Raw genomic sequence first — 49,660 nt, forward strand, 5'->3', positions numbered from 1 at the left:
GGCGGCCGTTTTTGCGGCACTTTTTACCCCGCGCTTAAGCCGTACTTTTATCATCATTCAGGAGCAACACGTTGGCACAACAAACCGAACAGTTTAAAGATCTTGGCCTAGATTCTCGGCTGTTAACCGCATTGGCTCATCAAGGCTTAGACACGCCGACCGATATTCAAGACCAAGCCATTCCCGTTATCCTTAGCGGCCATGATCTGATCGCCTCTTCTAAAACTGGTTCTGGTAAAACACTGGCCTTCTTATTGCCTGTAATGCATCGATTAATGAAGAGCAAGGCGTTGAGCAAGCGTGATCCTCGAGCCTTAATTTTGGCGCCTACCCGTGAACTGGCCAAGCAAGTCTATGAGCAGCTGCGCTCACTGACCAGCGGCACTTCCTACAACATAGCCTTGCTATTGGGTGGTGAGAATTTCAACGATCAAATAAAGCTATTACGCAGGCAACCGCAATTGATCGTGGCCACGCCGGGTCGACTGGCCAACCATTTGAATGAGCGCTCCTTGATGCTCAATGGCCTTGAGCTGTTGGTTATGGATGAAGCGGATCGCATGTTGGACTTAGGTTTTGCCAAAGAGCTGAACCAAATCAATGACGCCGCCGATCATCGCCATCGTCAAACCTTAATGTTTTCAGCCACGCTCGATCACGCCGAAGTAAATGAAATGGCTGATAAGCTGCTCAAAGCACCCAAACGCATTGCCGTGGGCGCGGCCAACGCCGAGCATGCAGACATCGAAAAGCGCTTTTATCTGTGTGATCACCTGGATCACAAACAAGCGCTGTTAGAGCATATTTTAGCGACCCAGCCCTATCAGCAGGCCATTATTTTTACCGCCACCCGCCCCGATACCGAGCGTTTGGCCAGTTTATTTAAAGCCCAAGGCTTAAGCACGGCGGCCCTCAGCGGTGAGATGAGCCAAGCGGAGCGTAACCGCATCATGGACAGCTTTAGCCGTGGCCAATTTAAGGTGCTGATCACCACAGACGTCGCCTCACGCGGCTTAGACTTGTTGCAGGTGTCTTTGGTGGTGAATTTCGATATGCCAAAGCAAGCCGAAGAATACGTGCACCGCATTGGCCGCACCGGCCGAGCGGGCGCCAAAGGTGTCGCCATGTCGCTGGTGGGTCCTAATGACTGGGACGCGTTTAAGCGGGTCGAGCGCTTCTTACAGCAAGACATTAGCTTTATGAGCTTTGCCGGCTTAAAAGGAAAATTTAAAGGTGTGCGCCCCGTTGAGCCGCCTAAAGCCAAAGCCGCCGCTCGTGGCAATGGTTATCAAGGTAAAGGCGGCCCCAATGCTTATCAGCCACCGAAAAAGAAAAAACCTGAGAAAGCATTCAAAGATCGCAGCGATCGCCTAGAGCCCGGCACAGGTTTGGGCTCATTTGATGGCATGGCACCCTTGAAACGTAAGAAGCCTACCGATAGCACGCCTGAATAACAGGCACCACATAGCCCAAGGATCCACTGATGAATAACAAGCACGCTTTTATCGTTTATGCGGGTGAACAAGAGCAAGGTCGCGTGTTTCATGCACTAACTCATGCGCTGCAAGCCCACGAGCGCGGCAATACCAGCGAGCTGTATTTTGCTGCCGAAGGTGCCGCTTGGCCGGGTTTACTGGCGAGCAGCGAGCATCCATTAAATACCTTATTTAGCAAACTGCAGGATTTGGGAGTGCTCCAAGGGGCCTGTGAAAGCTGCGTGATTGCTTTTGGTCATGAACAAAGTACCGGCCAAGTGGTGCCCATGATCAAAGGACCAGAATGCAGCTATGGTCAGATTGATATTTTAGGATTAGAAGACGAGGGTTACCGAGTCTGGCTGTTTTAACCAGCTGATTTAACTGCCATTAACCGCGTATGAAAAAGCTAGATTAAAGAAATTCACCGCTAACAGAGCGGCGTTTCTACTGCTACGTTCTCGTGATCCGTAAAAAAGCGCCGAGCGAGTTTGTCTAGCTCGGCGCTTTTCATTCGTAGTAAAAACTGCACATTGAAGTTAAGCGCTGATGGAAGTTAAGCGCTAGTGCGTTTATCCCAAAACTGGCGCGATAAATCACTTAACCCCTTGGTAAGTTGCACGACTTGCTCGCAACGTTCTTGGTTATCGTGGCCGCTTTGTACATGATGTTGCGCTGTGGTTTGAATACTATTAATGCTGTCATTGATTTCATCACTGACTTGGCGCTGCTGCTCCACTGCCGTGGCAATTTGCATATTCATCTGGCTAATGTCTTTTACCCGCTGGCCAATTTCTTCTAGCGCGCCGGCAGCCTGCTGGGCATGATTGACACTGTGCTGAGCCTGCTCACGGCTCTTCTCCATCACGGCCACCGCCTCTTTTGTGCCCTGCTGTAAGGCAGCAATCATAGTCTGAATATTGGCGGTCGACTCTTGGGTACGCCCTGCCAAATTTCGCACCTCATCAGCCACCACGGCAAAACCACGCCCTTGCTCACCGGCGCGCGCAGCTTCTATGGCGGCATTCAGTGCTAATAAATTAGTTTGCTCGGCAATGCCGCCTATCACCTCTAGGATCACAGATATATCTCGGCCGTGATCCTCAAGTTGATGGATCACATGCTCTGTTTGCTTAATATCCAGTGCAAGGGCAGCAATCGAAGTACTGGTTTGCGTGACTAACTGGCGACCACTGTCGGTGTCTGAGTCCGCTTGCTCGGCCGCCTGCGCGGCTTGTTGGGCGTTAGAAGACACTTCATGAATGCTGACCGACATTTGTTTAATGGCGGTGGCAATTTGCTCGGTTGCGCCCTGCTGATGGCGGGTATGCTGGTCACTGATTGTGAGCTCATCACTCAATTCATTGGTATGACCGCCCAGACGCTCGGCCATATCGGACAAACGGCCGAGCACGGCACCCGCTTCTGCCTGCGCCATGTGCAGCGCAAATTCTATTTGGCCCAGCTCATCCGCTCGCCCCGCATACACCTGCTGACTAACGGGATTATCTGCATAATCTTGCGCCTTAGCGGCCAAAGCACGCAGCCCGCCCAATAAGCGCCAATTTAATAGCCCAGCAGCCAATACGCCGCCCCCCGTCAGCACAGCCGTCTGCAGCACGGGTAAATCCATCCACCACAGTTGCGCCAATATAACGCACAGCAGCAGCAAACTATTGGTCAGCATTAAACGGCTACTCAAACTCAGGCGAGCAGCAGATAAGGACTTACCTTGCTGGAGTTGTTGATAAAGCCGTTCAGCATCCACTACTTGCTGTGGCTCAGGCTTAGTGCGCACCGACTGAAACTCGACCACTTCGCCTTGATGACGGATAGGCGTCACAAAGGCATTCACCCAATAATAATCGCCATTTTTACATCGGTTTTTAACCACGCCCATCCAAGAGTGGCCGGACTTTAAGGTGGCCCACATGTGCTTAAAGACCGAAGCCGGCATATCAGGATGGCGAATAATATTATGGGGCTGGCCTTTTAATTCCTGTTCTTTATAACCACTCAGCTCAACAAAGCTGTGATTCATATAAGTAATATGGCTGCTGGGAGAGGTAGTAGACAATATATTCACACCGTCTTGAAGTTCTACATTACGACCACTATCGCGCTTATTACTTTGCATTTTTGGTGTATTCCTTGTGATGGCATTATCTCTGTTATCTATTTACTTTCATGTAACAGAAGTTTCCTTGAGTTAGCATTTAAAACTCAACCATTATCCACTATAAAATGACAATTTTATTACGGCAGGAAACTATAGCACTGAATGTGGTTATTGCGCACAAAACAAACACCCAACAGCTATCAACTAACCAAAACCATGATACACATCAACAATACAGAGCCATCACAAAAAACCTGTGTTATTGATGTGTAATAAATAAGTAACTGATATTATTATTTTAATTTAGGGTGATTTAAAAAAAGTAATCAAAGCCGACTAAAGCCCAGGTTATTGCGACTAATACTAAAGCTAAAAAAACGGCGGCCGAGCCGATGTCTTTGGCGCGGCCCGATAATTCATGGTGCTCAGGGCCGATGCGGTCCACCACCGCCTCGATGGCGGAATTAACGAGCTCGACAATTAGCACCAAAAATAGGCTGGCGATAAGTAACGCTTTCGCCAATAAGCTTACTGGCCACAACAACGCCACCGGCAACAATATGATAAACAACCATGTCTCTTGGCGAAATGCCGCTTCATGGCGATACGCCGCTTTAAAACCCTGCATTGAATAGCCGCCGGCAGCTATGATGCGCGCTAATCCTGTTTTTCCTGGTTTCATAACATTAAGTTCCGTTTGTTTCATGTGGTAGTGTTTATTATTGGTATTTTTAACAGCCCTATTAACCGCCCGCATGGCCAATTTAGCAGCGCTAAAGACGCTGCAGTGAGGTGATTAATCAAGCATGAGATTAATCTCTGATTCATCCTTTTATTTTGCATTATCTGCCAGCGCAATCGAATCATTGGTCTGCGCTATTTTCAACTCAGGCACACGATACAAACCGCGATTATACGCCAAGCTGCCCCATGAGCACACACAAGGCGCATCCAAACTGGCCTTAGGTAATATTTGATTCGAATGATGTTATCCATCGCAATATCAGAGGCAAGATTATGAGATCTATGAAGTGAAAAAATAGTCAAAATATCGACTTTAGTTCATTACAGCCAACACTGAGTAACTAAAGTCTTAGTAACTACAGTCTTAGTAACTACAGTCTTGGTAAATAAAGTGTTGTCCTAAGGCTCAAGCTAAGTGGGGATATGTATAGCACTATCATGGAGCACACAGACCACATACCACACATGCCGTACACGGGCGGCATGCAGGCATGACATAACGGATATGGAGTAAAAAGCCGACTTAATCTATTGAGCGACACTGTATTGAGAAAAGTATTCGGCAGCCGTATCTTTTACCTTTTTTTGACCTGAGCAGGCCTAGTGTGGATTCACATTATAGACGTACTTCTACCTCTGGGAGCCTGTACATGGACTCATTAACCGAGCCTACAGCTGCAATAACACCGACGCCAACAGCAAACCAAAAAACCGAGAAAAGCAGTTTTTCACTGACGCCAGCGCGTTTGGTGTTCTTAGTGGCCTGTTATTTCTTTTTAGTACTAAATCTGGCCTTACTGGCCAAACTAGTGGGTATTCTGGAAAGCTTAAGTGACTTCAAGATAGGCTTTATGCTGACCATACCTGTGTTCTTCATTGCCTGCTTTACGATTATTTTCAGCCTACTCACGCCCTTTCGGCTCGAGAAATGGGTGCTGATACCCTTTATTATTTTGTCGGCCTTACTCAACTATGTGATGTTTCATTACGGCACCATAGTCGACCGCGACATGATAGTGAACGTGCTGGAAACCAATGCCGGCGAGGCAAAATCCTACTTCAACGCCAGTGCCGTGATCTGGTTTACTCTCACCGGCCTGCTGCCTGTGCTGCTGATCCTAAAGCTGTCCATTCGCCGCAGCACTGTATGGCGAGAGCTCGGCATTAAGCTGTTGTCTGTGGCGGTTTCATTATTGGTGATCCTGCTGATCGCCTTTTTCTATTACAAAGATTATGCCTCAGTGGGCCGCAATAATGACTACATCAAGAAGATGATCATTCCCACCCACTTTGCCCAAAGTCTGTATAACTATGTAGACGATACCTACCTCACCACGCCTGAGCCTTATCAAGTCTTAGGCGCAGACGCCACCCTATTACCTAAAACCCAGCGCACTCAAGCCAAAGTAACTCAAGCCAACGCAACAACTACCGAAGCCGCTCGTAAGCAGGTAATGGTGTTGATGGTCGGTGAGACGGCGCGCGCCGCTAACTTTCAACTCGGTGGCTATGAGCGTGAAACCAATGCCTTTACCACACCACTGGGCGTGACTTACTTTCAGGATATGACTTCCTGTGGCACGGCCACCGCCGTTTCTGTGCCTTGCATGTTTTCATATCAAACGCGCAAAGAATTTTCCGATGTTCAGGCCGCTAATCAGGACAACCTGATGGACATAGTGGCGCGTGCCGGTATCAAAACGGTGTGGGTAGAAAATGATGGTGGCTGCAAAGGAGCCTGTACGCGCACCGAGACCATAGAATTCAAACCCAATGCCGCCAATCCGGTGTGTGACGGGGATTATTGTCAGGATCAGGTGGTGCTGGAAGGCTTAAGCGAGCAGCTGAACAATATCACCGCCGACGCTGATCAGGCAGCCCCTATTCAAGCAGAACGCTACCTGATAGTGCTGCACATGGTGGGTAGCCATGGCCCTACTTACTACAAGCGCTACCCGAAGGAATTTGCCCATTTTCTGCCAGATTGTCAGCGCAGCGACATTCAAAATTGTGATGCCCGCCAGCTAAACAACACCTATGACAATACGATTTATTATTCCGATTACATTATTAGTCAGGTCATTAAGCAGTTACAAGCGCGTGACGATCTAGATACCGGTCTTTTATATGTGTCGGATCATGGCGAATCATTGGGTGAGTCCGGCCTGTATTTACATGGCATGCCGTACTCGCTGGCGCCCAAAGAGCAAACGCACATTCCTATGCTGACTTGGTTCTCTGGTGGCTTTGCGGCGGATAAACAGCTGGATGAAAGCTGCTTAGCGACACTGGCCAAGGACGAGGAGTATTCCCATGACAACCTGTTCGACTCCATGCTGGGTCTGCTGGATGTATCGACACAGATTTACCGACCGCAACTGGATATCTTCAGCAGCTGTCGTCAGCAGCGGACGTAAAATAAACCGTAACTTGTGTACCACTGGCGTGAGTGCCATCGGCAGCTGAGCTTGATAAGCACAGCCGCCAGCCTTGGTGCTCACAAATACGCGCTACTATGGCCAACCCCAACCCAAAGCCTTGTGGGTTGGCCACACTCACGCCTCGCTCTACCACTTTGGCTTGCAGCTCATCGCTGATACCTCTGCCCGTATCAGACACCCGCAGATAATCTGGCGTCACGTCCACCTCAATGCTGCCCGTAAGCGTGTGCTGTATGGCATTGCGCAAGAGGTTATTCAGCACAGCCACCATCATGCTCGTCGGCACTAACGGCACAGGCTCAACCGTATTTAAGCGCAAGGACAAACCACGGCTGGCCGCCAACGGTTGCCAATCGGCCAGTTGTGCTTTAGCCAACTCAACCAAGGAGCTGAGTGCGTTATTACCTGCCTGTGAGTCTGGGGTGCGCGACAACTGTAGAAACAGCTCAGTTTGCTGCTGCATTTGGCCAAGCGCACCATCGATGCGTTGCAATTGGCGTGCTATCTGCGATGAGGGCTCACTTTCCGCCAACATATCGAGGGCACCGCGGATCACCATCATACAGGTACGTAATTCATGGCTGGCATTGGCAGAGAATTGTTGCTCCCTCAGCAGCAATTCATTCACCCGCAACACGTAACGGTCAAAGATACGCGCCAACTGGCCGGTTTCATCATCGGGATAGTGGCCGGTCAAGTGGCTGCCAGGCTGCTCCGGCAAGTGGGCTACCTCTTGAGCTAAGCTTGCCATGGGTTTCAGTATTTGCAGGCTTAACCGCCGAGACAACACAAATCCTAACCACCAGATCAGCAATACCCCAAGACCGATGCCGGTAAACATGATCAGCTCATAGCGTTCAAATTCACTCTGATCTTGCACCAACACATGGATCCAGCCCGACTCATCGCGCACCAAGAGATTATAGGCTTTGTTGCCCAACAAGACTTCGTGGCCACCTTGGGGATAACCGCGAAAGGCCTCGGGTAGCAGCTGTTGATCGTTTTTCGCTAACTTATAATAGGTGGTATCCGTCATCGGCAGCACCAAAGGCTGTGGCTGCGCCTGATGTTCGTGTATGTGATCCGTAAGGTCACTTTGCAGATGGTTGTAAAACAAGGTGTCTTCAAACCAAAACACCAGCTGCACCATGCCCGCCGCCGCCAGCAGGCTGGTGGTGACGATCACCAAATTAAGTACCAGTTGCAGTCGGGCTTTAATGGTCAGGCGCATGGTTTTGTTCCTTTATTGCTCATTAGCCTGCGCCTTGGCGGCCAGACGATAGCCCTGACCGTGCATCGTTTGTAGCAGTGCTTCGCTAAAGGGTTTATCTAGCTGGTTGCGCAACAGATAAATGTGCGCCTTAAGGCCGTCGCTGTCTGGCGGATCATCGGCCCACAATTGGCTAATTAAGGTCTCTCGACTCACCACATTGGGTGCATGACGCATCAAAATTTCAAGCAGCTTCAAGCATTTGGGATTGAGATTGAGTAACTGCTGCTGTCGCGTTGCCTGACGCAAGTCAAGATCCAGCGTCACATCGGCCACCTTAAGCTGCCGCGCTTGCTGCTTTTGGGCGCGTTTTAGCACGGCTAAAATGCGCGACCACAATTCGGGCAAGGCGAAGGGTTTAACCAAGTAATCATCGGCGCCCACCTCAAAGCCGCTGAGTTTATCTTGCAAGGTATCACGAGCGGTTAACATCACCACCGGCAGCGGATTTTGCTCGGCGCGTAACTGAGCACACAGCGCCAAACCATCCAGCCCCGGCAATGATAAATCCAACACCAGCAAGTCATATTCGTGGCGGCGAGTCTGCTGCAGTGCTGCTGTACCGTTATAGAGCGCATCCACCACAGCGCCTTTTAAGGTCAGGTAATCCACTATATTGACCAGAATATCTGGGTTGTCTTCCACCACTAATATTCGCATCTGGGATCCTTAAACTTCATGTTCGCTCCTTACGCTTCATGTTCGCCGCTTACGTTTGAGGCAAGGCGCGATTTTGCAGCTCGACTCCAGTCGCACTCACCACCAAAATACTGCCTTGGGTGTACCAATCGCCGAGCACTATGCGCCGCGCCGACTCACCATTCACCATCAGTTGATGAATATCAGGCCTGTGGGTGTGGCCGTGGATCAGCGTGCGTACGCCATAGCGCTGCATCTGTCGCTCGACTTCTGCTTGGTTTACATCCATCACCTGCATCACCTTGCCCTCTTTGGCTGCGGCACTCTTGCTACGAATGCCGTCGGCAATGCCTAAGCGATAGCTCAAAGGTAAACGTAAAAATAGCCACTGCAACCAGCCCCAGCGAGTCACGCGTCGATAACGCTGGTAACCCGCATCGTCGATACACAAAGTATCGCCGTGCATAATAAGTGTACGCTCACCGTAAAGGTCGATGACTTTATGCTCCGGCAACAAGCTCATACCGGCGGCGCGGGCAAAACGTCGGCCCACCATAAAATCCCGATTGCCGTGAATAAAATACACGGGAGTGCCTTGTTGGCTACAGGCTAAAAAGGCTGCCGCTACCTCACCATTTAGGGCGCTGACTTCATCATCGCCGATAGAAAATTCAAACAAATCACCCAATACGTAGAGCGCATCCGCATCATGCGTATCTTCGCGCATAAAGCGTAGAAACGCCGCCGTCATATCGGGGCGCGAGGCACTGAGGTGCAAATCGGCAATAAAAAGCGTGGTGTTTTTCACTGAAGGCTCTTGTAATAAGAAAAAAGGGAACACCCATTAACTTAACGCTTGGCGAACAAGGGGAATCCGCGTAAGGGATAAGCATTAAGCTAATGGGGCTAAAAAAATGGCAGCCTAGGCCGCCATTATGGGTGCTACTTAGTAGAGCCGGTATCCAAACGTCATACCGTTCTCAGCACAAGCGGCGTTTTACTCGCTAACTGTAGTGCCTGTGATCACAACGTCTTCCACAGGCACGTCTTGATGCACATAACCGCGGGTGCCGGTGGCCACGCCTTTGATTTTATTAACCACGTCCATGCCTTCAACCACTTCACCAAACACGCAGTAGCCGTAGCCTTGAGTGGTAGCAGACTTGAAGTTCAAGAAGTCGTTGTCGCCTACGTTAATAAAAAATTGCGCAGACGCTGAGTGCGGCTCAGAAGTACGGGCCATGGCAACGGTACCAATCTTGTTCGATAAGCCATTGTCAGCTTCGTTTTTAACGGAGGCGCGGGTGGACTTTTCTTTAAAGTCGGCATCAAAACCGCCGCCTTGGATCATGAAACCGTCAATCACACGGTGAAACAAGACGCCGTCATAATGACCATCGCGGCAATATTGCAGAAAGTTAGCCACAGTTTCAGGGGCTTTGTCGGCAAACAAGTTCAATGTAATGTCGCCGTGGTTGGTGTGCAGAGTGACCATAATCAGATTCCAATATCAGATGAAAGAGTGTCAGCGCTCGATTTTAGCGCATACGCGCCCGATAGCGAACCCCCAAGCGTGCGCAAGGCTTGCACCTCTTTGTCATTAAAGGTTCAATAGTGGCGCTTTTATCCCTAATACTCTCACCAAGACGTGGAATCATGCTGAAAATCTACAATACCCTGACCCGACAAAAAGAAGAATTTACCCCTTTAATTCCCGGCAAGGTCGGCATGTATGTCTGTGGTGTCACCATTTATGACTTGTGCCACATTGGCCACGGCCGCACCTTTGTCGCCTTCGACGTAGTAACCCGCTACTTGCGCTACTTAGGCTATGACCTGACCTATGTGCGCAATATCACCGACATAGACGACAAGATCATCAAGCGTGCCGCCGAAAATGGCGAAAGCTGCGACACCTTAACCGAGCGCCTTACGGCCGATATGCACCAAGACTTTGATGCGCTGCAATTGGCCCGCCCCGATATAGAGCCCAAGGCCACCCAGCATATTCCCGAAATTATTCACATGGTGGAGCAATTGCTGGCAGACAAGCATGCCTATGTCGCCGACAGCGGTGATGTGTTGTTTGCGGTCAATAGCTTTGAAGATTACGGCAAACTCTCGGGCCAAAACCTGGAGCAACTGCAAGCCGGCGCACGGGTTGAAGTGGAGCACACCAAGCGTAATCCGCTCGACTTCGTATTGTGGAAGCAATCTAAACCCGGTGAGCCGAGCTGGCCGTCACCCTGGGGCTTAGGTCGCCCAGGCTGGCATATAGAGTGTTCGGCCATGAACGGCAAGCACTTAGGTAAGCACTTCGATATTCACGGCGGCGGCTCTGACTTACAGTTTCCCCATCATGAAAACGAAATTGCCCAAAGCTGCTGCGCCAACCACTCGCCTTATGTAAATACCTGGATGCATTCGGGCATGGTGATGGTGGATCAAGAAAAGATGTCTAAATCGCTCGGCAACTTTTTTACTATTCGCGATGTCTTGCAGCATTATGATGGCGAAACCGTGCGTTATTTCTTGTTGTCTGGCCATTATCGTAGCCAGCTAAATTATTCAGATGACAACTTAAACAAGGCGCATAGCGCGCTGGAACGCTTTTACACGGCGTTGCGTGGCTTACCGGACGCAGCCCCATTGGGTGGAGAGCAATTTGTGGCACACTTTGACGCCGCCATGAACGATGACTTTAATACCCCAGAAGCCTACGCGGCACTGTTTGACTTAGCGCGCGAGATCAACCGCGTAAAAGGTAAAGATCTGGCGGCGGCAGCCGGCTTGGGCGCTCAGTTACGTAAACTCGGCGCTGTGCTCGGCTTGCTCGGCCAAGATCCAGAAGCCTTCTTGCGCGGCGCCTCGTCGGACAATGATGACGAAGTGGCGGAAATTGAGCGATTGATCCAAGTACGCCTCGATGCCCGCACCAATAAAGACTGGGCGGCGGCAGATACGGCCCGTAATACGCTGACCGAAATGGGCATAGTGTTAGAAGATGGCGCAGACGGCACGCACTGGCGTCGAAAATAAGCGCAGCCAGCTAGGCGCCACTTTAAAAAAATAAAATAAGGCACCATAATTGGTGCCTTATTTTTAATTTACTAGCCGCAATTCACTATCGGCTAACAAAACAGGAGTTTTGCTATGCGCACTTTTGCTATGCGTACTCTCACTATTCGCTCACTCTTTAGCGCCCTACTGCTCGGATCCTTGCTGGGTCTGAGCGGCTGTGAGCCCAAAGGCCCCGCCGCTGATATTGGCGATAATATAAATCAAGTTAAAGATGAGGCGCCAGCAACCGAGGCCAACGCACCTGAACCCGCCACATCAGGGCAGTTAGAGCCTGTTAACTTGCCAGAGCAGCCAATACGACCGGTACGTGATCTACCGCTTGAGACAAAGCCAAGCGTCCCCGTAACCGACAACACAGTGCCCAGCACCAATAGTAATGCAGCCAATCCCGTTGATAGCAGCGAACAGGCGGAGGGCACAACACAGCAGCAGCCAGTCCAGCCGTCAGAATTGAATAATGTCGTTACTGAGGAAATCGATCAAAAATTGGATCAGATACTCAAAGAGACAAGCGACCAGCATTGATACACAGCACTGAGTTCATCACGGGCTAACTGTAGCCAAACGCACACTCGGTTTTGTCACGGTTTAAAGGTCGATATTTAACATGATCCGGACAAATCTTGACTCACTCAACCTAGATCTTGGCAGTTTCTTATGTCAGCCTGTGTCGTAATGACTTCTTAGTTATTGATATGCATACTTATTAAATAAATACACACTATTTAAATTTTTTAAAACTCTGTTGTTATATCGCGTTATGCGCTATTAATGATGTGTTAAACACTAACGTGACCTAGGTCACATTCAACACCTGCTAGGAGCTCTCATGAAAAAGTCTCTACTTAATATTTTGCTATTGTCTTCAGTTGCCGCCTTTGGCCTAACTGCCTGTGACAACAAAGGCCCTGCAGAAGCAGCAGGCGAGAAATTAGACTCATCTGTTGAGCAAGTACAAGAGCAAGCAAAAGATGCAGTTGACAACGCCAATGAAACTTTAGCCGTAGAAGAAAAAGGCACCATGGAAAAAGCGGGCGAAAAATTAGATGAAGCCGCTGCAGATGTAAAAGAAACTGCACAAGACGTTGCTGAAAGCGCCGGTGAGCAAGTAGAAAAAGCACAAGACGCTGTGGCCGATGCAGCTGCTGCCGCTGACAAAAAATTAGAAGAATTGAAAGCTGACGACAACAACTAATACTTGTTGTGAGCACCATAAAAAGGGAGCCTAGGCTCCCTTTTTATTTATTTCATATTTAATGGCGATTTAACTAACGCGTTAATTTTTTTTATCATCACTTGGAAATTCCATCTCGCCCCCGCAATATTTACAAAATTTCGCATCTCGCTCATGGCCGCCTTTATCGCATTGCGGGCAATGACGACTATCATATTCTCGGCGCAATTCTCGCCCCAGCTCAGCGCTAATAATGCCCGTAGGCACAGCAATAATGGCGTAGCCCATCAGCATAGTCACGGCAGCAATGCCCTGCCCGAGTGGTGTTTGCGGCGTTATATCACCAAAACCTACTGTGGTAATGGTCACTATCGCCCAATAAATACTGACCGGTATGCTAGTAAAACCATATTCAGGCCCTTCCACCACATATAACAAAGAGCCAAACAAGGTCACTAAAATAAATAAGCTACCGAAGAACACAGTTATTTTACGACGACTTTGATTTAGCGAGCGCAATAGCACATTAGCTTCATTAACGTAACGGATTAACTTTAAGATGCGCAGGATACGAAAGACGCGTATTAAGCGCACCATCAGTAAGAAACTTGCGCCTGGGATAAATACCACTAGATAAGAGGGCAGCACCGCCAGCATATCGGTTAAGCCGTAAAAGCTGCGTAAATAAGCCAGCCTATTTTGTGAGCAATAAATGCGTACTGCATATTCGAGGGTAAATAAAAGAGTAAAGGCCCACTCCAGCCCATAGAGTAAGGGGCCAATTTGGGCGCGAACTGCACTGATAGAGTCTAAAAACAACACGCCAATGGACAGCAGAATAACAACGATTAAAACAAGATCAAAACGGCGGCCTGCCGGAGTTTCGGTACCAAAGATAACTGTATAAAGCGTCTCTTTGCTGGGCCACTGCATGGTCTTTCCTTTTAAATCAGCCCTATAAAAGATAAGACTTTATAGGGGATAGAGCCTAAACCAAAAAATGTAGCGCTGCTGCATCTTATTGGTCGTGATAACGCTCACAGGCAATTAAGGTGTTTTCCATCAAGGAAGCCACCGTCATAGGGCCAACGCCACCGGGGACTGGCGTAATATAAGCGGCGCGCTCGGCGGCGGCTTCATATTCAACATCGCCCACTAAACGGCCATCGTCTAAGCGATTAATACCCACATCAATCACCACGGCACCGGGTTTAATCCAACTACCGGGAATAAAGCCAGGCTTGCCCACGGCCACCACTAACAAATCTGCCTCACCGACTTTTTTCTGTAAGTCTTCAGTAAAACGGTGGCAAGTGGTGGTCGTACAGCCCGCCAGTAACAGCTCGAGGGTCATGGGGCGACCCACAATATTAGAAGCCCCTACTACCACCGCATTTAAACCGTGAGTCTTAATGTGACTGCGCTCAATCAGCGTCATTATGCCTTTAGGCGTGCAAGGTCGCAGCGCTGGAATACGCTGCGCCAAACGGCCTATGTTATAGGGATGAAAACCGTCAACGTCTTTATGGGGGTGAATGCGCTCAATCACAGGCGTGCTGTCAATATGATTAGGCAGCGGTAATTGCACCAAGATACCGTCTATGGTGGCGTCATTATTCAGCTCATCGATCAAGGCCAGCAAGTGCTGTTCCGTGGTGTCTTTGGGCAAATCATAAGACTTAGAAATAAATCCTACCTCTTCACAAGCGCGGCGTTTGCTGCCCACGTACACTTGAGAAGCCGGATTGGCACCGACCAATATAACCGCCAGACCTGGGGCGCGTTTGCCGGCGCGAGCGCGTTCTGCGACACGTTCCGCTACCTGACTACGTACTGCCTGTGCTATCGCTTTTCCATCGATTATTTGAGCTGACATCTGCGTTGATTCTCACCTTTAAAAACCTGCGCCGATTGTCGCATTTTTTATCGGCTTAAGTAAGTAAACCGCCACCGCTTTCATGGCTAATAGCACACTTATACGGCTTAAGGCTTAATTAAACCTCCAAGGCACAGGGAATAAGATAAAGCCGTTGACCGCGCCGCGGCAAATAGGTATTATGCCGCCCCGTTACACCTTGATGTTATTTATCATGACATTAGGGGGAATGTAGCCTTAATTAAAAGTGAAAGTACAGTTTAACGCGCCCTTAGCTCAGTCGGATAGAGCACCCGCCTTCTAAGCGGGTGGCCGCAGGTTCGAATCCTGCAGGGCGCGCCATCTTTGGTGATCGTAGCTCAGTTGGTAGAGTCCCGGATTGTGATTCCGGTTGTCGCGGGTTCGAGCCCCGTCGGTCACCCCAAATTTTTTACCGTCTTACCCCCTCTTACGTTATACCTCAATCCCTTGTACTGCCTGCTGCTCAAGATGTGCGACCAGATCGGCTGGTAAGTTCAGCTTATGCGCCAACGCCTCCAAATATGCACGCTCAACGGCTTGATCGGGATCTATCACCAGTCTTGAGGCCAGATATAACTCTGCCGCTTGCTCGGTATTGGTCGCATGGCTTGCGATGTCAGCCAATGACGGCGTTGCCGATAGCATGTCAAACACCAAGGCCTTTTCTGATGCCGCTAAGCCCATCTCTTCAACTTGCGAAAATATGTGCGCCTGCTCGGCGTTGTCGATATGACCGTCTGCTTTTGCCGCCGCTATCATGGCGCTCATTAATGACAGCTGAAACGAGGTCTGTTCAATACCTTGGCTTTCCAGATGTGCGTCTCGCGCCTGTAAATCTGCACTGGTTGCGGCTTGTGTTTGAGCTGGGCTCTGATTTTGTTGCCAACTTTGATAGGCTTTAAATGCCATGGCACCCGCGGCGGCTAAGCCCGCGTACTTTAATGAGCCACCAGCCATATTGCGTCCGCTCTTACTGCCCATTAATAACCCTAAAATGCCGCCCGCCGCCGCGCCTTGGCCAAAGCCGGCGCCTTTAACCAAACGGCTGACTTGCGCTAATCCCGAATTTAAGCCTGAATTAGAGCCTGTGTTATTACCCGATTTATTACCCAAAAACTGACCGACTAATTTATCGATATTCATTACGTGATCCTCATTGGCTATCGTTGAATATAAAATGGCACATAAGTTGAGCATGCTCTGCCGTGCCGTGCCAAGACCTGCCGTGCCACGTTGCTCAACTATATTAGTATCGGCTAGATTAGCACCTAACTAGAGTGGCAGTGAGCTATCAAGGGCACGGTTAGCAGTCGTGCGTTTGAGTGTTACTCAGACGCTCAGTTAAGCGTACTGCTTATTGTTTATCCAGCTCATTAAATTCACGACGCACCCTAAACTCCGCCGAGGTCAGTAGGCGCTCCATGGTGACCACCCGCGTATTAAGGCTTTGTAAGCGGCTTTCTAGGCGGGTAAGCGCTTCATCGGCAGACAAACCCGACTGCCAACCGGCCGTTTTAATGTGGCTAGACTGAGTCTCAGGATCCGTCGGCTTATCATCGAGCAACAACCAAGCGGCAATGTAGAAGATCAGCGTCAAGAAACTGGTAAAAATCAGGCAAGTTACCGCCAGCACGCGCACCAGCCAAGGCTCAATGCCAAAGTGGCGAGCGATGCCTGCACAAACACCGCCTAATTTGCCATTGCGCTTATCGCGATACAGATTAATTAAGGTTGACGCCATTTTGGCACCTCCTGATCTAACAGCCGCTCTAAGGTAGCGACCCGTTCGGTGAGTTGCTCGGCTTGTGCCAGAGTTTGCTCTAAACGCTGCCTTGCCTGTTCATCGAGTCCCTGATCAAGGTAGCGCTTAGCCCGATAATGCAGCACTAACCAAATCGGCACCACCAGCAATAAAAATATTTTTAGCGGCCCCGATAAGGCATAAATGAGCTCAGACATTATTGCTCCTTATCCAGATCGGCGACGGTTTTTTCATGCTTTTTGGCACCCGCAGTAGCTGGATACATTTTAGCTTTTAATTTTTCCAGTTCGCGGCTAATGGCATCGTCTACTTCCAGCTCAGCAAAGGATTGGTCTAAGCCTTGCGCCTGAGTATAGATGTCGGCCTTGGCTTCTAACTCGTCAATTTTGCGCTCCATGCGTTCAAACTTATCAACCGCAGAGCTGGTTTCACTCACGCGCACTCGCTCTTGTACCTTAATACGACTTTGGGCGCTGCGCTCACGCAATTGCATAGCCTGCTGGCGAGCACGAGCATCCAATAACTTGGCTTCCAGCGCACTGATGGCTTCACTCAACTTATCGATACTCTCACTCACCACCTGCTGCTCACGCTGCAGGGCATGGAGTAAGTCTTGTTGTTTACTCTTTTCTAATAAAGCGGCGCGCGCCAAGTCTTCACGATCGCGACTTAACGCCAGCTCAGCCTTACCCTGCCACTCTGCCACTCGCTCTTGATGGCGTTCTGCGTGGCGTAATACTTCTTTTTTCTCGGCTAAAAAACGCGCTAAATTTGAGCGCTCACGCACTAGCTCATCTTCCATCTCTTGAATGATCAAGCGCACCATTTTTGCCGGATCTTCGGCCTTATCGAGAATAGAATTTAAGTTAGCGTTGACTATGTCGGCCAAACGGGAAAAAACACTCATATTGACTGCTCCTATTGATACGTAGTTGCCAGCCCGTAACAAAATGCGTGGCGTGGCATTGATAAAAACAAGGTCATGACACAAAAACCTCAAACTCAGTTTGATACTCGCGCCTGCCCTCGCTTGTTACTTGGGTAATACAAGTTACATGCCAACAGTACTCAACAAATAAACCATTGATAAATATAGATATTTAATTTTAAGCATTATGTTACATTTACCAACTCGGCGAATTTAACTAAAATCTGTATAAATTAACCAAAATGTATCGATAAATTTCAACTATGAAACCTGAATTAATCGGCCAATCCAACGCCCTGCTCGGAATACTGGAGCAAACTTACCAATTGGCGCAGTTAACTAAGCCGGTATTGGTCGTGGGTGAGCGCGGCACGGGCAAGGAGCTTATCGCCCACCGTTTGCATTATTTATCACAGCGTTGGCAGCAGCCTTTTGTATCGATAAATTGCGCCACCTTAGCCGACACCTTGCTCGAGAGTGAGCTGTTTGGCCATGAAGTAGGCTCCTTTACCGGTGCGCAAAAACGCCACTTAGGTCGCTTTGAGCGGGCAAATGGCGGCACTTTATTCTTAGATGAATTGGCCAGCACCAGCCTTAGGCTGCAAGAAAAGCTGCTGCGCGTTATCGAATACGGCGAATTCGAGCGCGTGGGTGGCAGCCAAGCGGTGCGCGTGGACGTGCGTTTGGTGTGCGCCAGCAATCAAGACTTACCCTCAATGGCAGAAAAAGGTGACTTTAGAGCCGATTTGCTTGATAGATTAGCCTTCGATGTGATTACATTGCCGCCCCTGCGTGCCCGGGGCCAAGATATTATTCAGTTGGCTGAGCATTTTGCGGTCAATTTTTGTATGGAGCTGGGCTGGCCGCTGTTCGCAGGTTTCAGTGCCCGCGTACGCCAGCATCTACTGGATTTTGGCTGGCCGGGTAATGTGCGGGAGCTAAAAAATGTCATTGAACGCAGCTTATATCGCCAAGGTCACGCCGATAAGGCACTAACGGTCTTGTATTTGGATCCCTTTGCCTCGCCTTGGCGACCCGCTAGCATGACACGTGTTAGCCCTTTGGATGGCCAAGTAATAGATAGCCAAGTACAAGTTAGACAGACAATCGCAGGCTCAGCCGTCGAGAGTCCCCCCAGCCCATTAGTGTTGCCACAGGACTTAAAGGCACACTTGGCACAACAAGAATTAGCTTGGCTGCGCGCCGCCTTAAGCCAAAGCCATTATCAACAACGTCAAGCGGCCGAGTTATTAGGTTTGAGTTATCATCAGCTACGGGGTTTGCTGCGCAAACATGCCCCACATCTGTCTCACGACGAACGGCGACACGACAAGGATTAAGCATGCGTTTATGGCTCTGGGCACTGTTACCTACTTTGCTATTGGCTGGGTGCAATGAAAAAGACGCGAACTTAGCGCACAATAGCCTCTTATATTGCACGGCCAGCAGTCCGTTAAGCTTTAATCCGCAGCTGGTTATCTCCACCGAAACCCTAGACGCCACCGCGCATCAGATCTATGACCGTTTGTTGGCGCTAGACCCCGTTAGCCAAGCCGTCGTCCCCGCCTTAGCCAGCCAGTGGCAGCGCAGTGAGGATGGCTTGCGCTACCGTTTTCGTTTGCAGCCCAATATTCGCTTTCATCACACCGACGGGTTTAGCCCAACTCGGGCGCTAACCGCCGACGATGTGGTGTTTAGCTTTACCCGTATTACCGACTCCCAACATCCTTATCATCAAATCAGTGGCGGCCGTTATCCCTTTTTTAACGCCATCAACTGGGCGCAGCTGGTTCAGCAGGTACGCGCGATAGACGAGCATGAAGTCGAATTTGTGCTTAATTATGCCGATGCGGATTTTTTATATTATTTAGCCAGTGATTATGCGGTGATCTTATCTGCCGAATACGGCGCCCAGTTACTGGCCGCCAACACGCCACAACTGCTAGATCAAAAACCCATTGGCACAGGCCCTTTCTTCTTAAGTTTTTATCGCCCAGACGAATTTATTCGTTATCTACGCCATCCTCATTATTGGCAAACGGGCAGCAACTTAAATCAATTGGTGTTTGATATCACGCCTAGATCTTCCAAGCGCCTAGCCAAATTATTAGCCGGTGAATGTGATGCCATGGCCAACCCCGCCGCCAGCCAGCTAGACGTGATCCAAAACCATACTGATTTAGCGCTCAGTGCCGCCGCCGGCATCAACACCTCGGTATTAGCGCTCAACACTCAAAAACCACCTTTTAATGACATAAGAGTACGTAAAGCCATTAGCCTTGTGATCAATAAAGACAACATAGTGCAGGCTGTGTACTTTGGCCGCGCAACCCAAGCCGATAGCCTATTGCCCCCCGCCTTATGGCAGCAGCCAGCTCAGGCGGCAGAAGATACGCCCCCCGCGTTTCCCTCTGAAATGCAAACGACGGAAAACCACTTTGATCGCCACCACGACTACGAGCAAAATTTAGCAATGGCACGCCAACTAATGGCAGAAGCGGGTTTAAGTGCGGGTGTTAAGATGACGATCTTGATGCCGGCGGGCTCCCGTACTTATAATCCCGATGGCCTAAAAACGGGCCAATTGTTGCAGCAACAATTAGCTCCCTTAGGCATCAAGCTCACCCTACGGGCCTTAGACGAACAAATTTTGTTCACCACATTACTCACCGGCCAGCACGATGCGGTATTGACCGGCTGGTCCGCCGATATTCCCAGCCCCGACAATATATTACGCAACTTACTGAGCTGTCGCGCCATTAGTGCCGGCACGAATGCCAGCCGTTGGTGCAACTCCGCTTTTGATGCCGAATTAAACTTAGCGCTCGTAGATACTGAGCTTGCTCACCGCCAAGCCTATTACCAGGCGGCACAATATTTGGCTGACCTTGATGTCGCCTTGATCCCCTTGGCACACAGTCAACGGCGCTTGTCTTATCGACGCTCAGTCTCTGGCTTGCAACTCTTGCCTTACGGCGGCGTTAACTTTCAGCTGTCAGAAAAGGAATAAGCATGCTGCTTTATTTATTGCGTCGGTTCGCGCTACTGCTCAGCACGCTCTTGATGTTAACGCTGGTCGCCTATGCGCTGGAATTTCAGCTGCAAGGTGCGCCGCAGGCTAACTTTATCGACGGTTATGGCCAGTTTATCAGCCAGCTGGCTGCCGGTGACTTTGGGGTATCGAGTGTATCTGGCTTGCCGATACTGGGGGCATTAGGCCAATACTTTCCCGCTACCTTAGAGTTGTGCTTGGCGGCCTTTATTATCTCGTTACTGGTGGGTGTGCCAGCGGGCACCTGGGCGGCGCTGCATTTAAATCGCTGGCAAGATGCCACGATTTTAACCGGCACCTTAATCGGTTATTCGGTACCTGTATTTTGGTTAGGCATACTGCTGGTGACGTTTTTTTCACTTAATTTAGGTTGGCTGCCTGTCTCTGGCCAGCTGAGTTTGCTCTATGATACCCAGCAGGTAACCGGCATCATGACCATAGATACCTTACTCACCGACTCTCCCTATCGCTGGCCGGCCTTTTTTGATGCACTGAGCCACTTAGTGCTACCCGCCTTGGTGCTCGCCATAGTACCGACCACAGAAGTGATCCGCCAAATTCGCAGTGCGCTGCTAGACGTGCTCAAGCAAAACTATATTCGCGCCGCACTCACCAAAGGCTTAAGCGAAAATTACGTGATTTTACGCCACGGCCTGCGTAATGCTTTTCCCATGGCCATTCCCACCCTCGGCTTGCAGTTTGGCACTGTGCTGACCTCGGCCATTATGACAGAAGTGGTGTTTGACTGGCCGGGCTTAGGCCGCTGGTTGATCACCAGCATTGCCTTGCAAGATTATGCCGCCATCAAGGGCGGCACCTTGGCCATCGCGACCTTCACCATAGTCGCCAGCGCCACCATAGAGGTGCTATCAACCTTGATATACCCCGCGAGAAGGAGAGCCATTTATGCCAGTCAGGGGTAATATTTATCCAGAAGTGCACATACGCTCTCCCCGAGAGCAAACGTGGGCGGTATTTAGGCGCAATATGCTCGCCATGGTTGGTTTATGGGGCTTAGGCTTGTTGTCTTTGTTAACCCTGCTCGCTCCTTGGCTCGCGCCATACACGGCCACGGCTCAATTTAGCGACACCTTGTTGATGCCCCCCTCTTGGGCTGCGAATGGCAACATCGACTTTTTTTTAGGCACAGATGACTTAGGGCGCGATTTATTATCGCGCCTCATCTATGGCACCCGCCTCACCTTTGGCAATGGGGTACTCTGCGTATTGGTGGCACTTTTAGTGGGCGGGGGTATCGGTATTATCGCCGGCATGAGTAGGGGCTATCGGGCCAGCCTGCTCAATCATTTACTGGATACCTTCTTATCGATTCCCTCTTTATTACTGGCGATTATCTTGGTCGCTATTTTAGGGCCCAGTCTACTCAATACCTTGATTGCCATTACCTTAGCGCTCACACCGCAATTTACCCGCGCCATCTACAATGCGGTGTCGAACGAGATGCAAAAAGAATACCTGACCGCCTTGCGCTTAGATGGCGGCACCCGCTGGCACATGTTGCGCTATGGGGTGCTGCCAAACTTAAGTGACACTATCGTCAGCCAAACCACCCGCGGTTTATCTGTGGCTATTTTAGATATTACTGCGGTCGGTTTTTTAGGGTTAGGCGCGCAGCCACCCAAACCAGAGTGGGGCACCATGCTGGCCGATGCCATGGAGTTGGTCTATATCGCGCCTTGGACGGTTGCCTTGCCGGGCTTGGCCATTTTGACTTCGGTGTTGGTGGTAAACATGGTAGGCGAAGGGCTACGCCAAGCGATTAATGAGGTAATGGACTGATGGCGCTACTCGACATTCGCAATCTCACCATAGAAATTGAGACGCCCCAAGGCTGGGTAAAGGCGGTGGATAAATTTAATTTAACGCTTAGCAACGGAGAAATACGGGGGCTAGTCGGTGAGTCGGGATCGGGTAAGAGCTTAGTGGCAGAAACCATAGTCGGCATTGCTAAAGAGACTTGGCATGTTACGGCCGATCGCCTGCACTTTGATAATATCGACCTCTTGAGTCTAGCGCCCGCCGAGCGGCGGCGCATCATGGGCCGAGATATCGCCATGGTGTTTCAAGAGCCGTCTAGCTGTTTAGATCCGTCAGAAAAAATCGGCGCTCAGCTGAAAGAAGCCATGCCCGACCGCCAAACCGGTAAAAGTGGTGTTTGGTGGCAGCGCTGGCATTGGAAACATTGGAACTGGCGTTATAAAGAAGCCCTGTCTTTACTACACAGGGTGGGCATTCGCGACTCACGAGCCGTGATCAACGCTTATCCGTTTGAGCTATCAGAAGGCGAATGTCAGAAGGTGATGATTGCCATGGCCATCGCCAACCAGCCCCGACTTTTGATTGCCGATGAGCCGACCAATGCGCTAGAGGCATCTAATCAGGCGCAAATTTTACGCCAGCTAGAGCGGATAAATAAACTGTCGGGAACGACTATCCTATTAATCAGTAACGATCTCACCGCCTTTGCCCAACTCACCAATAACATTACCGTTATGTATTGTGGCCAAGCGGTGGAGTCTGGCAGTCGCGAGCAAGTGCTTACCACACCGCACCATCCTTATACGGCGGCCCTATTACAGATGATGCCAGACTTAGATGGCAGCTTGCCTCATAAGGCGCGGTTAAACACCTTACCCGGCGCCATACCGCCCCTACAAAGCTTGCCCATTGGCTGTCGCTTAGGGCCTCGCTGCCCTAACGCCCAGAAAAAATGCGTACAAACACCGCCACTTGCCAAATACAAGGGGCAGAGTTATTACTGCCACTTTCCGCTGAATATGCCGGAGCCTAAGACGAAATGAGCCAAGCATCTAACGACCTAAGCCCGCTAGAGCGCGCACCCATCAGCCAAAGCTGGATGGATCAAGTGCAACCTAAACCCACCACCGGCAGCCAAGTGCCCTTGTTGAAGGTGGATAATCTTAGCCGCAGTTTCGTCACCCACAGCCGTTTTTTTCGCAAAGTCAGCAAATTTGCCTTCCATCCCTTGTCGTTTACCCTAGACCGTGGCCAAACGTTGGCCATTATGGGCGACTCCGGCTCCGGCAAAAGCACGCTGGCCAAAGTATTAGCCGGCGTAATGCCGCCGACTCAGGGTAATATCTATATCGATGGTGACAAAATTGAGCCTGGTGATGACAAAAAACGCTGCCAGCTAATGCGCATGATTTTTCAAGACCCGAATACCTCGCTCAATCCACGTAGCCATATTGGCAAAATTTTAGAGATGCCACTTAGTCTGAATACCACGCTCGATGCAGCTCAGCGCCATGAACTGGTACTAGATACATTACGCATGGTGGGTTTATTGCCGGATCACTATCATTTTTACCCGCAAATGATCTCCACCGGCCAAAAACAGCGGGTGGCATTAGCGCGAGCTTTGATCTTATCGCCCAATATTATCGTGGCCGATGAAGCCATTTCTAATCTGGATATTTCAGTGCGCTCGCAAATCATCAATCTGTTGCTCAGCCTGCAAACGCGTTTAGGATTGTCTTACGTATTTGTCGCCAATGATTTAGGCGTGGTCCGCCACATCAGCGATCAGGTTATTTTATTACACGACGGCCAAGTCGTTGAAGCCGGCCCCACCCAAAAAGTATTAAACAATCCGCAAAGCGAGCAAGGCCATAGATTGTTGCAAAACTACCACAACGAATACCGCTGGCGGCCAAACGAGCAGTGATGTGAAACGAAGGTGTGAGGTAAAAATAGTGCAAAGTGCCAAACTCCGAAATATAAGCTGGCACTTAACATTGCTCTTATAACGGGCAACCGCTGTGAAACTTAAAGTCCGCATCCGGAGATTGGATCAACTCAGCTTCAAGCTCTCGAAACAAGGCCACACGGTCTGAAATATCCTGACCGGTGATTTGCTGGGCCAACGCCAAATAATCTTGGTAATGCCGCGCTTCGGAGCGCAGCAATGAGACATAGAACTTACCGATTTTAGGCGGGAGATGTGGGGCCAGCTTGGCGAACCGCTCGCAAGAACGCGCCTCAATAAAGGCACAAACGATAAGCTTATCTACCAGGGCTTCTGGCTCAAAGGTTCTGACTTTTTTTAGCATCATCTTGGCATAGCGTGAAGCAGGTATTGGATCGTACTTAATCTGGTTTTCTTCAATAATTTCTAGCACTTGATAGAAATGGTGCAGCTCTTCTCTGATCAGTAACACCATCTTATCAATCATATCTTGCCCATAAGCGCAATCTGGACGGGCTTTGATTAACTTTGATAATACGTTCTTGCCCTTCAAGGTCTCTAAGCACCCCACTCGGGTATAAGCAAACTGCTCATAGGGTTCAATCATCTTAGAGATATCATTAATGCCCTCTGGTGTTAGCGCATAACGCTTTAGCAAAAACATGGCACTTTGCGCGGCTTTTAATTCACAGAGTAAATGGTCACGTAAAATGAGGCTTAAGTTTTCGGGCCGCTTGGCTTGTTCGAGCCAAGCGTCAGGAGTTTCGCAGCGTAAAAAAGCGTGGATCGGCGCCAGCAAGGCAGCAAATTCAGAATCGAGGGAAGGGATGTGCAGCATAAGTACCTGTACTGAGCTCAGTGGCAGAATAGATATAATGCGCTATTTTAACATTAAGTCGCCTTGGCTGCTCTTGCTGTGCACCTTACTTTTATCCTAATCCCGACTCTGTGCCACTAATCTTGGCTCTGGCTGGCGCTCTTTTTTGCCATACACCAAGTGTGCGACTGACTTTTTTGATCCAGTTCTCATTTTTATCATTATAGGTACACAAAAAACGGATTTTTTGTCTACAATCGCCATCGAATCGATTGCGTAACCGTTTCGCTTGTCGTATTTGGTTAAATTTCTAGAGCCAAAAGACTCTCAAACAAGGCGAATTTTGTGAAAAAAACCACCTTACTCAACAGCCATTTATCGGCACTGGTCGCCACTGTCGGCCATACTGATGACATAGTGCTGGCCGATGCCGGCTTGCCCATACCTGCAGGCCCCCAGCGTATCGACCTGGCCGTGAGCCCGGGATTACCGGGACTACTGCCGGTATTTGACGCCGTATTGACCGAGCTGCAGCTGGAAGGCGTCATCTTGGCGCAAGAGATAGCCACCGCCAGCCCAGAGCTGCATCAGCAGTTATTGGCGCGTATTACCGAAGCCGGGATCGCCCAGGGTAAAGACATTGCGGTGAGCTATATCAGCCACGAGCAATTCAAGCAAGATACCGCGCAGGCCAAAGCCGTGGTCCGCACCGGCGAATGCACCCCTTACGCCAATCTGATATTGCGCTGCGGCGTGCCTTTTTGAGGTGAACATGCAACCCATACTGTCCCTGACGGGCATAGACAAGGCGTTTCCCGGTGTGAAGGCGCTGGAGCAAGCCGGGCTTAACGTGTACCCGGGCCAGGTAATGGCGCTGATGGGCGAAAACGGCGCCGGCAAATCCACCATGATGAAGGTGCTGACCGGTATTTATCAGCCGGACGCGGGCAGCATTGTCTACCGTGGTCAGCCCTGTCGTTTCAAAGGCCCCCGAGACTCGCAACAGGCGGGCATTGGCATTATTCACCAGGAGCTGAACCTGCTGGATGAGCTGACCATAGCCGAGAATATTTTTCTTGGCCGAGAGCCGGTGAATGCGGTTGGCAAAATCAACTGGACCCAGCTGTATGCCGATGCTCAGGTGTTGCTTGATCGGCTGCAAATTCGCCAGTCTCCCCGCACCCGACTGGGTGACTTGAGCATTGGCGCCCAGCAAATGGTGGAAATTGCCAAGGCGTTGTCGTTCAAAGCCGATGTCATCATTATGGATGAACCCACGGACGCCCTGACCGACACCGAAACCCAGGCCTTGTTTCGCGTGATTGAAGAGCTGCGCGCCGACGGATGCGCCATGGTGTATATCTCGCATCGGTTGCAGGAAATTTTCGATATTTGCGATCGCGTGACCGTGTTGCGCGATGGCAAATGGATTGCCGAAGCCGCCGTAAGCGACCTTGATGAAGATCGCCTGATTGAGATGATGGTCGGCCGTAAACTGGAAGAGCAATATCCGCGAATTGCGGTGTCGCAGGGGTTGGAAGTGCTCAAGGTCGAGAAGTTATGCGCGCTGGGCATCAGTGATGTGAGCTTCAATTTGCATCAGGGTGAAATTCTCGGATTTTCCGGCCTGATGGGCGCCGGACGTACCGAGCTGGTGAAAGCCCTCTACGGTGCCGAGCCGCGTACCGGGGGCAAGGTGTGGCTGTCGGGCAAGCCCTATGCAGCCACCCATCCCCAGCAAGGACTGGCCGCCGGCATTGCCTATATTTCGGAAGATCGCAAAGGCGATGGCCTGATTCTGGATCTCTCGGTCAAAATCAACATGAGCCTGTCGGCCTTGGCCGAGTACAGCCGTGGCCCTCAGCTGGATCACCATGCCGAGCGCAGCGCGGTAGACGAGTTCATTAATCTGTTCAAAATCCGTACCCCGGGGCGCGAGCAACTGATTGGTAACCTGTCCGGTGGCAACCAGCAAAAAGTCGCCATTGCCAAGGGGCTGATGACCCGTCCCAAGGTACTGATCCTGGATGAACCGACCCGCGGTGTCGATGTGGGCGCGAAAAAGGAAATCTATCAGCTGATCAACCGTTTTAAACAACAAGGTATGGCCATTATTCTGGTGTCCTCCGATATGCCGGAAGTACTGGGCATGAGTGACCGCATCATGGTGATGCACGAAGGGCGTATTAACGGTGAATTTAACGCCACCACCGCAACTCAAGAACAACTGCTGGCCGCGGCCGTCGGTAAAACCCACCAAAAGGAACAAGCATGATGACGACCGCCAATAACCGCCGCTGGTTCAGCAAGGAGTGGCTGATTGCCCAAAAATCATTGATCGCCCTGCTGGTGCTGATTGCCGTGGTGTCGGCCCTGAACCCGAACTTTTTTACCGTCGACAACCTGCTCAATATTTTGCGCCAGACCTCGGTGAACGCCATTATTGCCGTGGGCATGACCCTGGTGATCCTCACCGCCGGCATCGATTTGAGTGTGGGATCTGTGCTGGCATTATGCGGGGCCTTTGCCGCCAGCATGGTGTCGATGGAATTGTCCATTTTCATCACCCTGCCGGCGGTGTTGCTGGCAGGCTTTGTTCTGGGTAGCTTCAGTGGCCTGATTGTGGCGAAAGGCCGAGTGCAGGCCTTTATTGCCACCCTGGTGACCATGACCCTGCTGCGTGGCGTGACCATGGTATATACCGAAGGTCGCCCCATTTCCACCGGCTTTACCGATGCTGGAGATGTGTTTGCCTGGTTTGGTACCGGCTATGTGTTTGGCATTCCGGTGCCGGTATGGTTAATGGCCATGACCTTTCTTGGCGCCTGGTATCTGCTTAACCACACCCGCTTTGGCCGCTATATTTATGCGGTGGGTGGCAACGAGGCTGCCGCTCGCCTGTCGGGCATCAATGTAGCCCGGGTAAAAATGGGCGTGTATGCCATTTGTGGCATGCTGTCGGCACTGGCCGCCATTATCGTCACCAGCCGCCTGTCTTCGGCCCAACCCACCGCCGGTACCAGCTACGAGCTGGACGCCATTGCCGCCGTGGTATTGGGGGGCACCAGCCTGGCCGGTGGCAAGGGAGCCATTATGGGCACCCTGATTGGCGCCCTGATTATCGGCTTCTTGAACAATGCCCTGAACCTGCTGGACGTGTCGTCTTATTACCAGATGATCGCCAAGGCGACCGTTATTCTGCTGGCCGTGCTGGTCGACAATAAACACAAGTAATGTGATGGGTTCTGTGGTCGGCTTGCTTAAAGATAAAGATCTCTCGCAACGGAATCCACGGAACAATTGAAAAAGCAGGGGTTAGGGATTTGTGATTGGTGAATTCCAACCACTAATCCCTAATCCCCAGTCCCCAGTCCCCAGTCCCCAATAAGAACGCTTCGCCATTATTAAGGAAACGCATCATGAAAAAACTGACTACTCTGCTTTCTGTTGCCCTGCTCGGTGCCACCATGAGTAGCGGCGCCTATGCCAAAGATACCCTAGCGCTGGTGATTTCTACCCTGAACAATCCGTTCTTTGTGACCATGAAAGAAGGCGCCGAGCAAAAAGCCGCCGAGCTGGGTTACGATCTGATTGTGCTGGACTCGCAAAATGATCCCTCCAAAGAACTGTCGAACGTGGAAGACCTTAGCGTGCGCGGTGCCAAGGTATTGCTGATTAACCCCACCGACTCCGATGCGGTGACCAATGCCATTCGCCTGGCCAACCGCGCCAAGCTGCCGGTTCTCACCCTGGATCGCGCCGCCAGCCGCGGTGATGTGGTGTCGCACATTGCCTCCGATAACGTGGCCGGAGGCCTGATGGCCGGTGACTTTATTGCCGAGCAAGTGGGTGAAAATGCCAAGGTCATTCAGCTGGAAGGCATTGCCGGCACCAGCGCTGCCCGCGAGCGCGGTGAAGGCTTCAAGCAGGCGATTGCCAAGCACGGCTTTGAACTGCTGGCCAGCCAACCGGCAGACTTTGACCGCACCAAGGGTCTGAACGTGATGGAAAACCTGCTGGCCGGTAATGCCGGCGTACAGGCGGTATTTGCCCAGAACGACGAAATGGCGCTGGGTGCCCTGCGAGCGCTGCAGGCCGCCAATAAAAAAGACGTGCTGCTGGTAGGCTTTGATGGCACCCAGGACGGCATTAAGGCAGTAGAAGGCGGACGCCTGTCGGCCACCATCGCCCAACAGCCCGACCAGATTGGGGCCATTGCCGTAGCAACTGCCGACAAAATCCTGAAAGGCGAAACCGTAGAGCAGCATATTCCCGTGCCACTGCAAGTGATCAGCAAGTAAGGCAACATCATGACAATAACCGTAGTGGGCAGTATTAATATCGATCACGTGATCCGCCTGGCGCAGTTTCCGCGCCCGGGCGAAACCCTGACCGGCAGTGATTATCAGATTGTGCCTGGTGGCAAGGGCGCCAATCAGGCGGTAGCGGCGGCGCGTGCCGGTGCCCAAACGCACTTTATTGCCTGCGTGGGTGACGATGCGCTGGCCAGTACGCTGGTTGAAGGCTTTGTTGCCGACGGCATCGATACTCAAGCTATCGAGGCGATAAGCGGCGTGAATACCGGCGTGGCATTGATCCAGGTAAATGACGAGGGTGAAAACACCATCTCGCTGGCCGCCGGCGCCAACGCTCGGCTAACGCCTAAGCAGCTGCAGCGCCATGGTGGCGGACTTGCCTGCGAACAGCTGTTGCTGCAGCTGGAGATTCCCCTAGAGACCAATATTGCCGCCGCCACTCAGGCCAAGGCACAGGGCGCCAGGGTGGTACTCAACCCGGCACCGGCACAAACCTTGCCCGATACGCTGTTGTCACTGGTGGACATGATCACACCAAACGAAACCGAAGCCGAACGGCTGACCGGCATAGTGGTAAGTGATGACGCAGCCGCCGCTCAGGCCGCGGCTGCACTGCATGCCAAGGGCATCAACACCGTGATCATCACCCTGGGGGCAAGAGGCGTCTGGCTAAGCGAACAGGGTACGCCCGGCCAGTTAATATCGGGCTTCAAGGTGAATGCCATTGATACCACGGCGGCGGGCGATACCTTTAATGGCGCCCTGCTGGCGGCCCTGCAGCAAAGTCAGCCATTGATGACAGCAGTACGCTTCGCCCAAGCGGCAGCGGCCTTGTCGGTTACCCGCCATGGGGCACAAACCTCCATTCCTTATCTGGCCGACATTCAGGCTTTGCTGGACGCTCACTAATGCGTAAAAACAAATAATGGCCACCATTAAAGATGTGGCCCGCGAGGCTCAGGTGTCCACCTCTACGGTCAGCCATGTGCTGAATAAAACCCGTTTTGTCAGCCCGGAAATCACCCTGCGGGTAGAGCGGGCCATTCAGGATCTGCACTATGCGCCCTCTGCCTTGGCGCGCAGTCTGAAGGTCAATGAAACCCGCACCCTCGGCATGCTGGTGACCAGCAGTGCCAATCCCTTCTTTGCCGAAGTGGTACAAGGAGTAGAGCAGCGCTGTTTCGAGCTGGGTTACAGCCTGGCGCTGTGCAATACCCAGGATGACAAGGCGCGCTTGAACAGCAACATGGAAATGCTGCTGCAAAAGCGGGTCGACGGCATTATTTTAATGTGCACCCAGCTTGAATTGGGAGCCGGCATCTTTGATCGCTACCCCAATATTCCGCTGGTACTGGCCGACTGGGGACCCCAAGACATAGTCGCGGATATTATTCAGGACGGGGGGCAATTAGGTGGTCAATTGGCTACCGAGCATTTAATTGCTCTTGGTCATCGCCATATTGGCTGCATTACCGGCCCTGGAGGCAAACGGGCAGCAGACGAGCGACTGGCGGGCTTTAAAGCCGCCATGAACTATGCCGGGTTAACGGTGCGAGATGAGTGGATCTGTGAAGGTGACTTTGAGCTGGCCGGTGGCAACAGCGCCATGAACGCCCTGCTGAGTTTGCCCGAACAACCCACGGCGGTGTTTATTGCCAACGACATGATGGCCATGGGGGCCTTGCGCGCCCTGGCCGATGCAGGGATAAATGTGCCTGAGCAAATGTCGATTGTCGGCTACGACAATATCGAACTGGCGCATTATCTGGTGCCGGCGCTCACCAGCGTCGAGCAGCCCAAGGCCGGCATGGGCGCCCTGGCCGTGGACACCCTGCTCACTCGCATCAAAAACCCGGACAGTTCAAGGCGGGTACTTACCCTCACCCCCGAATTAATTGTCAGAGACAGTAGCCAAGCCTTAGCCTGAGGTTAATGTTTATCTTGATGTGGGTCTTGGTATGAATATTGAAAGTGCGGCGTAGTTAATATCCGCGGGCTGAGCTGATTGTAGAGCACAAACTCGTGGGCAATCTCTCACCCACAGCCTGTTTGCTCACGGCAAATGCGCAATGTTTTGCCAGCCGTGCCGGCTGTGGGTAAACTAAGCGCATATTTGTTGCTTGGATTACTGTCTTATGAAACAGCTCGCTGAATTTCTGCCTCTGATCATCTTCTTTGTGGTCTACAAAACCGTCGATATCTATGCGGCAACCGGCGCCTTGATGGCCGCAACCTGTATTCAAATGCTGGTGTTTTGGATTAAAAATAAAAAATTAGAAAAGATGCATCTGATCACCTTAGTCTTGGTGCTGTTTTTTGGCGGCTTGACCATGTTTTTTCAAGACGATGCTTTCATCAAATGGAAAGTCACCGCCGTGAACGCGCTGTTTGCCATCGGCTTACTGGTGAGTCGCTATGGCTTCCAGAAAAATCTGATCAAGCAAATGCTCGGCAAAGAAATGACGCTGCCCGATGCCATTTGGGATAAAGCGAATGTTGCTTGGGCGCTATTTTTTGTCATCTGTGGCGGGCTCAACGTCTATGTGGCCTTCAATATGCCCCAAGAAGTATGGGTTAACTTTAAGGTGTTTGGGCTGCTTGGCATGACACTGCTGTTTACCTTTGCCACCGCCATTTACTTGTACCGCCAGCAGCAAGCGCTAGAAAACAAACCACAAATTTAGTCTTAACTCCCATTATCAGGCTGCATATAGCCTGTTTCACGCTCATGCAAATCATGCAATCAAACAAGATAAGGACGCTTTATGTGGTATGTGATTTTTGCTCAGGACAATCCCAACAGTTTAGCGCTGCGTCAAAGTGCTCGCCCTGCGCACTTAGGTCGTTTGCAAGCCCTCGCCGCTGAAGGTCGTTTACTGGTGGCAGGCCCTAATCCCGCCATAGATGCGGAAGACCCAGCAGATGCAGGCTTTACCGGCAGTACCGTCATTGCCGAGTTTAGCTCACTGGACGTCGCCCAAGCCTGGGCGGATGCAGACCCCTATGTGGCGGCGGGTGTGTATGCCTCTGTTATCGTAAAACCGTTCAAGAAAGTACTGCCTTAACTTATCGTTTGTTAACCATCTGTACTCTTGCAAAACCGGCTTAGGCCGGTTTTTTGTTTTACAGTTACCACCTTACTCAGTGTTTAACTACTGTAGCTAGCCCATAATTCATCGATTTATCTTGTTGCTGACTTTTGTTTAGCCCCACCTTGCAGCTCATTTATTGGCCAAATCTGGATTTATAGACAAGGCTTCAAGGTGTCCAAAGGACAAATAACACTAACTTCATCAAGGAGTGATGAACATGAACAAAACACTAGCAGCCAGTATACTCATGAGCTTATTAGCCCTATCCAGCCCCACTTTCGCCCAATCATCACAGAGTGCGAGCCCGCCTAAAGCAACAGCATCAAAATCCGCCAGCAGCCAAGCACAAGCGAGTCCCAGCGCCGTGGTCACCAGTATTAATATCAATACTGCCACCGCAGAACAACTCACTCTGCTCAGTGGCATAGGTGCCAATAAAGCGGCGTCTATCATAGCTTACCGAGAACAAAACGGCCCTTTTGCATCGGTTGAAGACTTAACCAAAGTGAGTGGCATAGGACCTGCCACCATCGAAAAGAATCGCCATCTACTCAGCAATTAAACGCTCGGTCAATAAAACAGCATGACCGTATTGGTATTAAAAAAGACACACTGCCATGCACAGACTGTCTTGGCCCTCTCATCTGGTGGAGAGGGCCGCAATTGGTTATCATGCGTTCCCTTATATTATATTAGATGGTGCCCATGCCTTCCCGTCCGCCCAAAAATACACCATATATCCCCACTCCGATTAAAAATGAACAACCCAGAGCGATCCGTAAAGCCGTGATCCCTGTGGCAGGCCTTGGCACGCGTATGCTGCCGGCCACCAAAGCCATTCCAAAAGAAATGCTGCCGGTGGTAGACAAGCCGTTAATCCAATATGTGGTCAATGAAGCGGTACGCGCGGGCATTAAAGAAATCATTCTGGTAACACACGCCAGTAAAAATTCTATCGAAAACCATTTTGATACCAGTTTTGAATTAGAAGCCACACTGGAAAAGCGCGTAAAACGCCAGCTTTTGGAGGAAGTAAAACGTATTTGTCCGCCCGATGTGACCATAATGCACGTTCGCCAAGGCGAAGCTAAGGGCTTGGGCCATGCTATTTTGTGCGCGCGACCGTTAGTGGGCGATGCGCCTTTTGCTATTTTACTGCCCGATGTTTTGATTGATGATGCCAGCTGCGATTTAGCCAAAGATAACTTGGCCGCCATGATCCAAGCCTTTAGTGATACCGGACACAGTCAGATTTTGGTGGAGCCAGTAGCCCCCCAGCAAGTGGATCAGTTTGGTATTGTCGATATTGGTGACTCTCCATTGGCGCATGGCGAGTCGGCGGCGATTCAAGCCATGATTGAAAAACCCAATCGCGACGAGGCACCGTCCAATTTAGCCGTGGTTGGCCGTTATGTGCTATCTGCAGATATTTGGCCACTGTTAAGCAAAACCCCCTTGGGCAAAGGCGATGAAATTCAATTGACTGATACCATTGCCATGCTGATGGAGCAAGAGCCAGTGGCTGCTCATCACATCACGGGTAAGAGTCATGACTGCGGCAATAAATTAGGGCTAATGATGGCTAACATTGAGTACGGCTTACGTCACAGTGAGATAGGCGAAGACTTAAGTCATTACTTAAAACAACTTAAATTCTAACAACTTGCGAGTTAGCGCAGCCAGTCAAAGCTGAACCTGATTACGTATGAACCTCAGCCATAATGCACCCTGTTGCGGTTTGTTCTTTGTAGCAGCCAATTTATTCGGCTGGCCAGCTTTGCTGGCTGTTACTGAGGTTTAGATTTAGACCAAAACACCAAACCGGGCCGAATAAATTGGCCCCTACAAGGTCAAAACACCAAACTGAGCCTCATATTCTTTACCGAAGAGGCGGCACCTCCCTGTAACCTATTGAATTAATTGGTGCTGAACTCACTGAAACATGGCTGATCTTTGTGGGTAATCAGGAAGCTGAATGAGGCGTAAGACTGGCTGCGTAATACCGTTATAGCTAATACTGCTGACTTAACAAACATCATAACCCTAAATTTTCCGCCGCTCTTACATTAGCTGTGCACTTAGATCTTATACACAGACTATTCACCGACAAAAATACCGGCGCATTTAAATCATAAAATAACCACCACGCCATAAAACAGCCCAATATTGCACAGCTGTTATGAGTTATACTCGGGCTCGCTATACGAAAAGCGTGCAATTTTTATATCATCGTTAATCCATTTTATTTGGTACATTTTTTGGTAAGAGTGGCACTATGACTCCGGCAGAATACCAAGCGCTCACATCCCCCACCTTATCCCACCCAGCGCGCAGCTTATATCAGCTCTACCTGCAACATCAGGCGTTGGGCGATAAGACGCAGCCTCTCGATTATCCTTTACTGGGCAAGGCATTAACGGTACAAGGCAAAGGCGAATATAGCTACCGAGTGACGCCAGCGACGCTCAGTGGCTTAGTGGAGGAGTTAATGGCGGTGGGCTTGCTGAGCTTGCAACATAATCCGCATCCGCAACATTTTCATGGTGCCGTATTTTCATTGCCTCTCAAGCATCTACAAGGTCTAGCTCCCCTACCGTCACGCCAATTTGCCATGCATGCAGACTGGCGGCCAGATCAACAATTTGCCGGTTTAGCCCGCTTATGTGGGCTACTGGACAGCAGCCTAGATGAAATAGAGTTAGGGGAATTTATTGCCTATTGGCTGGGCCGGCCAGAAGTGTTTGAAAACCAGCACCAATGGATGCTGAAATTAGTGCGTAAGTTAAAAAACCAGCGCAGCATTAAACGCACGCCTGCACCCTCAAGCGAGAGCAGCTACCAACAGCTACCCACAAAAATTGAGACGGGCCCCAGTAAACGGGCTCAACAAATGATGGCAGAGGCCCAGCGCCTCAACGCGACTAATCCGGGAGACTGCGAGTCTAATGAAAAAAACCGCTGAAGAAATTGCCGCCGACCTGAACGAAATTGCCCGTAAGCGCCGTCGGCCCAGACCGGAAAAAGACTTGTCGCCCACGGCAGTTAAAGGTGATACCCGACAAGTGCTTAGCCAATTACAGCAAAGGCGCGCCAGCGGCACTTTGCCCAGTTATGACTACTTGGAATTAAAACGCCAGTATGAGCTGCAGGCCAATAAAGATGTGCAGCAAGCCCAAGCGCAAGCCAAACAAAAGCGTACCGAGCGTTTATTAGCCCAAGCGGATCTTAATACTGAGTGGGTGTTTGCCAACATGGATCGCGAAGATCCTGTGCTGGGTCATCACATCGACATGGCGCATCACTTTATTAATGCCTTCGATCATTGGCAAGAAAAAGGGGGTGCCGCCATCTTAATCTACGGTGATTTTGGCACGGGCAAATCCACTTTAGCTGGCGCCATCGCCCATGAGCTGATTTACCAGCATCAAAAATCGGTTATTTTTCAGCAATGGGCGTCAGTGGTGGACAGATTATTTTTTGGGGTGATAGAAGACCAAGAAAGCCGTAACCTCTATCGGCGGGCACTGGAAGAGGTAGACTTATTGATCTTAGATGAAGTGGCCGCTAACCGAGCACGGCTTGCTGAAAGTCAATCCAGCTTTTTAGGTCACTTGTTACGTCGCCGTCGTAATCTCGGCAAGAGTGTAATTATTATCACCAACCATGACCCACAAGCCTTGCACAAAGCCGTGGGCGATTTTTGTTTTGAGGCCATTAAAGCCTTTCATCCAGTAGATGTGGCATTGCATGGCCCAAGCCGCAGACCCGACATTGGCGATTATCGTAGCTAACAGTAAGAGACGATGCAGAGTGAGTGTACGGCGCTACTTTTATTTAAAAACGTAAATAAAGTAGCGCTAATAAACCTGCACCCAAGATAAATTTATTGCGCACTTTTTTCGGCATATTGGCTAAACGCCACACTAAACCGGCCTTAGGTAACTGGCTGACCAAGCCCCAAATATCGTGATCAGACGATTCTTGTTGCCGGCGCAGCTGATTGCTTAGCAACTTTAAGCGCAAGGCTTCGGCTTTAAGTTGCAATAATTGTTGCTCATCGCGCAGAGATTTATGCATGGCCTACTCCTTTAAAGACCAATCGGCCATGGTCTTTTTACCTTGAACATAAGCAACATCTTCTTGTAGCTCATGGAGCGTTTGTGCAAAAAATCGTCGTTGCCCAGCTAGGTTTTGACCTATAGACCAAAATATGCCCAGCATGACTAAGAAGAGAACGGCAGATAACGAGAAAAACACCCAGACTTTGATCTGTGCACTTAAAATAACATTTAAACCAAATAGCAAACTAACATAAGACATAAAAAATAGCATAACTGACATTAATGCTAATATGCCTAAGCGCACCATACGCTCTTTTTGAGCAACGAATTCAATGCGAGCTAAATTAAAGCGCACGAACAACAGCTCGCTAATGGTATGTAATAGCTCCTTTAAGGAATTGATTTGGCCACTCATCAAGACACCATCCTTTGCATAGCCTTTATTTAATATGGCTTAGATGGCGAGATAAATGTCATCTAAGCGCGAGCAAGGCTGTATTACGTAATTTTTATTAACTAATAAAGTCGGCGACATATACTAAGCGCCGACTTGATGGCAGTGAGGCTATTAATTAACGGCCGCAACGGCTTAAAAAGGCACCTAATACCAACCCAACTAAGGCGGCAACGCCCATGGCGTGATAGGGTTTTTCATAGATCAAGTCGTTGGTAGTGGCGGCTGCTTGACGAGTTCGATCTAACACGGTGCCTTCAAGTTCCGCATATTGCTGTTGGGCCTTAGCGAGCTGTGACTTTAATTTTTCTTTTAATGCTTTACCTTCCTGAGTGCCATCATCAACGGCTGCCTTGTACAGAGCTTCGGCATCTTTAAGCACCTGTTTTACGTCATCCATTAATACTGCTTTTTTTGCTTCATATTTCTGGCTCATAGGGCCTCCTGATGGTGAAAAGAAAATCAGTGTTAATATCGATTGTCGCTCATTTACCTTATCCACTAACGGCGCTATTAGCCAGCTCGTTAAGAAAATAAGTGCATTAACTATGACTGTTTCTGTCTTAAGCAAATAAAAGAAAAAGGGCTTGTTTAGCAAGCCCTTGGTCAAGGTTCATATAAATATAATGCGCTACATAAAGATAGAGTGCTTAGAAGCGGGCGTCTAGACCTAGCATCCAACCATCGGATTCAAATTTTAGGTCATTGTTTGCTAAGGCATTATCGAAGGTCACATTGCTCATGGTGTAGCCGGCGCGCACGCCCAGCTCTACTGGTAACTCTAGCGCCCAACGTATACCTGCTCGAACTTCTTCCCCCTCCACATCTTGCAAACCAAATACTTTGGCGTCCGCAAACACAGAGAGGTTAGCCACTGGCAGCAACACCTCAGTCGCCACATAAGCGTGTGGGCTGTTTTGGCTGCTCACATTACTGCCTACTTGAATATCTGAGTAGCGGCTATAACCCACGCCTAAGTCCAGTGACAGCAGGCTATTATCCAATAACTCGTAGTAGCCGGTGGCAGAGAATTGATCGAAACCTACAGTACTAGAGCCATGAGTCGCATACTCGACTAAGGCGTTAGGGAGCAAGGGCACAAAATGCTCAAGAGCCGCATAAGCATGGTAGTTATCTTGGTCATTAACGGCTGAAAAGCCATTCACGTCCAAATCAGAATAGACATAGTCCACGCCAACTTTAGCGCCTAATACGTCTGCCCAGGCAGGAGTAGCAAGGGCGGTGAGTACGGCGGCGCAGGTCAAAACAGTAAATTTTTTCACTCGGGAATACCTCAAGAGAGCTTGCCATTCGATATTGAATAACAATGGACTTATAAATATTGGGTTTATCAATACCGGACTCATAAATACCAGACTCATAAACATCTAGTCATTCCAGCACAAAAGCGTATTTACACCAAGATTATTCGGCAATTACTGGCGATGTGTACGCCCAAATTAGGCGCCACCAAGGTTGACTTAGACTGAGGTTCGAACAAACAAAAGAAGGCGTGACGTTTGAAAGGCAATGCTGACTGAGTAAAAAAGCCCCCATGTCTGGAGGCGGGTGTTTTATTCTTCGTCTATGGCGTCTTGATAGTCGGCGGCGCTGAGCAACTCGGTTAAGTCGGACTCATCATTCAGCTTGACGCGAAACAGCCAACCATCGCCGTAAGGATCTGAATTAACCAGCTCAGGGTTGTCTTCTAATTCTTCGTTGATGGCGATCACCTCGCCGCTGACCGGCGCATAAATATCGGAAGCGGCCTTCACGGACTCCACCACAGCACACTCTTCACTGGCGTCTAAATAGCGGCCCATTTCGGGAAGCTCAACAAACACCATATCACCCAACAAGTCTTGGGCGTGTTCAGTAATGCCAATCACAGCCTCGCCATTTTCTTCGACGCGCACCCATTCATGGGTAGGGGCGTATTTCAATTCGCTGGGGATATTGCTCATCTCAGATTTCCTCTTCATGCTGATATTTAAACTTAAAATACGTAAGCCTAATGCGCTCAGGCCTCACGAAAGCAACATTCACTGATCTTCAACATTCTCAACCGCAGACCCAACACTCACAATAAACCTGATGCCGCACAGCGATAAGCCCGATATTCATGCTTTAGCTATAGCTATAGCTATACTGTCGACCAGTGTAGAAGAAAACAGCTGCCTAGGATAACACCTGCTGTGTATCACTTCTGCATAGCAGCGCATCACAGCGGTGTGGCTCATCCAGTTGTCTAACATAGGCTCTAACATAGGCTCAGACATAGGTTCTAACATCAGTTCTGGCCTAGCGATGGCATAAACAAGCTCGCGAAAATGATTAGCGGTACGACTCAGGCTGAGAGGCCGAACAGTTAAAATCTGGCCGCGATAGCGCTTGTTTTGATAACTATTGTTTCGATAGCTCTTGTTTCGACAACTGAGGCTGTAAGCCATTAGTGCCCAGCGCGTGAGCGGCTAATTGGCGCTTTAATGGCGTGAACTTATCCGTTAAGTTAAGCCCTAAACCACGCAAGCCTCGTAACACTGGATTCGCAGTACCAAATAATCGTTTCAATCCCTCCATGGCTGCCAGCATAGTGACCGCCTCGGCTTTGCGCCAACGCTCAAAGGCACGCAGCTCATGAAGCGCGCCTATGTCTCGCCCCTGTTGCTGTAATTGCGTCAAGGTTTGAGCCAAGGCTGCCGCATCTTGCAGGCCTAAGTTTACGCCTTGGCCCGCGAGGGGATGTATGGTGTGTGCCGCATCACCAATTAATACCCAGCGTGGGCCGCAAAACTGCTGGCTATAACGCGCTTTCAATGGAATGGCCATTCTTGGGCCCAGCACTTGGCAAGGGCCGAGACGAAAATCAAAGGCATGAGCCACCGCTTCATTAAAATCAGTATCTGATAACGCCAAACGCGCGGCGGCCTGCTCGGGGGGGCATGACCATACCAAGGAGCATTGGTGGGCATTGGCCAAAGGCAAAAATGCCACTATGTCCTTGCCACGAAATATTTGCCGTGCGGTTTGCTGATGAGGCTCAGTCGTCTGCAAGGTGGCCACCAAAGCACTGTGGTCGTAATCCCACTCCACCATGGCGGGCTGTAACTGGTCACGTACCCAGGAGCGGGCGCCATCGGCACCCACCAATAAGCGAGCTGTGATGGGCAGACCATTATCGAGTAACACGAATACGCCCTGCTCACCCACAGATACGGTACTGGCGCGAGCCGTGTGCAGTTCAATGTGCGGGCTCTGCCGCACACGCGCCAATAGGCTCAGTTGCAATAAGCGATTTTCCACTATGTGCCCCAAGTGCGGTTGATGCAGCAACTTAGCTGAAAATTCGATCTGCGCTCGGCTGTCCGCTTCCCATACTTGCATGCTGGTATAAGGACCTAAGCGAGTGGAGTTAGGCCAGGCTTGCAGACGCGTGATCAGGGTTTGTGAGGCCAAATTGATGGCGCTCACGCGATTATCTGGAATATCCGATAAGGACTCATCAGGAAAGTGGCTTTCTATCACAGCGACCTTTAAGCCACTATGCTCTAATGCCAAAGCCTGCGTTAAGCCCACAATGCCACCGCCAATAATGATCACATCAGTTGCTTGCATCCGCTACCTCTTGCCCATGGCCCGCCAGGCCAGTTTACTTTTTAAGAAAGTGCAGGCTGCTATTGTCATCAGCCCCAGATTACGCCCCATCGCCAATAGGGGGTCCGCATTGGAAAATACCAGCGCCAAGGCTGAGGTATTGCCGACTAGCTCAGTTTGGTCGGCTAATCGCGACTGACCATAATCACTGAGCACAGTATGGGCGCCCAGATCGCAGGCGGGATCACCTTGCGCCAAAGCGTGGCCTAAGGTGTCTATTAAGGCAGCTACGTCGCGCAAACCGAGATTAAAGCCTTGTCCGGCAATGGGATGTAATAAATGCGCCGCATTGCCCACCAGCACCACTCTATGATGCCAAGGGCGGCGTACCTCATTGAGATGCAGCGGGTAACAGCTACGCTCACCGCTACGGGTGAGCTTACCTAATCGATAACCCAGCTCTTGCTGCAAGGCACTGAGAAAAGCGTGCTCGTCCAAGCGCATCAGCTCAGCCGCGCGCTTAGGTGCCACACACCACACCAAAGAGCTGCGCCCGGCACTCATTGGCAATAAGGCCAGCGGACCTTGGCGCGTAAAGCGCTCAAAGGCGCGACCTTGATGAGGCAGCTGGGTTTGCACGTTAGCAATAATGGCACTTTGCTGATAATCAAAGTGGCGACGTTCTAATTTCAGCTGAGCGGCAATCACAGACTGACTGCCATCGGCACCGACCAAGAGCTCAGTGGTGAATTCGCGGCCATCAAGCAGGCGGATTTGCACCTGAGTGAACGCTTGTTGCCAGGAGTCAATCTGTGCTGGGCACACTAAGTCGATATGGGGATTATGCTGCAGCTGCTGATAAAAACGCAGGCCCACCGGATACAGCTCCACCACATAGCCCAGTGCAGGCAGAGCATAATCGGCGGCGCTCAAATTGAGCTGACCAATATGGCCTTGATCGGTCACTTGAATAGCGCTGATGGGGGTGGCCAAATCCGCCACTAACGACCACAAGCCTAACTGCGTCAGTAATTCACGGCTGTGCGCGGCCAACGCTATGCTGCGAGCATCAAACCCCGGATGCAGGTCAAGACTGGGGCTGGCGTGCTCAATCACGGCGATGCGCAGCGGCTGGCCGTCGGCACGGTTAAGCTTACTTAAACCTAACGCCAGTACGGCCCCTGCCATACCGCCGCCGTTAATTACCACATCATAATGGGTCATTAGGCTCGGCTATTGTTGATGAGTGACGAGTTACTTTAGTGGGCAGTGCTTGCTTAGTGAATGGTGGGTCGATTCGCTTGAGACTGACCTGAGCCAAATTCTTCAAAGGCTAAGATGGCGCCCAATTTTAAATGTTCGTATAACACCACAAACGCGGTTTCACTTTCTTCGTCTTCTTGGTCAAAGTCACTAGAAACCTGCGTAATACTGCTGATGTCTTGGATCATTTCCTGCAATTCTTCCGAGGCTTTATTCAACTCTTGCTGCACCACGCCAAAGCCGGCCAAGAAAGCCGCAGACCATTCCATCATAGCGTCGAGGCGCTCATCCAGAGATTCATCATCCTCGGGTAATAACAGCTCAAACTGATTTTGATTCTGCAGCTGTTCAAAAATACGAGAAAACAGCATGTTAACGGCTTTTTGCACTTCAGCCGGCAAGGCAAAATCATCATTGAGTAAGCCATTAAAATGCTGCTGCCACCGAATATCATTTTGCGCTAGCCCACCACAAATCAAGCCACAAACAACGCCATGGACTTCGGCGGCGGTCACCACCATGTTGTGATGCTCTAATAGAGTGGTGAAAGCGTCGTAGTTGAGTCGGGCTTTGTCGTTCATAATTAACTCGATTGGTGAAAAAGTAGGAAATATTGGCCAGATCCTAGCATTCTGATCCCACTCAAGCCAGCCACCCCTTGAAACTTCTGATGCGGCGCTATATAGTCGCCAGAATTTCATCGCCTTCTGCAAATAGCCACCTGAGGATTACATGACCACAGCGGCACTCGATATTATTATTTTGGGGCGACCGTACAAGGTTGCTTGTCCTGCTGGGCAAGAAGTTGCATTGCAGCGGGCAGCGGAAACGCTTAATGAGCGTATTCGTAAATTTAAGCAAAGCGGCAAGGCGGGCTCTAACGAGCAAATCGCCATCATGCTGGCCTTGAACATCAGCCATGAGCTGGAGCTTGAAAAAGATAAAAACACTCAATATGCTGACGCTATGGATAAGCGTATTAAGATGTTACAGCATACTATTGAAGAAGCCTTAGCCAACAAAGTAGGCTAAAATTACCGCAAGGTGGCTAAGGTCAACGCTAATACAAAAAGTGTTATTGAGGTCGATATCAGCGTTAAATGCTGATATTCTGACGTTAAGTTATAACAAGTCTCAAGTTATAAAAAGTTTTGCTTTCCCTGGGGTGTTTGTCAGTAGGGTGACGTCCCTGAGCCGATACTAACAGCAAAGGAAAGCCGTGTTGTTTACTATTGTGCATGCTCGGCCCGACCGAGAAGCCTGCGGTAGATACCGGATTTCCGCCTTGAACCCTCGGTTCAAGGACTCACACCCGCAACGGCACCTTGGGGATCCTAATTTAAGACGCACTATTTGCCGTCTCCCTACCCCTAAACCCTGTTACCATAACGCCATATTTACCAACAGGTTATCCTAGCAATGACAGAGCAACTCAATAATCCCCTGCATGGCATCACCCTCAAAGACATAGTGACCGAGCTGGTCGAACGATTAGGCTGGCAAGAATTGGCGCGCCGCGTCAACATCAATTGCTTTAAAAGCGATCCCAGCATTAAATCCAGCCTCACCTTCTTACGTCGCACCCCTTGGGCTCGCGCCGAAGTGGAAGCCTTGTATGTAGAAATCATTACCGGCCCTTGGGGTAAAGCTAATAACAAAACTAAGTCATAAGCTTTAAGTTGATGAAGAAATGATGCGTGAAGCTCAACTAAGTCGCCAGCAACTACGCCAACAAGTACGTTTGACACGGCGCCAACTTACATCCACCGAGCAGACTCAAGCCGCAGTGCAGTTGGTCAGCCAAGTCGCCAACATACCGCAGCTTGCACAGGCTAAAGCCGTGGCCTTATATCTGGCCAACGACGGAGAGTTAGACCCTTGGCCATTAATTAACTGGTATTGGTCTCAAGGTTGCCACGTTTATCTGCCAGTGCTGCACCCATTTTGCCAAGGTCACTTGCTATTCTTGCGCTATCAGCCCGACACCCTCATGCACACCAATGCCTTGGGCATTCTTGAGCCTAAGCTCGATATCCGCTTATTAGCACCTAAAAACGCCTTAGATATTATCTATACGCCACTGGTCGCCTTCGACGTTCAGGGTAATCGGCTGGGCATGGGCGGCGGCTTTTATGATCGCACCTTATGCCAGAATGCAGACACGCATTCTGGCCAGCACTCAAGCCAGCACTCAAGTCCGAGAGCCGTGGGCTTAGCCCACGACTGCCAACAAGTGGCCGCCCTGCCTATTGCCAGCTGGGATGTGCCACTGGTTGGAGTGGTCACGCCCACTCAGTATTTTTTCTGGTAATAGCCCTGAGTCTAAAAGCAGGAGGCAAGCCAATCTGGGTTTGCTATCATATGCCCTCATATTTATCACTCGAGTGCCACACTGGGCGCTGGTTTTAATTTAAGAAGAAGCCACTTAATGACACAAGATGAAATGAAAAAAGCCGCCGCTTGGGCCGCCCTCGATTACGTGACGCCTGGCTGCATAGTGGGCGTGGGCACAGGCTCCACCGTCAATCACTTTATTGACGCTCTCGGCTCTATTAAAGAACAAATCACAGGTGCGGTTTCTAGCTCAGAAGCCTCAACCGCAAAATTAAAAGCGCTCGGCATTCGCATTTTCGACTTAAACGACATCAGCGAGTTTGACGTCTACGTGGACGGCGCCGATGAGATTGATGGCAGCATGGCCATGATCAAAGGCGGCGGTGCAGCCTTAACTCGCGAAAAAATCGTGGCCGCCGTGGCCAAGTGCTTCGTATGTATCGTCGATGAAACCAAAACCGTTGAAGTGATGGGCGCCTTTCCCTTACCGGTGGAAGTGATCCCCATGGCTCGCGCTTATGTGGCCCGCGAGCTGGCGAAGTTGGGCGGCACGCCCGTGTATCGTGAAGGCGTGGTAACAGATAACGGTAACCATATTCTGGATGTGCACGGCTTAACCATTACCGCCCCCCGAGAGCTGGAAACGCAAATCAACGCCGTCGTCGGCGTGGTTACCAATGGCTTGTTCGCCGCGCGCGGCGCAGATGTGTTGGTGATCGGCATTCCCGATGGCGTGAAGAAGTACACGGCGTAAGCACAGCTAAACCCAAGCGCTGCGATAAACTTAACGTGCTGATAATGGCTCTTGCCGCACAAGAGCCATCCCTTATTGGTGCTTCCTAGCGCGCGCGGTTTATTACTTTACTAAGCCGGCCAAATAGCAGCACGCCTTCCTTTGCAGACTGTTCTCAGCACTTATCGCTATTTAATGACTGGAGTTATGTTATGGAAAATTATCCGTTTGTTGCCTCTTGGAGCGGCGGTAAGGATTCTGCGATGGCTTATTATCGAGCAACGCAAGCCGGCGCCATCCCAAGCCGACTGCTAACCATGTTCGAAGCAGAGGTGGCGCATTCTAAATCCCATGCACTGTCATATGCGTTTCTTGAAGCCCAAGCCCGCAGTTTGAATGTGCCCCTCATCACGCGTAAAGCGGGATGGCAGGGCTATGAGATCCAATTTCTAGAGGCGATGCAAGAATGTAAAAATGCCGGTATTAACCACGCCGTCTTCGGCGATATCGACATTGAAGCTCACCGCAATTGGGTACAAGAAACCTGTGCCAAGGTGGGGATGGCAGCTGAGCATCCTTTGTGGTTTGAGCCCCGGCGCAACATACTTGAAGAATTGATAGGCGTAGGCTTCGAGGCTTATGTGATTGTCGTCAATACCAAAATGATGCCTGCCCATTTTATTGGCCGTAAATTCACCCTTGAATTAATGGATGAACTTGACGCACTCGGCATTGATTGCTGCGGCGAATCCGGTGAGTTTCATACTGTGGTAGTAGATGGTCCTATCTTTAATAACAGGCTGCCCATCATCTTTGGCGAACAGATAACGCGAAACGGTTATGTCTTTTTAAAGGTCGAATTAGCGTCATAATTTAGGCGCACTAATCCAGATCATAGCTAAATCAACAGCGCCACCGCCTTGATCAGCGCGTAGCAGGGGCTACCTACCTTTAGATCCAATTGCGCAACCGAATAGGCAGATAACTGCGCCGGTATTTGCTCGCCACCGGCCAAGGCTAAACGAAGCAGTACCCGCCCTTGTCCAACATCTGTAATACTCAGCACTTGAGCGGGTAACTGATTGACGATAGAAATACCGGTGACGGGTGCCAAGGCAATACTGACATCACTGGCCAAAATACGCAGCCGTGCCGCCCCTGTGGCTGAACCATCATGACCGGTCAACCAGATGCGCCCTGCTTCGCTATTTTTAGCCCGGCCATGTTCAACCCCGTAAGCAAAAGGCACTCGGCCATCAGGCAAGCAGGTCTGCAGCTGCCCACTGATAATGCCCGCCACTTCATCATCTCGGTATAACGGGCTGTTTGGCCGCGCCAATGCTTGCTGCAAGCTGTCGTTATATTTGATTTTCCCCCGATCCATTAACAGCACCCGATCCGCTAACCGCTCCACTTCTTCTGGCGCATGGGTCACGTAAAATACCGGCACCTTGGCTTGCGCCGATAAATGCTCCAACAAGGGCAAGATTTCACGCTTCGCCTTACCGTCTAATGCCGACAAGGGCTCATCCAGCAACAGCAACTCAGGGCTACTCAACAAGGCTCGCCCTATCGCCACTCGTTGGCGCTGGCCGCCAGAAAGCTCGCTCGCTCCTTGGCCTAATAAGGGCGTGAGACCCAGCCAATCGATGATCTGATCTTTGTCGTCGCGCCGCAGTGCTTGAGGCAACCGGCGCCAGCCGAATTCTAAATTGCCCAGCACCGATAAATGAGGAAATAAGCTGGCCTCTTGAAACACATAGCCTAAGCGGCGTTTGTGGGGCGGCACAAATAATGTTGGGTCTTGCCAGCATTGCTCACCCAGCCAAAAGTTCCCCGCACAACGCTCAAGGCCGGCCATGGCGCGTAGCAAGGTGGTTTTACCGCAGCCGGAGGGGCCAAATAAGGCGGTCATACCGCATGCTGGCAATTCAAAGTCCACATCCAGCGTAAAGCGGGCACGCTGTATCTTAAAGGCGGCGCTAATAGTCATATGTGTACCACCGAAAAGCGCCGATTAAGGGCGTAAACCGAGAGCAATATGGTAAACGACAACACTAATAATAAACCGGACAATATATGTGCCTGACCGTATTGCAGGGTTTCAACGTGATCGTAAATCGCAATCGACACCACTTGGGTCACGCCCGGTAAATTACCGCCTATCATCAGCACCACGCCAAATTCCCCTAAAGTGTGAGCAAAACCCAACACGATAGCCGTTAAAAAACCATTACGCGCCAAAGGGACGACTACGGTAAAAAAAGTATCTAATGGCGAGGCGCGCAAGGTGGCAGCCACTTCCAGTGGTCGTTTGCCGATACTGGTAAAGGCACTTTGCAAGGGCTGCACCACAAAGGGTAGTGAGTAAAAAGCAGAGCCTATCACCAAGCCAGTAAAACTAAAGGCAAGCGTGCCGCCCCCCAAGGCAATAGATGCCTTCCCAAAGATGCCATTTGGCCCCAGCGCCAACAGCAAATAAAAACCTAACACCACAGGCGGCAAGACTAACGGCAGCGCCACCATGGCTTCGATGGCGGTCTTAAAACGACTCTGGGTTTGGCTTAGCCACCACGCCAGCGGCATACCAATAATAAGCAGCACCACTACCGTAATACCGGCAAGGCGCAGGGTAACCAGCAAGGCGGTGATGTCATCCGCAGACAAAGACATCTGGTTTCCTTTTCATAAATAACTGTGGGAAATATAAAACAACACCGGCTTTGCGCCGGTTATGAAACTCGTTTTTAAACTGTGCGCTATGGCTTGTAGCTTTTGGCAACTGAAAGCTGACCGCTTATGGCTTAACCTTGTTCGAAGGACTGGTCCGGTAACCGTAAGACGTGATCACAGCTTCTGCCTCGGGTGAGCGCAAATACTCAAGCAGCGCGCGCGCCGGCTCATTGTCTTTCAACAACACCGCCTGCTGCACGATAGGATCGTACATGTCGGCTGGTACTTCCCAATAAGAACCGCCAGCGAAGGCACCGTCTTTAAAGACTTGTGACTTGGCGACAAAGCCTAACTGGGCGTTTTCGCTGTACACATATTGGTAAGCTTGACCGATATTCTCACCGCGCACCATCTTGGGTTGCAGCTCATCCCAAAAGCCTAATTTCTCCAGTGTTTGTTGCGCGGCACGCCCGTAAGGGGCCGTTTTGGGATTGGCGATAGAAATATGGCTAAAATCTTGGCTTTTCAGCACGTTTTGCTCGCTATCGATCTGAGCTTTATCAAACTGCCCCTCATCAAATAGGGCCTCGTTCGCGCTCCACAGCACTAGGCTGCCCAATGCATAAGTAAAGCGACTGTCGGCAATGGCCACGCCCTCAGTATCCAGTAAAGTAGGAGTTTCTTCATCGGCGGCGAGAAACACATCATAAGGCGCGCCATTTTTAATTTGCGCATACAGCTTACCCGTGGCACCAGAAGACACAGATACCTTGTGTCCGCTTTGCTTGCCAAACTCTTCACCCAATTGCTTGATCACATCGGTAAAGTTAGCAGCCACGGCTACGCGAATTTCATCGGCAGAGGCAGTGGTCGAGTAGCCTAGGGTCATAAATAATAACGATAAACCAAGTGATTTTTTCATCAATTATGCCACCCAATGGGTTATATAAAAAACTACACATCGGCACACCTTATCGCTATGTAGTTAAAAATACAACGCTATTGCTCACTTACAAATCAGGATTAACATTTGCCGAGTCGCTGCCGCTTGGCCACAATAGCGCGAGTTATTTTTAAGGATGCACCATGGATTTAGAATTACTATTAAGCCTGCACAGTCGGCAACAGCTGTTTGTAAACCCAAGGCGCATCCGTTTATTGGAACAAATCCGCATCCACGGCTCTATCAGCCAAGGCGCCAAGGCGGCCGGCATCAGTTATAAGTCTGCGTGGGACGCCATCAAAGAGATGAATGCCTTGGCCGAGCGCCCGGTATTGAGCAGCGAAACCGGCGGCAAAGGCGGAGGTGGTGCCTTACTCACCCCTTATGGTGAACGGTTATTAAAAATTTACGGCTTGCTCAGCAAAATCGAGCGCATGGCGGTAGAGGCGCTGCAAGATGAGCGCACCTCACTGGACAGCTTATTATCTGTGGTAGCTCGCTTTTCCTTGCAAACCAGTGCTCGCAATCAATTTTTTGCCAAGGTCAGCGCGCTGGATTTAACCGATCTCAGTCGCAAAGTCTGCTTAAGGCTAAGTGGTGATATTCTCTTTTATGCAGATATTACCGCCTCTAGCTGCCAACGTTTAGGCTTAGTGCCAGAGAAAGAAGTGCTGGCGCTCATTAAGGCCCCTTGGATAAGCCTCATTCAAGACTCTCTGCAAATACCTGCTGGTGATAATGTGCTTAAGGGCATAGTTAGCGAGGTCATGCTTGGTGAAGAGTATGATGAAATACTGCTGCAATTAGAGATCGGAGAGCCGCTGTGTGCCCTGCTCCCCAAAGCGGCATCAGGAAAGACCGCTTGGCAGCCTGGCGATAAAGCCTATGCTCATTTTGCACCCTCGCAGGTGATACTGGCCACGCTGGGGTAAAAGACAGACGTGAGGCGTGAAGCGTGAAGCGTGAAGCGTGAAGCGTGAAGCGTGAGCCATGGAATGGCCCGACTAAAGTAGACACCAGTTTAAGCAGCATTAAGTTGCTGCGCATATGCGTTGGGGGTTAATCCTC

54 protein-coding genes, 2 tRNA genes and 1 other RNA gene are annotated in these 49,660 nt (G+C 50.5%); 33 read left to right on the top strand and 24 right to left on the bottom strand.

Features of this window, described 5'->3' with window-relative positions:
• Positions 1-71 precede the first annotated feature (71 nt).
• Positions 72-1,454: a DEAD/DEAH box helicase gene (locus ACEN2G_RS03805; protein ID WP_442020137.1), complete on the top strand. Its 1,383-nt coding sequence runs from the start codon at positions 72-74 to the stop codon at positions 1,452-1,454.
• Between the two features lie 29 nt (positions 1,455-1,483).
• Complete coding sequence (locus ACEN2G_RS03810) at positions 1,484-1,846, top strand: hypothetical protein (RefSeq protein ID WP_442020138.1); 363 nt, start codon at positions 1,484-1,486, stop codon at positions 1,844-1,846.
• A gap of 185 nt (positions 1,847-2,031) precedes the next feature.
• Here ACEN2G_RS03810 and ACEN2G_RS03815 read toward each other — a convergent pair whose 3' ends face one another.
• Positions 2,032-3,612: a methyl-accepting chemotaxis protein gene (locus tag ACEN2G_RS03815; RefSeq protein WP_442020139.1), complete on the bottom strand. Its 1,581-nt coding sequence runs from the start codon at positions 3,610-3,612 to the stop codon at positions 2,032-2,034.
• A 295-nt stretch (positions 3,613-3,907) separates the two neighbouring features.
• Positions 3,908-4,276, bottom strand: a complete 369-nt coding sequence (locus ACEN2G_RS03820; protein WP_442020140.1) for a diacylglycerol kinase — start codon at positions 4,274-4,276, stop codon at positions 3,908-3,910.
• Positions 4,277-4,988: 712 nt separating this feature from the next.
• Between ACEN2G_RS03820 and ACEN2G_RS03825 the strand changes: the two genes are divergently transcribed.
• The gene (locus tag ACEN2G_RS03825) at positions 4,989-6,755 is read left to right on the top strand and encodes a phosphoethanolamine transferase (RefSeq protein ID WP_442020141.1); all 1,767 of its coding nucleotides are present in this window, start codon (positions 4,989-4,991) and stop codon (positions 6,753-6,755) included.
• Here ACEN2G_RS03825 and ACEN2G_RS03830 read toward each other — a convergent pair.
• The 4 genes from ACEN2G_RS03830 to ACEN2G_RS03845 all read right to left on the bottom strand — a co-directional run bounded on the left by ACEN2G_RS03830 (position 6,727) and on the right by ACEN2G_RS03845 (position 10,183).
• Complete coding sequence (locus tag ACEN2G_RS03830; protein WP_442020142.1) at positions 6,727-8,010, bottom strand: sensor histidine kinase; 1,284 nt, start codon at positions 8,008-8,010, stop codon at positions 6,727-6,729. The two genes, ACEN2G_RS03825 and ACEN2G_RS03830, sit on opposite strands and share 29 nt — an antisense overlap.
• A 12-nt stretch (positions 8,011-8,022) precedes the next feature.
• Complete coding sequence (locus ACEN2G_RS03835) at positions 8,023-8,709, bottom strand: response regulator transcription factor (protein ID WP_442020143.1); 687 nt, start codon at positions 8,707-8,709, stop codon at positions 8,023-8,025.
• Between the two features lie 49 nt (positions 8,710-8,758).
• Positions 8,759-9,496, bottom strand: coding sequence for a UDP-2,3-diacylglucosamine diphosphatase (gene lpxH / locus ACEN2G_RS03840; RefSeq protein ID WP_442020144.1), 738 nt, complete (start codon positions 9,494-9,496; stop codon positions 8,759-8,761).
• Between the two features lie 189 nt (positions 9,497-9,685).
• Positions 9,686-10,183, bottom strand: a complete 498-nt coding sequence (locus tag ACEN2G_RS03845) for a peptidylprolyl isomerase (protein WP_442020145.1) — start codon at positions 10,181-10,183, stop codon at positions 9,686-9,688.
• Between the two features lie 161 nt (positions 10,184-10,344).
• On the opposite strand from ACEN2G_RS03845, the gene cysS reads away from it, so the two are divergent.
• The 3 genes from cysS to ACEN2G_RS03860 all read left to right on the top strand — a co-directional run bounded on the left by cysS (position 10,345) and on the right by ACEN2G_RS03860 (position 12,964).
• Entirely contained in the window at positions 10,345-11,727 is a 1,383-nt protein-coding gene (gene cysS / locus ACEN2G_RS03850) for a cysteine--tRNA ligase (protein ID WP_442020146.1), read from the top strand.
• Positions 11,728-11,841: 114 nt separating this feature from the next.
• A complete protein-coding gene (locus tag ACEN2G_RS03855) occupies positions 11,842-12,294 on the top strand; it encodes a hypothetical protein (protein WP_442020147.1) in 453 nt (150 codons plus the stop codon).
• A 304-nt stretch (positions 12,295-12,598) separates the two neighbouring features.
• Positions 12,599-12,964 carry a hypothetical protein gene (locus ACEN2G_RS03860; protein ID WP_442020148.1) on the top strand — a complete coding sequence of 122 codons (366 nt, stop codon included), beginning with the start codon at positions 12,599-12,601 and terminating at the stop codon, positions 12,962-12,964.
• An 81-nt stretch (positions 12,965-13,045) separates the two neighbouring features.
• Here ACEN2G_RS03860 and ACEN2G_RS03865 read toward each other — a convergent pair whose 3' ends face one another.
• Entirely contained in the window at positions 13,046-13,876 is an 831-nt protein-coding gene (locus ACEN2G_RS03865) for an ion transporter (protein WP_442020149.1), read from the bottom strand.
• An 85-nt stretch (positions 13,877-13,961) separates the two neighbouring features.
• Positions 13,962-14,819 (bottom strand): bifunctional methylenetetrahydrofolate dehydrogenase/methenyltetrahydrofolate cyclohydrolase FolD, encoded by an 858-nt coding sequence (gene folD / locus ACEN2G_RS03870; RefSeq protein ID WP_442020150.1) that lies wholly within the window; start codon positions 14,817-14,819, stop codon positions 13,962-13,964.
• 265 nt (positions 14,820-15,084) lie between these two features.
• Between folD and ACEN2G_RS03875 the strand changes: the two genes are divergently transcribed.
• Both ACEN2G_RS03875 and ACEN2G_RS03880 read left to right on the top strand, forming a co-directional pair.
• Positions 15,085-15,161 (top strand) — tRNA-Arg (locus ACEN2G_RS03875).
• 6 nt (positions 15,162-15,167) lie between these two features.
• Positions 15,168-15,243: transfer RNA gene (locus tag ACEN2G_RS03880), tRNA-His, on the top strand.
• Positions 15,244-15,272: 29 nt separating this feature from the next.
• Here the strand turns inward: ACEN2G_RS03880 and ACEN2G_RS03885 are convergent.
• The 4 genes from ACEN2G_RS03885 to pspA form a co-directional block, all read right to left on the bottom strand.
• Positions 15,273-15,983, bottom strand: a complete 711-nt coding sequence (locus ACEN2G_RS03885; RefSeq protein WP_442020151.1) for a tellurite resistance TerB family protein — start codon at positions 15,981-15,983, stop codon at positions 15,273-15,275.
• A 211-nt stretch (positions 15,984-16,194) separates the two neighbouring features.
• Positions 16,195-16,581, bottom strand: coding sequence for an envelope stress response membrane protein PspC (gene pspC, locus ACEN2G_RS03890; protein WP_442020152.1), 387 nt, complete (start codon positions 16,579-16,581; stop codon positions 16,195-16,197).
• Positions 16,566-16,799, bottom strand: coding sequence for an envelope stress response membrane protein PspB (pspB, locus tag ACEN2G_RS03895; RefSeq protein ID WP_442020153.1), 234 nt, complete (start codon positions 16,797-16,799; stop codon positions 16,566-16,568). The genes pspC and pspB overlap by 16 nt, the downstream gene beginning before the upstream one ends.
• The gene (pspA, locus tag ACEN2G_RS03900) at positions 16,799-17,509 is read right to left on the bottom strand and encodes a phage shock protein PspA (RefSeq protein ID WP_442020154.1); all 711 of its coding nucleotides are present in this window, start codon (positions 17,507-17,509) and stop codon (positions 16,799-16,801) included. The genes pspB and pspA overlap by 1 nt, the downstream gene beginning before the upstream one ends.
• 284 nt (positions 17,510-17,793) lie before the next feature.
• On the opposite strand from pspA, the gene pspF reads away from it, so the two are divergent.
• From pspF to ACEN2G_RS03930, 6 genes are read left to right on the top strand one after another with little or no spacing between them, the layout of a single operon-like run.
• On the top strand, positions 17,794-18,870 hold the full coding sequence (gene pspF / locus ACEN2G_RS03905) for a phage shock protein operon transcriptional activator (protein WP_442020155.1): 1,077 nt from the start codon (positions 17,794-17,796) through the stop codon (positions 18,868-18,870).
• A gap of 2 nt (positions 18,871-18,872) precedes the next feature.
• A complete protein-coding gene (locus ACEN2G_RS03910; protein WP_442020156.1) occupies positions 18,873-20,540 on the top strand; it encodes an ABC transporter substrate-binding protein in 1,668 nt (555 codons plus the stop codon).
• 2 nt (positions 20,541-20,542) lie between these two features.
• On the top strand, positions 20,543-21,505 hold the full coding sequence (locus ACEN2G_RS03915; RefSeq protein WP_442020157.1) for an ABC transporter permease: 963 nt from the start codon (positions 20,543-20,545) through the stop codon (positions 21,503-21,505).
• Positions 21,489-22,382 carry an ABC transporter permease subunit gene (locus ACEN2G_RS03920; RefSeq protein WP_442020158.1) on the top strand — a complete coding sequence of 298 codons (894 nt, stop codon included), beginning with the start codon at positions 21,489-21,491 and terminating at the stop codon, positions 22,380-22,382. Before ACEN2G_RS03915 ends, ACEN2G_RS03920 begins: the two co-directional genes overlap by 17 nt.
• Positions 22,382-23,404: a peptide ABC transporter ATP-binding protein gene (locus ACEN2G_RS03925; protein WP_442020159.1), complete on the top strand. Its 1,023-nt coding sequence runs from the start codon at positions 22,382-22,384 to the stop codon at positions 23,402-23,404. The genes ACEN2G_RS03920 and ACEN2G_RS03925 overlap by 1 nt, the downstream gene beginning before the upstream one ends.
• A 56-nt stretch (positions 23,405-23,460) precedes the next feature.
• Positions 23,461-24,291: a peptide ABC transporter ATP-binding protein gene (locus ACEN2G_RS03930; RefSeq protein ID WP_442020189.1), complete on the top strand. Its 831-nt coding sequence runs from the start codon at positions 23,461-23,463 to the stop codon at positions 24,289-24,291.
• Between the two features lie 76 nt (positions 24,292-24,367).
• Here ACEN2G_RS03930 and miaE read toward each other — a convergent pair whose 3' ends face one another.
• Positions 24,368-25,150, bottom strand: coding sequence for a tRNA isopentenyl-2-thiomethyl-A-37 hydroxylase MiaE (gene miaE / locus ACEN2G_RS03935; protein ID WP_442020160.1), 783 nt, complete (start codon positions 25,148-25,150; stop codon positions 24,368-24,370).
• 324 nt (positions 25,151-25,474) lie between these two features.
• Here miaE and rbsD point away from each other — a divergent pair, with 324 nt between their 5' ends.
• The 12 genes from rbsD to ACEN2G_RS03995 all read left to right on the top strand — a co-directional run bounded on the left by rbsD (position 25,475) and on the right by ACEN2G_RS03995 (position 36,328).
• On the top strand, positions 25,475-25,894 hold the full coding sequence (gene rbsD / locus ACEN2G_RS03940; RefSeq protein ID WP_442020161.1) for a D-ribose pyranase: 420 nt from the start codon (positions 25,475-25,477) through the stop codon (positions 25,892-25,894).
• Between the two features lie 7 nt (positions 25,895-25,901).
• Entirely contained in the window at positions 25,902-27,404 is a 1,503-nt protein-coding gene (rbsA, locus tag ACEN2G_RS03945; protein WP_442020162.1) for a ribose ABC transporter ATP-binding protein RbsA, read from the top strand.
• The gene (rbsC, locus tag ACEN2G_RS03950; protein ID WP_442020190.1) at positions 27,404-28,363 is read left to right on the top strand and encodes a ribose ABC transporter permease; all 960 of its coding nucleotides are present in this window, start codon (positions 27,404-27,406) and stop codon (positions 28,361-28,363) included. Before rbsA ends, rbsC begins: the two co-directional genes overlap by 1 nt.
• Before the next feature lie 185 nt (positions 28,364-28,548).
• Positions 28,549-29,430, top strand: coding sequence for a ribose ABC transporter substrate-binding protein RbsB (gene rbsB / locus ACEN2G_RS03955; RefSeq protein WP_442020163.1), 882 nt, complete (start codon positions 28,549-28,551; stop codon positions 29,428-29,430).
• Positions 29,431-29,436: 6 nt separating this feature from the next.
• On the top strand, positions 29,437-30,354 hold the full coding sequence (rbsK, locus tag ACEN2G_RS03960; RefSeq protein WP_442020191.1) for a ribokinase: 918 nt from the start codon (positions 29,437-29,439) through the stop codon (positions 30,352-30,354).
• A 16-nt stretch (positions 30,355-30,370) separates the two neighbouring features.
• Positions 30,371-31,372 carry a substrate-binding domain-containing protein gene (locus tag ACEN2G_RS03965; protein ID WP_442020164.1) on the top strand — a complete coding sequence of 334 codons (1,002 nt, stop codon included), beginning with the start codon at positions 30,371-30,373 and terminating at the stop codon, positions 31,370-31,372.
• A 208-nt stretch (positions 31,373-31,580) separates the two neighbouring features.
• A complete protein-coding gene (locus ACEN2G_RS03970; protein ID WP_442020165.1) occupies positions 31,581-32,129 on the top strand; it encodes a septation protein A in 549 nt (182 codons plus the stop codon).
• 81 nt (positions 32,130-32,210) lie between these two features.
• Entirely contained in the window at positions 32,211-32,510 is a 300-nt protein-coding gene (locus tag ACEN2G_RS03975; protein WP_442020166.1) for a YciI family protein, read from the top strand.
• A gap of 244 nt (positions 32,511-32,754) precedes the next feature.
• The gene (locus ACEN2G_RS03980; protein ID WP_442020167.1) at positions 32,755-33,099 is read left to right on the top strand and encodes a ComEA family DNA-binding protein; all 345 of its coding nucleotides are present in this window, start codon (positions 32,755-32,757) and stop codon (positions 33,097-33,099) included.
• A gap of 143 nt (positions 33,100-33,242) precedes the next feature.
• On the top strand, positions 33,243-34,196 hold the full coding sequence (gene galU, locus ACEN2G_RS03985; protein ID WP_442020168.1) for a UTP--glucose-1-phosphate uridylyltransferase GalU: 954 nt from the start codon (positions 33,243-33,245) through the stop codon (positions 34,194-34,196).
• 616 nt (positions 34,197-34,812) lie between these two features.
• On the top strand, positions 34,813-35,499 hold the full coding sequence (locus ACEN2G_RS03990; protein ID WP_442020169.1) for a DnaT-like ssDNA-binding domain-containing protein: 687 nt from the start codon (positions 34,813-34,815) through the stop codon (positions 35,497-35,499).
• A complete protein-coding gene (locus tag ACEN2G_RS03995; protein ID WP_442020170.1) occupies positions 35,483-36,328 on the top strand; it encodes a DnaA ATPase domain-containing protein in 846 nt (281 codons plus the stop codon). Before ACEN2G_RS03990 ends, ACEN2G_RS03995 begins: the two co-directional genes overlap by 17 nt.
• A gap of 43 nt (positions 36,329-36,371) precedes the next feature.
• Here ACEN2G_RS03995 and ACEN2G_RS04000 read toward each other — a convergent pair whose 3' ends face one another.
• The 8 genes from ACEN2G_RS04000 to ACEN2G_RS04035 form a co-directional block, all read right to left on the bottom strand.
• On the bottom strand, positions 36,372-36,614 hold the full coding sequence (locus tag ACEN2G_RS04000; RefSeq protein WP_442020171.1) for a hypothetical protein: 243 nt from the start codon (positions 36,612-36,614) through the stop codon (positions 36,372-36,374).
• 3 nt (positions 36,615-36,617) lie between these two features.
• Positions 36,618-37,013 carry a phage holin family protein gene (locus ACEN2G_RS04005; RefSeq protein WP_442020172.1) on the bottom strand — a complete coding sequence of 132 codons (396 nt, stop codon included), beginning with the start codon at positions 37,011-37,013 and terminating at the stop codon, positions 36,618-36,620.
• A 157-nt stretch (positions 37,014-37,170) separates the two neighbouring features.
• Positions 37,171-37,488 (bottom strand): DUF883 family protein, encoded by a 318-nt coding sequence (locus ACEN2G_RS04010; RefSeq protein WP_442020173.1) that lies wholly within the window; start codon positions 37,486-37,488, stop codon positions 37,171-37,173.
• A 214-nt stretch (positions 37,489-37,702) separates the two neighbouring features.
• Positions 37,703-38,335 carry a TIGR04219 family outer membrane beta-barrel protein gene (locus ACEN2G_RS04015; RefSeq protein ID WP_442020174.1) on the bottom strand — a complete coding sequence of 211 codons (633 nt, stop codon included), beginning with the start codon at positions 38,333-38,335 and terminating at the stop codon, positions 37,703-37,705.
• Positions 38,336-38,626: 291 nt separating this feature from the next.
• Complete coding sequence (gene gcvH / locus ACEN2G_RS04020) at positions 38,627-39,016, bottom strand: glycine cleavage system protein GcvH (protein ID WP_442020175.1); 390 nt, start codon at positions 39,014-39,016, stop codon at positions 38,627-38,629.
• Between the two features lie 439 nt (positions 39,017-39,455).
• Positions 39,456-40,667, bottom strand: coding sequence for an FAD-dependent oxidoreductase (locus ACEN2G_RS04025; protein ID WP_442020176.1), 1,212 nt, complete (start codon positions 40,665-40,667; stop codon positions 39,456-39,458).
• Between the two features lie 3 nt (positions 40,668-40,670).
• The gene (gene ubiH, locus ACEN2G_RS04030; RefSeq protein WP_442020177.1) at positions 40,671-41,870 is read right to left on the bottom strand and encodes a 2-octaprenyl-6-methoxyphenyl hydroxylase; all 1,200 of its coding nucleotides are present in this window, start codon (positions 41,868-41,870) and stop codon (positions 40,671-40,673) included.
• 53 nt (positions 41,871-41,923) lie between these two features.
• The gene (locus ACEN2G_RS04035) at positions 41,924-42,490 is read right to left on the bottom strand and encodes a UPF0149 family protein (RefSeq protein WP_442020178.1); all 567 of its coding nucleotides are present in this window, start codon (positions 42,488-42,490) and stop codon (positions 41,924-41,926) included.
• Positions 42,491-42,641: 151 nt separating this feature from the next.
• On the opposite strand from ACEN2G_RS04035, the gene zapA reads away from it, so the two are divergent.
• The 6 genes from zapA (at position 42,642) to ACEN2G_RS04065 (ending at position 45,848) form a co-directional block, all read left to right on the top strand.
• A complete protein-coding gene (gene zapA / locus ACEN2G_RS04040; protein ID WP_442020179.1) occupies positions 42,642-42,941 on the top strand; it encodes a cell division protein ZapA in 300 nt (99 codons plus the stop codon).
• A 122-nt stretch (positions 42,942-43,063) separates the two neighbouring features.
• A non-coding RNA gene (gene ssrS / locus ACEN2G_RS04045) (6S RNA) lies at positions 43,064-43,245 on the top strand.
• Between the two features lie 83 nt (positions 43,246-43,328).
• Positions 43,329-43,580, top strand: a complete 252-nt coding sequence (locus ACEN2G_RS04050; protein ID WP_442020180.1) for a VF530 family DNA-binding protein — start codon at positions 43,329-43,331, stop codon at positions 43,578-43,580.
• Positions 43,581-43,602: 22 nt separating this feature from the next.
• Positions 43,603-44,220: a 5-formyltetrahydrofolate cyclo-ligase gene (locus ACEN2G_RS04055; protein WP_442020181.1), complete on the top strand. Its 618-nt coding sequence runs from the start codon at positions 43,603-43,605 to the stop codon at positions 44,218-44,220.
• Between the two features lie 117 nt (positions 44,221-44,337).
• Positions 44,338-44,997 carry a ribose-5-phosphate isomerase RpiA gene (rpiA, locus tag ACEN2G_RS04060; protein ID WP_442020182.1) on the top strand — a complete coding sequence of 220 codons (660 nt, stop codon included), beginning with the start codon at positions 44,338-44,340 and terminating at the stop codon, positions 44,995-44,997.
• Positions 44,998-45,188: 191 nt separating this feature from the next.
• On the top strand, positions 45,189-45,848 hold the full coding sequence (locus tag ACEN2G_RS04065; RefSeq protein WP_442020183.1) for a diphthine--ammonia ligase: 660 nt from the start codon (positions 45,189-45,191) through the stop codon (positions 45,846-45,848).
• 26 nt (positions 45,849-45,874) lie between these two features.
• On the opposite strand, the gene modC is transcribed toward ACEN2G_RS04065, so the two are convergent.
• From modC to modA, 3 genes are all read right to left on the bottom strand, one after another.
• Positions 45,875-46,969 carry a molybdenum ABC transporter ATP-binding protein gene (modC, locus tag ACEN2G_RS04070; RefSeq protein ID WP_442020184.1) on the bottom strand — a complete coding sequence of 365 codons (1,095 nt, stop codon included), beginning with the start codon at positions 46,967-46,969 and terminating at the stop codon, positions 45,875-45,877.
• Positions 46,966-47,643 carry a molybdate ABC transporter permease subunit gene (gene modB, locus ACEN2G_RS04075; RefSeq protein WP_442020192.1) on the bottom strand — a complete coding sequence of 226 codons (678 nt, stop codon included), beginning with the start codon at positions 47,641-47,643 and terminating at the stop codon, positions 46,966-46,968. The genes modC and modB overlap by 4 nt, the downstream gene beginning before the upstream one ends.
• Before the next feature lie 130 nt (positions 47,644-47,773).
• Positions 47,774-48,571, bottom strand: coding sequence for a molybdate ABC transporter substrate-binding protein (modA, locus tag ACEN2G_RS04080; RefSeq protein WP_442020185.1), 798 nt, complete (start codon positions 48,569-48,571; stop codon positions 47,774-47,776).
• Between the two features lie 164 nt (positions 48,572-48,735).
• Here modA and ACEN2G_RS04085 point away from each other — a divergent pair, with 164 nt between their 5' ends.
• On the top strand, positions 48,736-49,524 hold the full coding sequence (locus ACEN2G_RS04085; RefSeq protein WP_442020186.1) for a TOBE domain-containing protein: 789 nt from the start codon (positions 48,736-48,738) through the stop codon (positions 49,522-49,524).
• Positions 49,525-49,660 lie beyond the last annotated feature (136 nt).

Source organism: Oceanisphaera sp. W20_SRM_FM3 (genome assembly GCF_052119705.1).
Classification (GTDB): Bacteria; Pseudomonadota; Gammaproteobacteria; order Enterobacterales; family Aeromonadaceae; genus Oceanimonas.

Coding starts and splice junctions, on each gene's coding strand:
- ACEN2G_RS03930 (WP_442020189.1), top strand. CDS start 23,461: ATGGATCAAGTGCAACCTAAACCCACCACCGGCAGCCAAGTGCCCTTG.
- ACEN2G_RS04065 (WP_442020183.1), top strand. CDS start 45,189: ATGGAAAATTATCCGTTTGTTGCCTCTTGGAGCGGCGGTAAGGATTCT.
- pspB (WP_442020153.1), bottom strand. CDS start 16,799: ATGTCTGAGCTCATTTATGCCTTATCGGGGCCGCTAAAAATATTTTTA.
- ACEN2G_RS03825 (WP_442020141.1), top strand. CDS start 4,989: ATGGACTCATTAACCGAGCCTACAGCTGCAATAACACCGACGCCAACA.
- ACEN2G_RS03830 (WP_442020142.1), bottom strand. CDS start 8,010: ATGCGCCTGACCATTAAAGCCCGACTGCAACTGGTACTTAATTTGGTG.
- ACEN2G_RS03885 (WP_442020151.1), bottom strand. CDS start 15,983: ATGAATATCGATAAATTAGTCGGTCAGTTTTTGGGTAATAAATCGGGT.
- ACEN2G_RS04035 (WP_442020178.1), bottom strand. CDS start 42,490: ATGAACGACAAAGCCCGACTCAACTACGACGCTTTCACCACTCTATTA.
- ACEN2G_RS03920 (WP_442020158.1), top strand. CDS start 21,489: ATGCCAGTCAGGGGTAATATTTATCCAGAAGTGCACATACGCTCTCCC.
- ACEN2G_RS04005 (WP_442020172.1), bottom strand. CDS start 37,013: ATGAGTGGCCAAATCAATTCCTTAAAGGAGCTATTACATACCATTAGC.
- ACEN2G_RS03915 (WP_442020157.1), top strand. CDS start 20,543: ATGCTGCTTTATTTATTGCGTCGGTTCGCGCTACTGCTCAGCACGCTC.
- galU (WP_442020168.1), top strand. CDS start 33,243: ATGCCTTCCCGTCCGCCCAAAAATACACCATATATCCCCACTCCGATT.
- gcvH (WP_442020175.1), bottom strand. CDS start 39,016: ATGAGCAATATCCCCAGCGAATTGAAATACGCCCCTACCCATGAATGG.
- ACEN2G_RS04050 (WP_442020180.1), top strand. CDS start 43,329: ATGACAGAGCAACTCAATAATCCCCTGCATGGCATCACCCTCAAAGAC.
- ACEN2G_RS03910 (WP_442020156.1), top strand. CDS start 18,873: ATGCGTTTATGGCTCTGGGCACTGTTACCTACTTTGCTATTGGCTGGG.
- ACEN2G_RS03995 (WP_442020170.1), top strand. CDS start 35,483: ATGAAAAAAACCGCTGAAGAAATTGCCGCCGACCTGAACGAAATTGCC.
- ACEN2G_RS04085 (WP_442020186.1), top strand. CDS start 48,736: ATGGATTTAGAATTACTATTAAGCCTGCACAGTCGGCAACAGCTGTTT.
- rbsC (WP_442020190.1), top strand. CDS start 27,404: ATGACGACCGCCAATAACCGCCGCTGGTTCAGCAAGGAGTGGCTGATT.
- ACEN2G_RS03810 (WP_442020138.1), top strand. CDS start 1,484: ATGAATAACAAGCACGCTTTTATCGTTTATGCGGGTGAACAAGAGCAA.
- ubiH (WP_442020177.1), bottom strand. CDS start 41,870: ATGACCCATTATGATGTGGTAATTAACGGCGGCGGTATGGCAGGGGCC.
- ACEN2G_RS03975 (WP_442020166.1), top strand. CDS start 32,211: ATGTGGTATGTGATTTTTGCTCAGGACAATCCCAACAGTTTAGCGCTG.
- ACEN2G_RS04010 (WP_442020173.1), bottom strand. CDS start 37,488: ATGAGCCAGAAATATGAAGCAAAAAAAGCAGTATTAATGGATGACGTA.
- ACEN2G_RS04000 (WP_442020171.1), bottom strand. CDS start 36,614: ATGCATAAATCTCTGCGCGATGAGCAACAATTATTGCAACTTAAAGCC.
- ACEN2G_RS03965 (WP_442020164.1), top strand. CDS start 30,371: ATGGCCACCATTAAAGATGTGGCCCGCGAGGCTCAGGTGTCCACCTCT.
- ACEN2G_RS03835 (WP_442020143.1), bottom strand. CDS start 8,709: ATGCGAATATTAGTGGTGGAAGACAACCCAGATATTCTGGTCAATATA.
- ACEN2G_RS03925 (WP_442020159.1), top strand. CDS start 22,382: ATGGCGCTACTCGACATTCGCAATCTCACCATAGAAATTGAGACGCCC.
- modC (WP_442020184.1), bottom strand. CDS start 46,969: ATGACTATTAGCGCCGCCTTTAAGATACAGCGTGCCCGCTTTACGCTG.
- ACEN2G_RS03820 (WP_442020140.1), bottom strand. CDS start 4,276: ATGAAACCAGGAAAAACAGGATTAGCGCGCATCATAGCTGCCGGCGGC.
- pspC (WP_442020152.1), bottom strand. CDS start 16,581: ATGGCGTCAACCTTAATTAATCTGTATCGCGATAAGCGCAATGGCAAA.
- ACEN2G_RS03865 (WP_442020149.1), bottom strand. CDS start 13,876: ATGCAGTGGCCCAGCAAAGAGACGCTTTATACAGTTATCTTTGGTACC.
- rbsB (WP_442020163.1), top strand. CDS start 28,549: ATGAAAAAACTGACTACTCTGCTTTCTGTTGCCCTGCTCGGTGCCACC.
- cysS (WP_442020146.1), top strand. CDS start 10,345: ATGCTGAAAATCTACAATACCCTGACCCGACAAAAAGAAGAATTTACC.
- ACEN2G_RS03970 (WP_442020165.1), top strand. CDS start 31,581: ATGAAACAGCTCGCTGAATTTCTGCCTCTGATCATCTTCTTTGTGGTC.
- ACEN2G_RS03860 (WP_442020148.1), top strand. CDS start 12,599: ATGAAAAAGTCTCTACTTAATATTTTGCTATTGTCTTCAGTTGCCGCC.
- ACEN2G_RS03855 (WP_442020147.1), top strand. CDS start 11,842: ATGCGCACTTTTGCTATGCGTACTCTCACTATTCGCTCACTCTTTAGC.
- ACEN2G_RS04025 (WP_442020176.1), bottom strand. CDS start 40,667: ATGCAAGCAACTGATGTGATCATTATTGGCGGTGGCATTGTGGGCTTA.
- zapA (WP_442020179.1), top strand. CDS start 42,642: ATGACCACAGCGGCACTCGATATTATTATTTTGGGGCGACCGTACAAG.
- pspF (WP_442020155.1), top strand. CDS start 17,794: ATGAAACCTGAATTAATCGGCCAATCCAACGCCCTGCTCGGAATACTG.
- miaE (WP_442020160.1), bottom strand. CDS start 25,150: ATGCTGCACATCCCTTCCCTCGATTCTGAATTTGCTGCCTTGCTGGCG.
- ACEN2G_RS03980 (WP_442020167.1), top strand. CDS start 32,755: ATGAACAAAACACTAGCAGCCAGTATACTCATGAGCTTATTAGCCCTA.
- rbsA (WP_442020162.1), top strand. CDS start 25,902: ATGCAACCCATACTGTCCCTGACGGGCATAGACAAGGCGTTTCCCGGT.
- rpiA (WP_442020182.1), top strand. CDS start 44,338: ATGACACAAGATGAAATGAAAAAAGCCGCCGCTTGGGCCGCCCTCGAT.
- ACEN2G_RS03815 (WP_442020139.1), bottom strand. CDS start 3,612: ATGCAAAGTAATAAGCGCGATAGTGGTCGTAATGTAGAACTTCAAGAC.
- ACEN2G_RS03990 (WP_442020169.1), top strand. CDS start 34,813: ATGACTCCGGCAGAATACCAAGCGCTCACATCCCCCACCTTATCCCAC.
- ACEN2G_RS03845 (WP_442020145.1), bottom strand. CDS start 10,183: ATGGTCACTCTGCACACCAACCACGGCGACATTACATTGAACTTGTTT.
- pspA (WP_442020154.1), bottom strand. CDS start 17,509: ATGAGTGTTTTTTCCCGTTTGGCCGACATAGTCAACGCTAACTTAAAT.
- modA (WP_442020185.1), bottom strand. CDS start 48,571: ATGAAAAAATCACTTGGTTTATCGTTATTATTTATGACCCTAGGCTAC.
- folD (WP_442020150.1), bottom strand. CDS start 14,819: ATGTCAGCTCAAATAATCGATGGAAAAGCGATAGCACAGGCAGTACGT.
- ACEN2G_RS04055 (WP_442020181.1), top strand. CDS start 43,603: ATGCGTGAAGCTCAACTAAGTCGCCAGCAACTACGCCAACAAGTACGT.